The sequence below is a fragment of the Xanthomonas hortorum genome (assembly GCF_011305375.1).
Classification (GTDB): Bacteria; Pseudomonadota; Gammaproteobacteria; order Xanthomonadales; family Xanthomonadaceae; genus Xanthomonas; species Xanthomonas hortorum_E.
The window spans coordinates 113,367-171,037 of record NZ_VCME01000007.1 but is presented as its reverse complement, the minus strand read 5'-3'; the positions used below and the strand labels follow the sequence as shown (position 1 = coordinate 171,037).

46 protein-coding genes (2 of these 46 cut by a window edge) are annotated in these 57,671 nt (G+C 65.4%); 28 read left to right on the top strand and 18 right to left on the bottom strand.

The window, feature by feature from the left end; genetic code table 11:
• A protein-coding gene (gene baeS / locus FFY45_RS08510; RefSeq protein WP_176340100.1) for a sensor histidine kinase efflux regulator BaeS crosses the window boundary here: on the top strand, positions 1 to 1,034 show its 3' portion. Its footprint begins 346 nt before the window's first position; 1,034 of the gene's 1,380 nt are visible here — the last part of the coding sequence; its start codon lies beyond the left edge, outside the window; its stop codon occupies positions 1,032 to 1,034.
• Positions 1,034 to 1,735, top strand: a complete 702-nt coding sequence (locus FFY45_RS08505; protein ID WP_176340099.1) for a response regulator — start codon at positions 1,034 to 1,036, stop codon at positions 1,733 to 1,735. The genes baeS and FFY45_RS08505 overlap by 1 nt, the downstream gene beginning before the upstream one ends.
• 84 nt (positions 1,736 to 1,819) lie before the next feature.
• On the opposite strand, the gene FFY45_RS08500 is transcribed toward FFY45_RS08505, so the two are convergent.
• The 7 genes from FFY45_RS08500 to FFY45_RS08470 form a co-directional block, all read right to left on the bottom strand.
• The gene (locus FFY45_RS08500; RefSeq protein ID WP_176340098.1) at positions 1,820 to 2,959 is read right to left on the bottom strand and encodes an MFS transporter; all 1,140 of its coding nucleotides are present in this window, start codon (positions 2,957 to 2,959) and stop codon (positions 1,820 to 1,822) included.
• A gap of 143 nt (positions 2,960 to 3,102) precedes the next feature.
• Complete coding sequence (purU, locus tag FFY45_RS08495) at positions 3,103 to 3,954, bottom strand: formyltetrahydrofolate deformylase (RefSeq protein WP_176340245.1); 852 nt, start codon at positions 3,952 to 3,954, stop codon at positions 3,103 to 3,105.
• A 68-nt stretch (positions 3,955 to 4,022) separates the two neighbouring features.
• Complete coding sequence (locus FFY45_RS08490) at positions 4,023 to 4,415, bottom strand: XVIPCD domain-containing protein (RefSeq protein WP_023902251.1); 393 nt, start codon at positions 4,413 to 4,415, stop codon at positions 4,023 to 4,025.
• Between the two features lie 213 nt (positions 4,416 to 4,628).
• A complete protein-coding gene (locus tag FFY45_RS08485) occupies positions 4,629 to 5,507 on the bottom strand; it encodes an NAD(P)-dependent oxidoreductase (RefSeq protein ID WP_176340097.1) in 879 nt (292 codons plus the stop codon).
• Between the two features lie 81 nt (positions 5,508 to 5,588).
• Positions 5,589 to 6,686, bottom strand: a complete 1,098-nt coding sequence (locus tag FFY45_RS08480) for an NADH:flavin oxidoreductase/NADH oxidase (protein ID WP_500692575.1) — start codon at positions 6,684 to 6,686, stop codon at positions 5,589 to 5,591.
• Positions 6,687 to 6,767: 81 nt separating this feature from the next.
• Positions 6,768 to 7,649, bottom strand: a complete 882-nt coding sequence (locus FFY45_RS08475; protein WP_176340096.1) for an NAD-dependent protein deacetylase — start codon at positions 7,647 to 7,649, stop codon at positions 6,768 to 6,770.
• Positions 7,646 to 8,266, bottom strand: a complete 621-nt coding sequence (locus FFY45_RS08470; RefSeq protein ID WP_043889642.1) for a TetR/AcrR family transcriptional regulator — start codon at positions 8,264 to 8,266, stop codon at positions 7,646 to 7,648. Before FFY45_RS08470 ends, FFY45_RS08475 begins: the two co-directional genes overlap by 4 nt.
• Positions 8,267 to 8,730: 464 nt before the next feature.
• Here FFY45_RS08470 and FFY45_RS08465 point away from each other — a divergent pair, with 464 nt between their 5' ends.
• The gene (locus tag FFY45_RS08465) at positions 8,731 to 11,217 is read left to right on the top strand and encodes a TonB-dependent receptor (protein ID WP_343204090.1); all 2,487 of its coding nucleotides are present in this window, start codon (positions 8,731 to 8,733) and stop codon (positions 11,215 to 11,217) included.
• A gap of 102 nt (positions 11,218 to 11,319) precedes the next feature.
• Entirely contained in the window at positions 11,320 to 12,330 is a 1,011-nt protein-coding gene (locus FFY45_RS08460; protein WP_176340094.1) for a nuclease, read from the top strand.
• A gap of 118 nt (positions 12,331 to 12,448) precedes the next feature.
• Here FFY45_RS08460 and FFY45_RS08455 read toward each other — a convergent pair whose 3' ends face one another.
• Entirely contained in the window at positions 12,449 to 13,384 is a 936-nt protein-coding gene (locus FFY45_RS08455) for an alpha/beta fold hydrolase (protein ID WP_176340093.1), read from the bottom strand.
• An 89-nt stretch (positions 13,385 to 13,473) separates the two neighbouring features.
• Between FFY45_RS08455 and FFY45_RS08450 the strand changes: the two genes are divergently transcribed.
• The gene (locus FFY45_RS08450) at positions 13,474 to 13,911 is read left to right on the top strand and encodes a MerR family transcriptional regulator (protein WP_255171899.1); all 438 of its coding nucleotides are present in this window, start codon (positions 13,474 to 13,476) and stop codon (positions 13,909 to 13,911) included.
• Between the two features lie 55 nt (positions 13,912 to 13,966).
• On the opposite strand, the gene FFY45_RS08445 is transcribed toward FFY45_RS08450, so the two are convergent.
• Positions 13,967 to 15,256: an MFS transporter gene (locus FFY45_RS08445; protein WP_168952485.1), complete on the bottom strand. Its 1,290-nt coding sequence runs from the start codon at positions 15,254 to 15,256 to the stop codon at positions 13,967 to 13,969.
• Positions 15,257 to 15,353: 97 nt separating this feature from the next.
• On the opposite strand from FFY45_RS08445, the gene FFY45_RS08440 reads away from it, so the two are divergent.
• Both FFY45_RS08440 and FFY45_RS08435 read left to right on the top strand, forming a co-directional pair.
• On the top strand, positions 15,354 to 16,241 hold the full coding sequence (locus tag FFY45_RS08440; protein ID WP_176340092.1) for a LysR family transcriptional regulator: 888 nt from the start codon (positions 15,354 to 15,356) through the stop codon (positions 16,239 to 16,241).
• A 196-nt stretch (positions 16,242 to 16,437) separates the two neighbouring features.
• Positions 16,438 to 17,106, top strand: a complete 669-nt coding sequence (locus FFY45_RS08435) for a VOC family protein (RefSeq protein ID WP_176340243.1) — start codon at positions 16,438 to 16,440, stop codon at positions 17,104 to 17,106.
• 18 nt (positions 17,107 to 17,124) lie between these two features.
• Here the strand turns inward: FFY45_RS08435 and FFY45_RS08430 are convergent, their stop codons facing one another.
• On the bottom strand, positions 17,125 to 17,931 hold the full coding sequence (locus tag FFY45_RS08430; protein ID WP_176340091.1) for a TatD family hydrolase: 807 nt from the start codon (positions 17,929 to 17,931) through the stop codon (positions 17,125 to 17,127).
• 198 nt (positions 17,932 to 18,129) lie between these two features.
• Positions 18,130 to 19,047 carry a LysR family transcriptional regulator gene (locus FFY45_RS08425; RefSeq protein ID WP_043888849.1) on the bottom strand — a complete coding sequence of 306 codons (918 nt, stop codon included), beginning with the start codon at positions 19,045 to 19,047 and terminating at the stop codon, positions 18,130 to 18,132.
• 126 nt (positions 19,048 to 19,173) lie between these two features.
• On the opposite strand from FFY45_RS08425, the gene FFY45_RS08420 reads away from it, so the two are divergent.
• From FFY45_RS08420 to FFY45_RS08380, 9 genes are all read left to right on the top strand, one after another.
• Positions 19,174 to 20,226, top strand: a complete 1,053-nt coding sequence (locus FFY45_RS08420) for a Rieske 2Fe-2S domain-containing protein (RefSeq protein ID WP_176340090.1) — start codon at positions 19,174 to 19,176, stop codon at positions 20,224 to 20,226.
• A 17-nt stretch (positions 20,227 to 20,243) separates the two neighbouring features.
• Complete coding sequence (locus tag FFY45_RS08415; RefSeq protein WP_176340089.1) at positions 20,244 to 21,203, top strand: PDR/VanB family oxidoreductase; 960 nt, start codon at positions 20,244 to 20,246, stop codon at positions 21,201 to 21,203.
• A 398-nt stretch (positions 21,204 to 21,601) separates the two neighbouring features.
• Complete coding sequence (locus FFY45_RS08410; protein WP_176340088.1) at positions 21,602 to 22,915, top strand: NCS2 family permease; 1,314 nt, start codon at positions 21,602 to 21,604, stop codon at positions 22,913 to 22,915.
• 117 nt (positions 22,916 to 23,032) lie between these two features.
• On the top strand, positions 23,033 to 24,604 hold the full coding sequence (locus FFY45_RS08405) for an adenosine deaminase family protein (protein ID WP_176340087.1): 1,572 nt from the start codon (positions 23,033 to 23,035) through the stop codon (positions 24,602 to 24,604).
• 87 nt (positions 24,605 to 24,691) lie between these two features.
• Positions 24,692 to 25,855 carry a nucleoside hydrolase gene (locus FFY45_RS08400; protein WP_176340086.1) on the top strand — a complete coding sequence of 388 codons (1,164 nt, stop codon included), beginning with the start codon at positions 24,692 to 24,694 and terminating at the stop codon, positions 25,853 to 25,855.
• Positions 25,856 to 25,988: 133 nt separating this feature from the next.
• Positions 25,989 to 27,449 (top strand): AtzE family amidohydrolase, encoded by a 1,461-nt coding sequence (locus FFY45_RS08395; protein ID WP_176340085.1) that lies wholly within the window; start codon positions 25,989 to 25,991, stop codon positions 27,447 to 27,449.
• Positions 27,449 to 29,029, top strand: a complete 1,581-nt coding sequence (locus FFY45_RS08390) for a gamma-glutamyltransferase family protein (RefSeq protein WP_176340084.1) — start codon at positions 27,449 to 27,451, stop codon at positions 29,027 to 29,029. The genes FFY45_RS08395 and FFY45_RS08390 overlap by 1 nt, the downstream gene beginning before the upstream one ends.
• A 330-nt stretch (positions 29,030 to 29,359) precedes the next feature.
• Positions 29,360 to 29,818: a gas vesicle accessory protein GvpU gene (gene gvpU, locus FFY45_RS08385; protein ID WP_074058586.1), complete on the top strand. Its 459-nt coding sequence runs from the start codon at positions 29,360 to 29,362 to the stop codon at positions 29,816 to 29,818.
• A gap of 185 nt (positions 29,819 to 30,003) precedes the next feature.
• Positions 30,004 to 31,596: a hypothetical protein gene (locus FFY45_RS08380; protein ID WP_176340083.1), complete on the top strand. Its 1,593-nt coding sequence runs from the start codon at positions 30,004 to 30,006 to the stop codon at positions 31,594 to 31,596.
• Between the two features lie 151 nt (positions 31,597 to 31,747).
• On the opposite strand, the gene FFY45_RS08375 is transcribed toward FFY45_RS08380, so the two are convergent.
• On the bottom strand, positions 31,748 to 34,264 hold the full coding sequence (locus FFY45_RS08375) for a S9 family peptidase (RefSeq protein ID WP_176340082.1): 2,517 nt from the start codon (positions 34,262 to 34,264) through the stop codon (positions 31,748 to 31,750).
• Between the two features lie 114 nt (positions 34,265 to 34,378).
• On the bottom strand, positions 34,379 to 35,266 hold the full coding sequence (locus FFY45_RS08370) for an alpha/beta fold hydrolase (protein WP_439333520.1): 888 nt from the start codon (positions 35,264 to 35,266) through the stop codon (positions 34,379 to 34,381).
• A 390-nt stretch (positions 35,267 to 35,656) separates the two neighbouring features.
• Between FFY45_RS08370 and FFY45_RS08365 the strand changes: the two genes are divergently transcribed.
• Positions 35,657 to 36,547, top strand: coding sequence for a LysR family transcriptional regulator (locus FFY45_RS08365; RefSeq protein ID WP_176340080.1), 891 nt, complete (start codon positions 35,657 to 35,659; stop codon positions 36,545 to 36,547).
• A gap of 93 nt (positions 36,548 to 36,640) precedes the next feature.
• Here the strand turns inward: FFY45_RS08365 and FFY45_RS08360 are convergent, their stop codons facing one another.
• Both FFY45_RS08360 and FFY45_RS08355 read right to left on the bottom strand, forming a co-directional pair.
• Positions 36,641 to 37,840 (bottom strand): MFS transporter, encoded by a 1,200-nt coding sequence (locus FFY45_RS08360; RefSeq protein WP_176340079.1) that lies wholly within the window; start codon positions 37,838 to 37,840, stop codon positions 36,641 to 36,643.
• A gap of 404 nt (positions 37,841 to 38,244) precedes the next feature.
• Entirely contained in the window at positions 38,245 to 39,138 is an 894-nt protein-coding gene (locus tag FFY45_RS08355; protein ID WP_176340078.1) for a LysR family transcriptional regulator, read from the bottom strand.
• Between the two features lie 774 nt (positions 39,139 to 39,912).
• On the opposite strand from FFY45_RS08355, the gene FFY45_RS08350 reads away from it, so the two are divergent.
• The 8 genes from FFY45_RS08350 (at position 39,913) to FFY45_RS08315 (ending at position 46,524) form a co-directional block, all read left to right on the top strand.
• On the top strand, positions 39,913 to 41,187 hold the full coding sequence (locus FFY45_RS08350) for an allantoate amidohydrolase (protein WP_176340077.1): 1,275 nt from the start codon (positions 39,913 to 39,915) through the stop codon (positions 41,185 to 41,187).
• Complete coding sequence (locus FFY45_RS08345; RefSeq protein WP_176340076.1) at positions 41,177 to 42,433, top strand: pyridoxal-phosphate-dependent aminotransferase family protein; 1,257 nt, start codon at positions 41,177 to 41,179, stop codon at positions 42,431 to 42,433. The genes FFY45_RS08350 and FFY45_RS08345 overlap by 11 nt, the downstream gene beginning before the upstream one ends.
• Complete coding sequence (gene puuE, locus FFY45_RS08340) at positions 42,430 to 43,320, top strand: allantoinase PuuE (protein ID WP_176340075.1); 891 nt, start codon at positions 42,430 to 42,432, stop codon at positions 43,318 to 43,320. The genes FFY45_RS08345 and puuE overlap by 4 nt, the downstream gene beginning before the upstream one ends.
• The gene (gene hpxZ, locus FFY45_RS08335; protein WP_176340074.1) at positions 43,317 to 43,712 is read left to right on the top strand and encodes an oxalurate catabolism protein HpxZ; all 396 of its coding nucleotides are present in this window, start codon (positions 43,317 to 43,319) and stop codon (positions 43,710 to 43,712) included. The genes puuE and hpxZ overlap by 4 nt, the downstream gene beginning before the upstream one ends.
• Positions 43,709 to 44,200: a 2-oxo-4-hydroxy-4-carboxy-5-ureidoimidazoline decarboxylase gene (gene uraD, locus FFY45_RS08330; protein WP_176340073.1), complete on the top strand. Its 492-nt coding sequence runs from the start codon at positions 43,709 to 43,711 to the stop codon at positions 44,198 to 44,200. The genes hpxZ and uraD overlap by 4 nt, the downstream gene beginning before the upstream one ends.
• A complete protein-coding gene (gene hpyO / locus FFY45_RS08325; RefSeq protein WP_176340072.1) occupies positions 44,197 to 45,618 on the top strand; it encodes an FAD-dependent urate hydroxylase HpyO in 1,422 nt (473 codons plus the stop codon). Before uraD ends, hpyO begins: the two co-directional genes overlap by 4 nt.
• Positions 45,588 to 45,947, top strand: coding sequence for a hydroxyisourate hydrolase (gene uraH, locus FFY45_RS08320; protein ID WP_176340071.1), 360 nt, complete (start codon positions 45,588 to 45,590; stop codon positions 45,945 to 45,947). The genes hpyO and uraH overlap by 31 nt, the downstream gene beginning before the upstream one ends.
• 103 nt (positions 45,948 to 46,050) lie before the next feature.
• Positions 46,051 to 46,524 (top strand): YehS family protein, encoded by a 474-nt coding sequence (locus FFY45_RS08315; RefSeq protein ID WP_055825363.1) that lies wholly within the window; start codon positions 46,051 to 46,053, stop codon positions 46,522 to 46,524.
• A 765-nt stretch (positions 46,525 to 47,289) separates the two neighbouring features.
• On the opposite strand, the gene FFY45_RS08310 is transcribed toward FFY45_RS08315, so the two are convergent.
• Positions 47,290 to 49,407, bottom strand: a complete 2,118-nt coding sequence (locus tag FFY45_RS08310) for a methyl-accepting chemotaxis protein (protein ID WP_176340070.1) — start codon at positions 49,405 to 49,407, stop codon at positions 47,290 to 47,292.
• 183 nt (positions 49,408 to 49,590) lie between these two features.
• Here FFY45_RS08310 and hrpB point away from each other — a divergent pair, with 183 nt between their 5' ends.
• The 3 genes from hrpB (at position 49,591) to FFY45_RS08295 (ending at position 56,093) form a co-directional block, all read left to right on the top strand.
• Positions 49,591 to 52,092: an ATP-dependent helicase HrpB gene (gene hrpB, locus FFY45_RS08305; protein WP_176340069.1), complete on the top strand. Its 2,502-nt coding sequence runs from the start codon at positions 49,591 to 49,593 to the stop codon at positions 52,090 to 52,092.
• A 305-nt stretch (positions 52,093 to 52,397) separates the two neighbouring features.
• Positions 52,398 to 52,829: a hypothetical protein gene (locus FFY45_RS08300; RefSeq protein WP_176340068.1), complete on the top strand. Its 432-nt coding sequence runs from the start codon at positions 52,398 to 52,400 to the stop codon at positions 52,827 to 52,829.
• A gap of 270 nt (positions 52,830 to 53,099) precedes the next feature.
• On the top strand, positions 53,100 to 56,093 hold the full coding sequence (locus FFY45_RS08295; protein ID WP_176340067.1) for a TonB-dependent receptor: 2,994 nt from the start codon (positions 53,100 to 53,102) through the stop codon (positions 56,091 to 56,093).
• Between the two features lie 166 nt (positions 56,094 to 56,259).
• On the opposite strand, the gene FFY45_RS08290 is transcribed toward FFY45_RS08295, so the two are convergent.
• Positions 56,260 to 56,832: a pseudouridine synthase gene (locus tag FFY45_RS08290; protein WP_176340066.1), complete on the bottom strand. Its 573-nt coding sequence runs from the start codon at positions 56,830 to 56,832 to the stop codon at positions 56,260 to 56,262.
• Positions 56,833 to 56,967: 135 nt separating this feature from the next.
• Positions 56,968 to 57,671: the 3' portion of a class I SAM-dependent methyltransferase gene (locus tag FFY45_RS08285; protein ID WP_176340065.1), read on the bottom strand. Its footprint extends 151 nt past the window's final position; 704 of the gene's 855 nt are visible here — the last part of the coding sequence; the start codon falls outside the window, past its right edge; the stop codon is at positions 56,968 to 56,970.

The window sequence follows — 57,671 nt, the reverse complement described above, 5'->3', positions numbered from 1 at the left end:
GCAACCCCGATGTCAGCCGCACCGACACGCTACGCCCGGTCGTGGTGCGCGGGCAGACGGTGGGTTGGATGGGCATGCTGCCGTTCGAGAGGGTGCTGACGGCCAACGACGCACGCTTCTTTCAAGCCCAGCAACGTGTGTGGTGGACAGTGGGCGCGGCATCGATCGGTGTCGCTGCGCTGTTTGGCTGGTTGTTGTCGCGCACCTTGCTGCGCCGCCTGCGTGGCTTGACAGTGGCAACCCATCGCCTGGCCGCCGGCGACTACGGCACGCGATTGCACGCGGGCATGCGCGATGAACTCGACCAGCTCGCGCGCGACTTCAACCAACTGGCGCAGGCACTGGACAACAACGAACGCGCGCGCCGCGATTTCATGGCCGATGTCTCGCACGAACTGCGCACGCCACTGGCGGTACTGCGCGCCGAACTGGAAGCGCTGCAGGACGGTATCCGGCCGATGACGCGTGAGTCGCTGAGCTCGCTGCATCAGGAGGTCGGCCAACTCGGCAAGCTGATCGAAGATCTGTACGACCTGTCGCTGACCGATGTGGGCGCGTTGGCGTATCGGCACGCGCCGATCGATCTGAGTGTGGTGTTGCAATCCACACTGGCCGGCATGCAGATGCGCATCGCTGCAGCCGGGCTCACGCTGCAGGTCGACGGCATCAATGCGCCACTGCACGTCAACGGCGATGAGCGCCGCCTGCAGCAGTTGCTCTCCAATCTGCTGGAGAATTCACTGCGCTATACCGATGCCGGCGGCCAACTCGTTGTGCACTGCGCACGACGCGGGCATGCAGTGGAAATCGTGGTGGAAGACAGCGCGCCCGGCGTGCCGGCAGACAAGCTGGATCGCCTGTTCGAGCGCTTCTATCGTGTGGAAGGCTCGCGCAATCGCGCCAGCGGTGGCAGCGGGCTGGGCCTGGCGATCTGCCGCAATATCGTCGGCGCGCACGATGGCGAGATCCACGCGACCGCTTCGCCGTTGGGCGGCCTGCGCGTGACGCTGCGTCTGCCGGCATTGGAGGCGTAATGGACACCCAGACCGCACCGGCCACGCATGTGCTCATCGTCGAAGACGAACCGCGACTGGCCGCGGTGCTGGGCGAGTATCTGCACGCGGCCGGCTATTCGCATCATTGGGTGGCCGATGGCGCGCAGGCGATCGCAGCATTTCGCGCGCAGGCGCCGGATCTGCTGTTGCTCGATCTGATGCTGCCAAATCGCGATGGTCTGGACATCTGCCGCGAACTGCGCAGCATCAGCGCGATACCGGTGATCATGGTGACTGCGCGCGCCGAAGAGATCGACCGCCTGCTCGGGTTGGAGATCGGCGCCGACGATTACATCTGCAAACCCTTCAGCCCGCGCGAGGTGATCGCGCGCGTACGCGCGGTGCTACGCCGGCACCGGCATGATCCCAACAGCGAGCCGACGCACGGCCTGGTCATCGATGACGCCGCCTGCCGGGCCAGCGTGGCCGGACGCGACCTGGATCTGACCCAGGTCGAATTCCGCCTGCTGCGTACACTCTCCGCATCGCCGGGCCGCGTGTATTCGCGCGAACAGCTGATGGACCGTGTGTATGTGGACCACCGCATCGTCACCGACCGCACCGTGGACAGCCACATCAAGAATCTGCGCCGCAAACTGGCCGATGTGGGCGGCGAAGAGTGGGTGCGCTCGGTGTACGGCGTGGGCTACCGCTTCGAGTATTTACCCACCGAGGCGTAATCCCCGCTCCGCCCTTGGTAGGAGCGCGCCCGCGCGCGACGCATGACCGACAACTCACCAACGACAGGCGGATGACGCCCACACTCACACCTTCAACCACCGCGTGGAAATCGCCACGCCGACCATCAGCACCGCAACCCCGATCAAGGCACCGACCAGGCCGATGCCGTGGGCGGCGAACCCGATCAATGCCGGCCCGGCCAGAATGCCGGCGTAGCCCAACGTGGTGACTGCGGTGATGGCGATGCTCTCCGGCATGCGCGTCTGGTTGCCGGCCAGCGAGAACAAGGCCGGCACGATATTGGCGCACCCCAGCCCCACCAACACGTAACCGGCCAACGAGGCCTGCCACGGGCTCACCAGCGTGAGCACCAGAAAACCCGCGCTGGCCAGCAGCGCGCCAAGCACGATCGAGCGGATGCGCCCCAACCGCTCCACCACCGAGTCGCCCAACAGACGGGTCACCGTCATGGTCAACGCAAACGCCACATAGCCCAGACCGGCGGTGCTCGGGTTGACCTGGTGCACATCGGCCAGAAACACCGAGCTCCAGTCCAGAATGGTGCCCTCGGCCAGAAACACCACAAACGCCAGAATGCCGATAAACAGCACGATGCCCTTGGGCAGCGCGAGCAACGGCCCCTGCTGGGAGATGCGCTCGGCACGCCAATGCCGAACGGACAGTGCACCGACAAGCAGCATGGCAATCACACCGGCGATCGCAGCGCTCAGCGGACCAATGCGTGCCGACAACAGCAGCGTCATCGCACCGGCACCGACAAAGCCGCCGATGCTGAAAAACGCATGGAATCCGGACATCATCGCGCGCACGGCATCGCGTTCGACCACCACCGCCTGCATGTTCATTGCGCAATCCATCGCGCCCACGCCGGCACCGAACACGAACAACACCGCGCCCAGCATCCACGGGTTGGCGACAACGGCCAGAAACGGCAGGCTGATGCAGATCAATGCAGTCGTCACCGCCATCACCGTGCGAAAGCCGAAGCGCGCCGACAGGGCGCCGGCCAGCGGCATCGCCAGAAACGAGCCTGCGCCCAGGCACAGCAGGATCAACCCAAGCGCACCATCGTCCACGCTGGTCCTGGCCTTGGCGAACGGCACCAGCACCGCCCAGATGGCCGCAGCAAAACCGGGAATGAAGAACGCTGCGCGCGTGGCGTGTTGTTGCGCGCGAGCGCGGGAGGCAGGTGCAAGCGACATGCAAACAATTCCAATAGGAGCGGCGAACAGAAACGGCAACGGGGTCGCCAAGCCGGCGCTCGCTGGTTGAAACGTGGCATGACCACTGCTCCACCACGCTTGCTGCAACCGTCCCTGGCCGATGGGATGCGACGCGTCAACCGCTAGCGAAACACCACCGTGCGATGGCCATTGAGCACCACGCGATGTTCGACATGGCGGCGCACCGCACGCGCCAGCACCAGCGATTCGGTATCGCTGCCCAGCCGCACCAGATCGCGCGGCGTCATCGCGTGGTCCACGCGCGCCACGTCCTGTTCGATGATCGGGCCTTCGTCCAGGTCTTCGGTGACGTAATGCGCGGTGGCGCCGATGATCTTGACCCCGCGTGCGTGCGCCTGGTGGTACGGCTGCGCACCCTTGAAGCTGGGCAGAAAACTGTGATGGATATTGATCGCGCGCCCGGCCAATGCGCGGCATAGTTCCGGCGAAAGAATCTGCATGTAGCGCGCCAGCACCACCAGATCGATCTGCAAGGTCTCGACCAGTGCGAGCAGCTGCGCTTCCTGTGCAGCGCGCGTGTCTGCACTCACCGGCAGATGGTGGAAGGCGATGCCGTAGGAGGCCGCCAGCGGCGCGAAGTCGGCGTGGTTCGAGACCACCGCGGCGATGTCCACCGGCAGTTGCCGGCTATGCATGCGGAACAGCAGATCGTTGAGGCAATGGCCCTGCTTACTTACCAGCACCAGCAAGCGCGCGCGACGGCGCGCGTCGTGCAATTGCCACTGCATCTGGAATTCGTCGGCCAGCAGCGCAAAGCGCCGCTCCAGACCGGCGATCTCGGTGGCCTGCGGCTTGTTGAAGTGCACGCGCAGAAAGAAGCGGCCGCTTTCGTCGTCGCCGAACTGCTGTGCGTCGAGAATATTGCAGGCCAGATCGAACAATAGCCCGGTCACGCGATAGACGATGCCGGTACGGTCGGGACAGGACAGGGTAAGTATGTAGTCGGAGCGCATCTGCACAATGATAGCCAATGCGCGCAGCTGCGGGCGCGGTGCTTGCGCCCGTAACTTTTCCATCCGACTCAGCGCGGCGGCAGGCGCAGCATCAGCCGCCGATTGATCTCGTCCAGTTGCGCCATCGATGCCTCCACCGAGGTTTCCATCGCTTCGTGCGTGGTGATGTGCGCGCGCAGATGCGCGGGGTCGGAGAGCTCGCCACGCACCAGGAACACGTTCTCGCCCACTTCGCCGACATGCCGGCTGAGCACCACGTAGTCCACCTGATCGAAGCCGTGCTGTTTGGCCAGCGGCAACAGACGCGCGGCCATGCGCACGCTGGCCTCGTCGGTGGGTTTGTTCAACTCGGCATCGAGCACCGCCACCGCTTCGCGGATCTGCGCGAACAGATAATGGTCCGGATGCTCGGGATGGTCCGGGCCTACCGGGCCCTGGTCGACGACCGGTGCGGCGGTCATCGTGTAGCACCGGCGCAGACAAGTGCGCGCGGTGTGCGCTCGGTCGAACCGAGCGTGATATGCAGGTGTCGCATCGCATCCTCCCTGGAGCGGCGGCTATAACGAGCCGGCATTTTAGAAGGTCTGCTGCATGTTGGGGTGAGCAAGATGCATCGCGCATCGCCTTCAAGCGAAGCGCGATGCGCGCAACCCACTTGCGCCCCTGCGCTGCGATCAGGCCACTTGCCCTGCCCGGCGCGCCGACACCTCTGCCAGTACCGCCCAATCGGCGTTGCCGTCGCCATGGGCGATCGCCTCGTCCAGGCCGGCGCGCAGCAGCTCGCCCAGCGGCATCGGCACCTGCTTGTCGGCGCCGGCCTGGATGGCCAGATCCACGTCCTTGCGGCCCAGCGTGGCGGTGAAGCCGGCCGGCAGGTATTCGCGCTGCATGATCAGACGCCCGTAACCCTGGTACGCGGGCGCGGCGAACAAGGTGCTGGTAAGCATGCCCAGGAACTGGGTGGCCTCCACGCCATGGCCGCGTGCCAGCGCGCTGGCTTCGGCCATGGCGCCGATCGCACTGGCCAGGCAGAAGTTGGCCGCCAGCTTGACCGCATTGGCCTGCTCGGGGGTGCGGCCGATCTCCCAGGTGCGTTGGCCGAGCACATCGAACATCGGCTGCACGCGCGCCAATGCCGCCTCGTCGCCGGCGGCCAGAATGTTGAGCTTGCCGGCTTCGGCTACATCGACGCGGCCGAGCACCGGTGCGGCCACATAGGCCACGCCGCGCTCGGCATGCAGGGCGGTCAGCTCGTGCGCCAATGCCACCGAGATGGTGGCCATGTTGACGTGCACGCTGCCGGCCGGCAGCGCGTCCAGCACACCGCGTTCCAGCAGGGTTTCACGCACCGCGTTGTCGTCGGCCAGCATCGAGAACAACAGCGGGCCGTGTGCGGCGTCGCGTGGCGCGTCCACCACCGTTGCACCGGCCTGCCGCAGCGACTGCGCGCGCTCGGGCGAGCGATTCCACACACTCAGCTCGAACCCGCCGCGCAGCAGGTTGTGTGCCATCGGCAGGCCCATCGTGCCCAAGCCCAGAAATCCTATCGGCATCTGTTTTCCTTATGCGATCTTGCGTCAAGAGCGGCGATCAAACACCGGCCCGCTCTGCTTGTTTACCACTCCCGGCGTAAATCAGCTGGCGAACACGCCGCGCGCCTCACGTGGCTCGCAGCGCAAATATTGCGGCGCGGGCGTGACCGAGGCACCGAGTGCAGCGGCCGCATGCCACGGCCAGCGCGGGTCGTACAGAATGCCGCGCGCCAGTGCGATGGCATCGGCTTGGCCGTCTTGCACAATCGCCTCGGCCTGCGCCGGCTCGGTGATCAGGCCCACGCCGATCACCGGCGTGTTGACCTGCGCCTTGATCTGCTGCGCGAACGGAATCTGATAGCCCGCCTGCACCGGAATCTGCTGGCGCGGATCCAGCCCGCCGCTGGAGACATGGATGTAATGCGCACCGCGTGCATCCAGCGCCTTGGACAAGGCAATGCTCTGCGCAAGATCCCAACCGCCCTCCACCCAATCGGTGGCAGAAATCCGCACGCCGATGGCGATCTTGTCCGACACCGCCGCACGCACCGCATCGAAGATGCGCAAGGTCAGCCGCATGCGGTTCTCCAACGAACCGCCATACGCATCGCTGCGCTGATTGCTCAGCGGCGACAGGAACTGATGCATCAGATAGCCATGTGCGGCATGCAGCTCGATCAACTCCAGGCCCAGGCGTTCGGCGCGCTGGGCCGAGGCGACAAATGCATCGACCACTGCATCGATGCCGGCTTCATCCAGCGCCTGCGGCAACGGTTGGCCCTCGCGAAACGCCAGCGCCGATGCAGACACGGTCTGCCAGCCATGCGCGTGATCCGGTGCGATCGCCTCGCCTCCTTTCCACGGCAGATCGGTGGAAGCCTTGCGCCCGGCATGTGCCAATTGAATGCCGATCGGCATCGGCGACCAGCGCCGTACCGATTGCAGCACCTCGTCCAACGCCTGCTCGGTGGCGTCGTCGTACAAGCCCAGATCGGCGTAAGAGATGCGTCCCTGCGGCTGCACTGCGGCCGCTTCCAGAATCAGCAGGCCGGCACCGGATTGCGACAAGGTGCCCAGATGGATGCGGTGCCAGTCGCTGGCGCGGCCGTCCTGTGCGGAGTACTGGCACATCGGGGCGATGACGATCCGGTTGGCAAGCGCAAGCGGACCGAAGCGAATGGGGGAGAACAGCTGGCTCAAGAGGGCATCCACACATGACACGGGGATGCCCATTGCACTGCGCCGCGCGCGTGCGCACAACCGCTGCGATGGATCACTGCGTCATGCCGAGCGCGCACTGACGTCATTGACGCCGCGCGTACGCTGCGGGTCGACCGGCGCATGCAGGAACGCCAAGGCCTGCGCGCACGACTGCTCCACCTTCAGACTAAGCAGTTCGTCCGCACGGGTGCGTCCGAAGTTGAGCGCGGCGATCGGCAAGCCGTTGCGCGCGGCGGTCTGCACGAAACGAAAGCCCGAATACACCATCAGCGACGAGCCCACCACCAGCACCGCATCGGCCGCCTGCAGATGCGCAAATGCACGCTCCACGCGCTCGCGCGGCACGTTCTCGCCGAAGAACACCACATCCGGCTTGAGCACGCCGCCGCACACCGGGCACGGCGGCACCACAAAATGGTCGAAGGCCACATCGTCCAGATCGGCATCGCCATCGGGCGCCTGCGCGGCCTCCAGCTCGGCCCAACCGGGGTTAGCCTGTTCGAGCAACACCTGAAACTCGGTGCGTGGCATGCGGCGTTCGCAACCCATGCAGCGCACCACATCCAGCCGTCCATGCAGATCGATCACCGCCTGGCTGCCGGCGGCCTGATGCAGGCGATCCACATTCTGCGTCAGCAGCAGTTCCAGCTGGCCACGCGCTTCCAGCGCGGCAAGTGCGTGATGGGTGGCATTGGGTTGCGCCAGGCCGAAGCGCGGCCAGCCGACCAGACTGCGCGCCCAATAGCGTTGCCGCGTGGACAGCTCACCCATGAAGGCCTGGAAGGTCACCGGTTGCGGACGCTTCCAGCCGCCTTGCAGATCGCGGTAATCGGGGATGCCCGAATCGGTGCTGCAACCGGCGCCTGTGAGCACGAACAGGCGCCGATGGCGCTCGATGAAGTCCTGCAGCACGTAGCTGTCCTGAACGAGTGCCGCAGTCATCGTGCAACTCCGGTGGCGATGAGATAACTGTGCAGCAACAGCACCAGTTGCGCCTGTAGCGGTGCAACACGCGCCGCTGGCGCACCATCTTCCAGCAGGTTTCTCACCGGCCCGACAATGGCGGCCATCCCGATCTTGGCCACTGCCTCGCAGTCATCGAAGCGCACATCCGATGCGGTGGCGAGCGCAGCCGCAAACGCCTGCTGCGAGCGTTTGCGCGCCTGCGATCCCAGTGCCGCGCCACCATGCAGTTCGGCGATGGCATACAGCGCGCGCGAGACATCCACATGCTGCAATTTGGCCTGCACGAAGGCATGCACCAGCGCCTCGCATTGCTGCGCCAGCGTGCACCCATGGTGTTGCGCGCAGGCCTGCTCCACCGCGTGGATCGCCGCCTGCAGATGCCAGTCCAGCAAGGCGGTCAACATGGCCTGACGGTTCGGGTAGTACTGATACACGCTGCCCACCGAGACGCCAGCGCGCTCGGCCACCCGCGTGGTGGTGCAACCCTGCAGTCCGTCGGCCACCAAAACCTGAATGCTGGCCTGGCGGATGACCTCCACGGTGGCGCGCGAACGCGCTTGTTGCGGGGATTTACGCGTTTTTTGCAGCGGCAAGGAGGTGCTCACGAATGCGAATGTACACACTGACGGATGACACCTAGTCTGGGGGGCCTTCTTGGTGATTCCAAGGAAGCGTCTTCTGTCCAGCTCCGCGCCTGTTGCGCTGCGCGACGGTGCCGACCGCGCCTGATGCCTTCACCGTGCTGCTGGCAAGGGAGCTGCGTGGCGCAGCTTGCGATGTCCGAGCTCGGCACCGACGCGATGACACTGGAGCGGACGACTGGCTTGGTATGCGCACCGAATGACGCACAGCCGGAAACCTGCTGCGCACGGTTGAAACCGCTTGAAAAAAGGCACCACGTCACAGATCGGCATGCGGGTCCGCCAAGCTAGCGTGATCCGGTGCACACGCAACGCTGCGGAAACATGTCGCCGCGACAGTGGGCAACTCCCCCGCTGCCACACTCCTTGCCATGCCCTACACCCACATCCGGACACGCTCCGGAGTGCGTCGTGCCGTGTCGCGTCGTCCACTCGCCATCGTTCTTGCACTGACCCTGGCCACACCCGCATTTGCGCAGGAAACCGGCGCGCCCTCCACGGCTGCCACGCGCAAGAGCGAGGACGGCATCTTCTCGCTGGACCGGATGATCGTCACCGGCGCCGGCCAGGCCCAGAATCAATTCGACGCCTCGTATGCGATCACCGCGCTGACCGCCGAACAGATCGACAAACTGGCACCGCTCAACCTGGCCAGCCTGATTGGCTCGATGCCCGGCATCTATGCCGAGTCCACCGGCGGTGAAGTGCAGAACGTCTACCGTATCCGCGGCATTCCCGACGAAGGCTCGTTTGCGGTCATCCAGGAAGACGGCATCAGCCCTTACCCGGACAACAACGGCTACTTCTACAAGACCGAAGGCCTGGTGCGCCCGGATTTGATGGTCGAATCGGTGGAAACCGTGCGCGGCGGTCCCTCGCCGATCTTCGCCTCCAATGCCGCGGCCATCGTCAATTTCGTCACCCGCCAGGGCGGCGACACACCCGAAGGCGCGGTGCGCACCACCGTCGGCGACACCGGGCTGTATCGGCTCGATGGCTATTGGTCGGGCAAGCTGGCGCAGGATTGGTATCTGGCTGCCGGCGGCTTCGTGCGGCGCAACGACGGCTACCGCGATGTGGGCTTTCCGGCCGACGAGGGCGGGCAGTTCCGCATGAACCTCACGCACACGCTGGAGCACGGCAAGCTGACCTTCACCGCCAAGCATCTGGACGACAAGAACGCGTTCTACATGCCGATCCCGCTGTACGACCCGCGCGACACCACGCGCTCGCTGGACCCGCTGATCGACCGCTTCACCGGCACCTTGAGCACCGCGCAACTCAAACGCGCCACGATTATTTCCAGCGATGCCAACGGCGCGCCGCAGCGCGAGTTGCGCGATCTCTCCGATGGCCGCCACATGAAGTTCAATCATCTGGGCGCCAACCTGGACCTGGCCTTCGACAATGGCTGGAGCCTGTCCAACAAGGCCATCGTCAATCGCCTGGACATGACCTTCGATGCGCTGTATTCCAGCAATGCGCCGCAGGATGCCACTGCCTATGCCAACAGCCGACGCGCTGCCGCCAGCGCAGCATTTCCCGGCCTGACCTCGCTCGGCTATGCGTACACCGACGATGGCAGCCGCTTCGACCCGGCCAGCACCGACGGCCTGGTGATCCAGGGCCAGTACCGCGCCATGAACGTGCGTGCCGATTCGTTTGCCGATGATCTGCGCCTGCATCGCAGCTTCGATTGGGGCGGCGACACCCATGACATCACGTTGGGCCTCTACGGCGCCTATTACGCCCGCTCCTACAACTCGCGCTATCAGAGTTATCTGTTCGAGATGCGGCAGAACCCGCGCACGATCGACCTGCTCGGCTACGACGCCGCCGGCAACCTGGTCGGCGGCGTGACCAAGGACGGCGTGGTGATCTACGGCGCCGACCGCACGCAGGGCAAGGCCTACACCAGCATGCTGGCGCCCTACATCGCCGACACCTGGCAGGTGACCGAAAAGCTGCGTCTGGAAGGCGGCGTGCGTTACGAGCGCTACCGCTATCGCGCCTGGAGCATGCTGCGCAGCACCGGCAACCTGAGCATGACCGACACCCTGGCCGACGATGCCGCGCGCCTGTTCACCGGTGCCCGCGCACACACCGCGCTGGACGTGGGCGTGACCAACTGGACGGCGGGTTTCAACTACGACATCAACCCGATGGTCGGCATCTACGGCCGCGCCTCGCGTGCGCACCGCGCGCCCAGCGAAGGCGCCAACGAAGGCAACGTCAACATCCCCACCGCCGACCAGTTCGAGCTCGGCACCAAGCTCAATTTCGACACGCTGGACGTGTTCGCCACCGCCTTCTACACCAAGTACGACCCGTACAACATCGGCACCAGCGCGGTGAACCCGCAGACCGGCGCAGCCGAATCCAAGGACTACCGCGGCAGCGTCACCAACCCGGGTATCGAACTGGCGGCCGTATGGACGCCGGCGCAGTGGCTACGTTTCGATGCGAATCTGACCTACAACGACACCAAGGTGTCCGATCTGACCGAGGTGGTGGCCAATGGCGCGGTGGCCGTGGTCGATGTGGACGGCAACATGCCCAACCGCCAGCCAAAGGTGTACGGCAATGCGGGGCCAACGGTGTTCTTCACCACCGGCAAGTTCGATTGGGAAACCTCGTTGCGCTACGCCTATGTGGGCAAGCGCTACGCCGACCTGGAAAACACCACCGAGCTGGCCGCTTACGACACCTTGGCGGCCAATCTCCTGGTACGCAGCGGGCCGTGGGACGTGCAGCTGTCGGTGGACAATCTGACCAACACCTTCGCGCTGACCGAAGGCAACCCGCGCACCGACACCATCTCCGGCCAGGGCACGCGCGAGCCGATCTACGGCCGGCCGATCTACGAACGCAATTCGCGGCTGGTGGTGACTTACCACTTCTGAGCGCGCTGACGTTGAGTGCCGTATCGCTCGATGTCAGCGGCTTACGCTCCCGATGCATCGCCTGCAGCGTGGCATGCCCGCTGCAGGCCACAAAGGACTTTCATGACGCCTTCCCGTCTTGCCTATGCGCTGCTGTTTGCAGCAGTCACGTGTTCCGGCAATGCCGCCGCCTGGGGCCACCGCGCGCATGCCGCCATCAACAGCGCTGCGGTGCAAGCCCTGCCCGACGATGGCCCGGCCTTTCTCAAACAGTACGCGCAGGTGATTGCCGACGGCGCCACCCTGCCGGATGGCTGGCGCAGCGAAAGCGAGCCGTTTCTCAAGATCGAAGAAGACCCCAACCACGGCTGGTTCCGCGAGCAGTTTTCCTTCATGCAACACCCGCCGCGCTCGCGTTACGCCTTCGTGCTGGCGCTCTACGACGAGCAACGCCGCATCGCCAAGCGCGATCCGCAACTGGCGCAGCGCATGAATGTGCGCTGGGCCGGTACACTGCCTTACGCGGCTACCGAGGGTTACGAGCGCATCGTCGCCACCATGCGTCAGATCCGCACGCTGCGCGCCAAGGGCCAGGACACGCGCGAACTCGAACGCACCTGCGCGTTCTTCGTCAGCTGGTTTGCGCACTACATCGGCGATGGCGCGCAGCCGCAACACGACAGCATCCATCACGATGGCTGGCAAGGGCCAAACCCGAACGGCTACAGCACCGACCCGAAGGTGCACGGCAAGTTCGAGAGCGACTACGTCGACAAGATTGCGCTGACCCCGCAGGACCTGCTGAGCCGCATGCCGGCCCTGTCGCATCAGCAGGGCGATGTGTTCGAGCAGATCCTGGGTTTTCTCGACACCGGTACCGGCCGTGTCGAGCAGGTCTATCGCCTGGAAAAAGCCGGCGCCTTCGACGATGCCGCCCGCAGCGATGGCCGCGCGATGGTTTATCTCACCGCCGGCGATGGCGCGGCGATGCTGCGCGATCTGCTGGTGCGCGCCTGGCGCGAAAGCGCGCTGCAGCCGGGCACATCCACGCTGCCGCGCAGCATGGACCCGAGCCATCCGCAGTACGACCCGGCCACCGGCTCCGCGCCTGCCGGCACCTCGCCAACCTTGTAACCGCCGTTGGCGAGATGGGCGCGCCAGCGGCGTGCCGAGATGTGCGTCGGCCAATGGCCGCTGCGCGCCTGTCGGCAGCGCAGCGGGCAATCCAGATCGGGCATGCCGTCACGCGGCGTCAGTGGGCCGCGTCGGCCTGTTCGACAAAGCGCAGCAGATCCTGATTGAAGTGCACGCTGTCTTCCACAAATGGCGCATGCCCGGCATCGGGATAAACGCGCGTCTGCGCACGCGGCTGCAATTGCCGCGCACGCGCCAGCGTCGGCTCGGTGGTCACCAGCGCATCGCGTGCACCGTACATCAGCAGCACCGGCAGGCGCGTGCGCTGCAGGCCGGCGACATCGATCGACATGCCCTGCACGGCGCGCTGCATGTCCCATGAGACCAGCGATGCGTTGGCCAGCAAGGTGTCGAACACCGATGCAGGCGGTTGAGTGGCAAAGCACAGCCGCAGGAAGTCCTGCACCGCCTGCAGATGCGTGCGCAAGTCATCGGAGACCAGATCGCGATAGATCGCCGGATGCGCGCCCAACTGTTCCGCACGCAGTTCGATCACGCCATCGACATACACCACACCCGCAAGCCCCGCATCGCCGTGGCGCGTGAGGTAGTTGGTGATCACCGCGCCGCCCAGCGACCAGCCCACCAGCACGGCGTCGCGCGCGTTTGCGGCTTTCAACACGGCAGCAAGATCGTCAGCCCAGCGCATGCCATCCCGATAGGCCGACGCTGCAGTCGGCTTGCCGGACAAGCCATGCCCACGCAGGTCGTAGGTGATCAGGCGATAGCCTTGCAGGCGTGCATCGGCCAGCTGCGCATCCCAATTGATGCGGCTACCGAGCAGGCCGTGCACGAACACGATCGCCGGACCATCGGTGGCGCCATGCTCCTGCACGGCCAGGGTGACGCCATCGGGCGCGGTCACGGTGTAGCTGCGGGCAGCAGGTGTGACCGCCGGGCCCGCCGCAGCCACTGTTGAAGAGACCAGCAACAGGCAAGCCAGCGCGTAGCGCATCGGCAGCATGTCAATGACAGGGAGGAAGCGAACAGACATCGCAGTGAGTTCCAGACAATGGGAGCCGCCATCCTGGAGCCTCACACCAATGTGAGGGTCAAGCGTTGCGTGCAACGTATGCTTGGCGTATGGCTACACCTCTCGAACCATCGCTGAGCATTGGCGCACTGGCGCTGCAGACCGGCGCCAGCGTGCGCTCGATTCGCCACTACGACGCGCATGGCCTGCTGACGTCCTCGCGCAGCGCCAATGGCTACCGGGTGTTTCCCGCCACCTGCGTTGCACAGGTGCGGCAGATTCAGCGGTTGATCGCCACCGGCTTCAGCCTGGACGCCATTCTCGGCTTCCCCGATTGCATGCGCCTGGTGGAAGGCGCGCAGATGTGCCCGGAAACCGCGCAGGCGCATCGCGCACGCCTGCAGCTGATCGAGCGCCAGCTGGCTGACCTGGAGCGGCGACGTGCGCGTTTGCTGGAAACCCTGGCGCAGGGTGCGGCGGATGCAGCCACAACGCGATCGCCTGCAGCGCAGATCAAACGCAGCAAACCGGCGCCTCAGAGCGGCTGACAAACGCCGCGCAGTCGTGTTGTCAGTCGCGCTTAGACGCGTTGGTGGATCTGCATCACTCGCCCCGTGCAGGGTGCGGTGCAAACCGGCCGTAAGGCCGCGTGTCGTCGGCGCGTTGGCGCAGCACGTAGGCCGCTGCAAAGGCGAGTGCCAGCAACGTCAGGCACATGCCCACCAACGCGCCCCAACCACCGTGTTGCCAGAACCAGCCGCCGAGCGCGCCGATCACGCTGGAGCCGGCGTAATACGCCAGCAGATACAACGACGCCGCATGACTGCGATGCGCACCGCCGAGCCGGCTCACCCAGGCGCTGGCGGCCGAATGCGCGATGAAAAAGCCGATCGTCAACAACACGATGCCAGCCACCACCAGCGCCAGGACATGCGCCAGGGTCAACGCCACGCCGAGCACGCACAACACGATGCCGGTGGTGACCACCGGGCCGCGACCGAAACGATCCGACGCCGCACCGGCCACCGAGGAACTGACGATGCCGAACACATACGCGCTGAAGATCATGCCGATCTGGCTCTGGCTCAAGCCGAACTCCGGCCCACCCAACCGAAAGCCGGCGTAGTTGTAGAGGCACACGAACACGCCCATCAACAGGAACGGCAACGCGAACAGGAACGGCAGATTGCGATCGCGCAGATGCCCGGCCCAGGCGCGCAGATGGAAGCGCAGATTGATACCGTGACGGCGCACGAAGTTGCGCGACGGCGGCAGCAGCCAGAAGAACGCCAGCGCGCACAGCAGGTCGAACACGCTCAATACCGCCAGCGCGGTGCGCCAGTCGTAGTGATCGGTCAGCACGCTCATCACGATGCGCCCGCTCATGCCGCCGAAGGCATTGCCGGCCACATACAACCCGGTAGCCGCGCCCATCTTGTTGGCCGGCAGCTCTTCGCCCAGGTAGACCATCGCCACCGCCGGCACTCCGCCCAGCGCGATGCCGGACAAGGTGCGCACCAACACCAACGCGCCCCAATGCGGCAGGAACGCAGCGACCAGGTTGAGCACTGCGGCCAGTGCGATCGACACGAACATCAGCCCGCGCCGGCCGAGGTTTTCCGACACCGCGCCGGCGCAGAAGATCGCCAGCGCCAGCGCACCGGTGGCCAACGACAATGGCAGCGAGGCGGTGGCCGCGTCCACGCCGAAGGCACGCGCAAATTCGGGCAGCACCGGCTGCACGCTGTACAGCAGCGAGAAGGTGGCAAAGCCGGCCAGAAACAATGCCAACCGGATGCGGCCGCTGGCGGGCGCATCGATGGCAGGCGGCTGGGTTGCACGGCTGGCGGCGGTATCCGGTGACGTGCCGGAGGGGCGATCAGAACAAGACACGGGGGCGATGATGAGACATGGGATGGCGAGTATTCGCCTGCCACCACCCCCTGTCCAATATATGATGCTGGCAGTTGCCATATGCAGAACAGATAGCATGGAGCTTCGCCACTTCCGCTACTTCCTGGCCGTCGCCGAAGAAGGCAACTTCACTCGGGCAGCAGCGCGCGTTGGTATCGGCCAGCCACCGCTGAGTCAGCAGATCCAGGCACTGGAGCGCGATCTGGGCACGCCACTGTTCCGGCGCACCCACAGCGGCGCCGAGCTGACCCCGGCCGGCGAGGCATTCCTGGTCGAAGTGCGCCGCGTGCTCGCCGATGTGGAGCGCGCTGCCGAAACGGCGCGCCGGGTGGCGCGTGGCGAATCCGGCCGGCTGCGGCTGGGCTTTACCGCCTCGGCGGCGTTCAACCCGGTGGTGCCGCATCTGATCCGCGACTTTCGCCGGCAATGGCCGCAGGTCGAGTTGCTGCTGGAAGAAACCAACACCGCCGGATTGCTGGTGGCACTGGCAGATGGCCGCCTGGACGCAGCGTTTGTGCGTTACGGCCTGAGCACGCCGCCCGATCTGCAGCTGCTGCGCTTTGCCGATGAGCCGATGAAGATCGCCGTGCCCGCCGCGCATCGCCTGGCTGCACGCAGCAGCGCGCCGTTGGCGGCACTGGCCGGCGAGCCGTTCATCCTGTTTCCGCGCAGTTTCGGTTCGAGCCTGTACGACGAAATCCTCGCCGCCTGCCGCGCATCCGGCGTGACCTTGCGCATCACCCAGGACGCGCCGCAGATGTCGTCCATCGTCAATCTGGTTGCCGCCGAATTGGGCGTCTCGGTGGTGCCCGCCTCCACTGCGCAACTGCAACTGCCCGGCGTACGCTATCTGGACATCGAAGGACAAATGCCGCTGGCAAGGCTTGCGTTGGCGGTCTCGCCAGGTGCATTGGAGACCGCGCCGTTGGTACGGCATCTATGGGCGCTGGCAGAAGTGCTTTAAGCGAGGTTGAGTTGAGCCAATGACAGCGAACGCACCGCGGCTGTTGTAGGAGCGCACTTGTGCGCGATGTGGCCTTCCCGGTAACGCCCCGTCGCGCACAAGTGCGCTCCTACCCGCATCCAGGCTTGAACACGTCTTGACCTCAACCGCGATTGAGGTTGTCCAATGCATGCACCTTCTGCCACGTGCGCCCGCCATGCATCTTCGCCATCTATTGCTGCCCTGCCTCGACCCCGATCTCAGCCTGCGGTTCTATCACGATGTGCTGCAGCTGCCGCAGCACGGCAACGCCATTTCCATAGGCTGGAGCACGCTGGAATGCGTGCAGGCACAGCAGCCGGTGGGCAGCGTGCATCTGGCCTTCAACGTGGCGCCGTTCCGCTTCGAGGCAGCTGCGCAGTGGATCGGCGCGCGCGCAACGCTGCTGGCCGATCCGCAGGGCCGTCGGCAGTTTGAACTGGGTGGCGTCTGGCAGTCGCAGTCGGTGTATTTCGCCGGCCCCGACGGGGCGGTGCTGGAACTGATCGCGCGCAATGCGCTGCAACAGACCACCACCGGGCAAGGCGATTTTCATGGCGAGGAATTGCTGTGCCTTAGCGAGATCGGGTTGCCCAGCAACAACGTCGAAGCGGTCACCAGCAGCATCGCCAATCACTTCGGCATGCACCCGTTTGCACCGGCACTGGAAGGCTTTGTGGCGCTGGGTGACGATCAGGGCCTGCTGATCGTGGTCGACCAGGCGCGGCGCTGGTTTCCGCAACAGCGGCAGCTACCCTGGGCCGATGGTTTGCGGATCAGCGTGGATGCACCGCAACCGGGGCTGCGGCTACGCGACGCGCAAGGGTGGGAATTGCTGGCGGCGTGATCGCCCACGCCACTCGCTTCACGCCACGACCGCAGGCGCGGGCAAACGGAAAAACGCACGTGCTGCCGCCGTGCTGTTGGCCGCGGTCAGCGCCACGTCCTCACCACGATCGCGTGCGAGTTCTTCCACGATATGCGACAGAAACATCGGCTCGTTGCGGCGGTCCTTGGGCATCGGCTTGAGCGTGCGCGGCAGCAGGTAAGGCGCGTCGGTTTCGATCATCAACCGGTTGGCCGGGATCGAGCGCACCAGCTCGCGCAGATGCGCACCACGGCGCTCGTCGCAGAGCCAGCCAGTGATGCCGATGTAGTAATCGCGATCCAGATACGCGAACAACTCTTCGCGCGTGCCGGTGAAGCAATGCACCACGGCCGGGCCCAGGCGGCCATCGAAGCTGCGCATGATCGAGAGGAAGTCGTCGTGCGCATCGCGCTGATGCAGGAACAACGGTTTGCCGTTGTCGGCTGCCAACTGCAGTTGCCGTTCGAAGGCCCGGTGCTGCGCCGGGCGCGGGGCGAAATCGCGGAAGTAATCCAGCCCGCATTCGCCTACCGCCACCACTTGCGGGTGCGCCTGCAGCGTGCGCATTTCGGCCTCGCATTCGGCGGTGAATTCCACCGCGTGGTGCGGGTGCACGCCGGCGGTGGCGTAGAGAAATCCGGGGTGCTGTTGTGCCAGTTGCAGGGCGAGTGGTGAGTGCTCACGGCTGGCGCCGGTGATTACAAGCTGCGTAACGCCTGCGTCGCGTGCGCGTTGCAGTACCGCATCGCGGTCGCGGTCGAAGGAGTCATGGGTGAGGTTGGCGCCGATATCGATCAACTGCATGGTGCGGGTGTCGTATGGAGAGAGCTGGGCAAGTGTAACGAGTGGGGGTTGTATGCGCTTAGCGCGTAGCGCCGGATGAGGGTGCGAGCGAAGCCTCGCATTACCAACCACCCAATGTGGCTTCGCCCCGGACCCTCACCCCAACCCATCTCCCGCAGAAGAGGGGCTTTGCTCCCTTCTTTCAAGTGGGAGAGGGGTTCAACCAACCACCGGCACAGCCATCGCTTCAATCCGCGCCGCCAGCGCCTGGATCGCCAGTTGCGCGGAGCGCGAAAGTTGCCGCTGCGGGGCCACACACAGCGCCAGCGTCATCGGTTTGGTCAAATGGCGGCGGAACGGCACGAACGCCAGCCGCCCATCCGCCACATCCGGGGCGGCATCCAGCCACGACATCAGGCCCACGCCGGCACCGGCACGCACCAGCCCGCGCAGGGTGCGCACATCGTTGCAGTGGGTCAGCCGCTTCACGTCGATATGCTGGCGTTGGTACAGCACCTTGGCATGCTCGCCGACGATCAGCGGAGCCGCCGGCAGCAGCAGCCGGTGCTCCAGCGTCTCGCTCAGCTGCAGCTCGGTGCGGGTGCTCAGCGGATGGCCCACCGGCATCGCAATCCCCAGCGGGATGTCGGCGAATGCGCGCACCTCCAGGTCCACGCTGCTCACCGGGTCCAGCAGCAGGCCGATGTCCACATCGGCCGAGGTCACCATTTCCATCACCCGCTGGTTGCGCGCGGTGGAGAGGTTGAAAGTGATGCCAGGGTACTCCTGCACCAACGCGGCGACCGCCGCCGGCACCACGCCCTCGCTGAGCGCGTCGATCATGGCGATCTCCACATGCCCGCGGCGCAGCCCCTTGAGCTCGTCGAAGCGCTCCAGGGTGCGGGCGTAGGCCTTCTCCCAGCCGCGCACGTCCACCAGCAGCAGCTCGCCGGCGGCAGTCAGGCGCAACCGGCCGGGCAGGCGCTCGAACAGCTGCGCGCCCAGTTCTTCCTCGGCCTTGAGGATCTGCCGGTCGATCGCCGAGGCCGACACGTGCAGCACGTCGGAGGCCTTGCGGATGCTGCCGCAGCGGGCCACTTCGATGAAGTAACGGGTGAAGCGGGAAAAGGTCAGCATGCGGTGGGGCTCGGTTGGCGTTGCATTTTTTGCAATGGCTTGGCTGAAAATCGATGTTTGATAACACACCCCCGGCTTCCTAGAGTCAATCGGGCACCGCTCCCGCCTTACGCCAGAGACCGCCCCATGGATGTCGCCGTCCCCGCCCTGCCGCTGCACTGCACCTTCGCCGCCGCCGACTGGCAGCGCCTGGCCCAGCACTGGCACGCGGTGGCGCTGAGCAGCGAAGTGAGCGAGGCGCCGTTCAAGGCCACCCTGCTTGACGAGCCGCTGGTGCTGTACCGGCTGGGCAGCGAGCTGGTGGCCGCGCGCGATGTCTGCCCGCACCGCGGCGTGCCGCTGAGCATGGGCACGGCCGATGGCGGCGGCGTGGTGTGCGCCTACCACGGGCTGCGCTTCGGAAGCGGTGGGCGCTGCAACCACATTCCCGCCAGTCCCAACCAGAACATCCCGGCCAAGATGCGCCTGCATACCTACGCGGTGGCCGAGCGCTACGGGCTGATCTGGGTATGCCTGGCCAAACCGGCCGGCGTCAGCGAGGCCGAGGTGCAGATCCCGCCGATGCCCGGCTGGGACGAAGAGGGCTTTCAGCAGATCGTCTGCCCGGCTTTCGATATCGGCGGCAGCGCCGCACGTCAGCTGGAAGGTTTCATCGACGTGGCGCATTTCGCCTTCGTGCACACCGCGACCTTTGCCCAGCCGGACAAGCGCGAGGTGCCGGCCTACACCACCACCGAAACGCCCACCGGCTTCAATGCCGATTATCTGAGCTCGGTGGCCAATTATTCAGTGGACATGCCGCTGCCGGACGTGGACCCCAACTTCCAGTGGCTGCGCCATTTCGAAGTGCACCTGCCATTCACCGCCACCCTCACCATCCATTTTCCGGTGCCGGGCAAGCGGCTGGTGATCATGAATGCCGCCAGCCCGGTGTCCAAGCACAAGACGCGCCTGCTGGTGCCGATCGCGCGTAATTTCGACACCCATCTGCCGGTTGAAGACGTGCACGCCTTCAACCTGCGCGTGTTCGAGGAAGACCGCGCCATGGTGGAGGCGCAGCGCCCCGAATACCTGCCGCTGGACCCGCTGCTGGAAGTGCATATCCCGGCCGATCGCAGTTCGATCGCTTACCGCCGTGGCCTGCGCAGTCAGGGCTATAGCGACTTCTTTCTGCGTTGACGGCCGAGGAGCACGCCATGCAGCTGCACGAGGTCCGCGTCGCCGACGTCTTCGACCAGGGCCATCGCCAACGCGCGATCCGGCTGGAGCCGGTGGGCGCGGAACTGCCGGCATTCGAAGCCGGTGCGCATGTGGACCTGCATCTGCCCGATGGCTTGATTCGCCAATACTCGATCGCCAGTGCGCCGCATGTGCGCGATCACTATCTGCTGTGCGTGAAGCTGGCCGATGCTTCACGTGGCGGCTCGCGGCATCTGTGCGAGCAGCTGAGTACCGGCGACCGCCTGCGCATCTCCACGCCACGCAATCTGTTTCCCTTGCATCCGGGCGAACGCCACGTGCTGCTGGCCGCCGGCATCGGCATCACCCCGCTGCTGTCGATGGCCGAGGCACTGGAAGCGCGCGGCGAGGCCTTCGTGCTGCATTACTACGCGCGCCGGCATGCCGATGTGGCGTTCGTGCAGCGGCTGCAGCAGGGCTTCACCCATGGCCAGGTGCAGATGCATCTGAGCGATGGCGGCGAAAGCCCGCGCGTGCATGTGCCCGACGAACTGGCGCAGGCGCGTGCGCGCGACCAGCTGTATCTGTGTGGGCCAGCAGCGTTCATGGATCACTTCACGCTGCTTGCCAAAACCCACGGCTGGGCGTCGGAGCAACTGCACCGTGAACACTTTGCTGCTGCCGAAACCAACGTGGCGCACGATGCCGATAGCGCCTTCGAAGTGGAGCTGGCCGCCAGCGGTCGCGTGGTACAGGTGCCGGCCGATTGCAGCATCGCCAGCGCCTTGCTGGACGCCGGCATCGAGGTGCCGCTGTCCTGCGAGCAAGGCATGTGCGGTGCCTGCCTGACCGGCGTGATTGCCGGGACGCCGGATCACCGCGACAGCGTGCTCAGCGACAGCGCGCACGCCGCCAATACCCAGATCACGCTGTGTTGCTCGCGCAGCCGTTCGCCACGCCTGGTGCTGGATCTTTGAGCGCTCCGTATGTCGTGCGCCTGCGCAGACAGGACGACAGCGGGCGCGCAGGTGGCTGACGCCGGTCACGCTGCAGCGCGAAGCGGCCGCCAACGTCGCAGGGCACCTGTGGACGGACGTGAGCCCCGCATCTTCTTTCACGGTTTGATCGATGGGTGCACAAGGCGCCGCCGGCGCAGAGACAGACAAAGCCTGCGGTCATGCCATTACGCCGCGCAACACGCATTGCACTTGCAGCAATCCGTGCCCAAGGTCCGTGGCAACCGCCGTCGCACAGTGCAAGATATTTGGCCCGCGCGCGTCCACCGCAATCGCGCATGCCCCTTTGTGCCGATGAGATACCTGCCGATGGTTGTTTGTGCGATCGCCTTCGCCCGCCCGTGCCGGGGCGCACGCTGATGCGCTGGCCCGGATTTGCGCTGTCCGCCAATGGCAGCAGCGTGCGTACCGAGGTCCTGGCCGGTGCCACCACCTTCCTGACGATGGCCTACATCGTCTTCGTCAACCCCGACATCCTGGCCACCACCGGCATGGACCACGGCGCGGTGTTCGTTGCGACCTGTCTGGCCGCCGCGCTTGGCTCGCTGCTGATGGGCGTGCTGGCCAACTATCCCATCGGCATGGCACCGGGCATGGGCTTGAATGCGTTTTTCGCCTTCTCTGTGGTGGGCACGCTGGGTTACAGCTGGCAGCAGACGCTGGGGCTGGTGTTCGTGTCCGGCTGCGTGTTCCTGCTGCTCAGCGTCACCGGCGCGCGACGCTGGCTGGTGGATGGCATCCCACCCACCTTGCGCAGTGCGATTGCAGCGGGCATCGGCCTGTTCCTGGCGTTGATCGGCTTGCAAAAAGCCGGGCTGGTGGTGGCGCATCCGCAGACGCTGGTGACCCTGGGCGACTTGCATCGGCCCGAGCCATTGCTTGCGTTGGCGGGGCTGCTGCTGATCGGCGTACTGGAAGTGCGCCGCGTGCGCGGGGCGATGTTGCTGGGCATCCTGGCGGTCACCGTCGCTGCGCTGGCGCTGGGTCTGGTGCACTATCAGGGCGTGCTGTCGCTGCCGCCGAGCCTGGCGCCCACGCTGCTGCAGCTGGATATTGCCGGCGCCTTGCAAGGCCATGGTGGCAGCGGCGCACTGACCGCCGTCCTGCACGTGGTGCTGGTGTTCGTGCTGGTGGAAATGTTCGATGCCACCGGCACCTTGATGGGCGTGGCCCAGCGCGCCGGCCTATTGCACACACAGGCGCACCGTCGCCAGTTCGACCGCGCCCTGCTCGCCGACAGCACCGCCATCCTGGCAGGCTCGCTGCTTGGCACTTCCAGCACCACCGCCTACGTGGAAAGCGCTGCCGGTGTACAGGTGGGTGGGCGTACCGGGCTCACCGCGCTGGTGGTGGCAGCGCTGTTTCTGCTGGCGCTGCTGTTCTCGCCATTGGCGGCGATGGTGCCGGCGTATGCCACCGCACCGGCGCTGATCTACCTGGCATCGGTGATGCTGCGCGAGTGCACGCAGATCCAGTGGGACGATGTCGGCGACGCGCTACCGGCCGCGATCTGCATGCTGGCCATGCCGCTCACCTATTCCATCGCCACCGGCCTGGCCTTCGGCTTCATCACCTATGCGGCACTCAAGCTGGGCAGCGGCCGCTGGCGCGCCGTGCATCCGGCCACCTGGGCGATTGCCGGCCTGTTCGTGCTGCGCTATGCCTTGGAGTGAGCGAGTCGCCGCAGCTATTTCAGCTCCTGCCCCCTGGTCACCCACCGCGTCGCGCGGCAAGCTGCACCGCAACCGGCAGCGCCACGACGGTGCTGTCTCATTCCCAGAGCTCACCACATGCCACATCGTTATCGCTGTCTGATCCTCAGCTTGTGCACCTTGTTACCGGGCATGACGCTCGCACGCCCGGCGCAGGCACCTGCGCAACAGCGCGAGCAGCAGGTGGCGCAGCTGTTTCACGACGCGGCCGCGCAACCTGCGCAATTGCGCGCGTGGCTGCAAGCCATGCCCAAGGGCGGCGACCTGCATAACCATCTCTCCGGCTCGGTCTATGCCGAGAACTATCTGCAATGGGCCAGCGACGATGGCGCCTGCGTGCAGCTGGACGATCTGAGCCTGCGCGCGCCGCCGTGCGGTAAAGGCCAGGAGCCTGCACGCGACCTGGCAACGCGCAATGCCGCGCTGTATGGCCGGGTGGTGGATAGCTTGTCGATGCGCAAGTTCCTGCCCAGCTCATCGCAACCCACCGGACACGATCAGTTCTTCAGCACCTTCGGCAAGTTCGACGCGGTGGTGCGTGCACGCGTTGCCGACACCGTGGCCGCGGTGCTCGACCAGGCCGCACGCGACCGCGTGCCCTATGTGGAAATCATCGCCAACCCGCCGCAGATGGATCAGGCCGCAAAACAAATGCAGGCTCTGCCATGGAAGGCCGATGACGACGCAGCCAATCTGCGCGCCCTGCAGGATGCCTTGCCGCCGCTGGTGCAGGCTGCGCAACGCGACCTTGCCGACACCGATGCCCAGGTGCGCCGCGTGCTGCAGTGCGACCAGCCCGATGCACGTCCCGGCTGCCGGGTCGCGTATCGCTACGTGCCTTACGTGTTGCGCGTGTTGCCGCAACCGATGGTGTTCGGGCAGATGGCGTTGGCGCACGCGCTGATCGCTGCCGGCGGCAGCCGCGCGGTGGCGTTGAACATCGTTGCGCCCGAAGACAACCCGGTGGCGCTGGCCGATTACGCGCGCCACATGGCGATGTTCCGTTTCTTCGCAACGCGCTATCCCAACGTGCCGCTGTCCCTGCATGCCGGCGAGCTTGCGTTGGGCCTGGTGCCACCCGCGCAACTGCGCTCGCACATCCGCCAGGCAGTGGACGTGGGTGCACGCCGCATCGGTCACGGTGTGGATCTGCCCTACGAAGACGATGTCAACGGGTTGCTACAGCGCATGCGCCGCGATCAGATCGCGGTGGAGATCAACCTCACCAGCAACGATGTGATTCTGGGCGTCAAAGGTGGCGCGCATCCGCTGGCAATGTATCTGCGCGCCGGTGTGCCGGTGGTACTGTCCACCGACGATGCCGGCGTCTCGCGCGCGGACATGACCCACGAGTATCAACGCGCGATGCAGGAGCAAGGCATCGATTACCCCACGCTCAAGCAGCTCGCTCGCAACGGGCTGACTTACAGCTTCCTGCCGGGCACCAGCTTGTGGAGCGCAGACGGTACAGCTGCGCAGGCCTGCGTCACTGCATTGCAGCGCGAAACCGATAATGCTGCGTGCCAAGCATTGCGCCAGAGCAGCGAGAAGGCACGGCTGCAATGGCAGCTTGAATCCGATCTGGCGCAATACGAGCGCACGCTGCTTTACGTAGGAGCGCGCCCGAGCGCGACCGGGCTTCACCGGTAACGCCCATCGCGCGCAGGCACGCTCCTACACACTCGACGTCCACTCCATCCTCGCTGCAACGCATTCTTCCCTCATGACCACAACGCAATGACCGACACGCCCCACGCTCCCTCCAAACGCCGCGTCATTCTCGAAGACGATATCGACGGCTTCACGCCTGCGCAGTTGCTGCTGTTGCAATCGCCCGAGGTCGAGGTGCTGGGCATCAGCGCGGTCAGCGGCAACATCTGGCGCGATGAGGTGCTCGCACATAGCTGCCGTCTGCTGGAACTGGCCGGCCAGCCGCAGATTCCGGTACTACCCGGCCCGGTGCATCCGCTGCTCAACAGCGAGCTCGCCACCGAGCGTTGGGAAGCGCTATACGGCAAGCTGGTCTGGAAAGGTGCATGGACCAAGCACTGGGTGGATGGCGACACCGTGCAGAGCGCGCCGCGTTATCACGCACACGACGTGGTGCCCGACCTGGCGTTGGGCAATCCCAGCGTGGTGCGCGCCTCCGACGAGCCGGCCGCGTTGTTCATGCTGCGCATGGTGCGCCTGTATCCGGGCGAGGTGAGCATCATTGCCACAGGCCCGCTGACCAATCTGGCGCTTGCACAATCGCTGGATCCGGCCTTCGCCACGCTGGCGCGCGAGCTGGTCTACATGGGCGGCAGCCTCAACCCGCGGCAGCAACGCAACAGCATCAGCGCGCAGCAATTCGCGCGCGAATTCGTCAACTCGCCACGCCGCGAATTCAACATCCGCTGGGATCCGGAAGCGGCCAGCATCGTCATGCGTGCGCCCTGGAACAAGATCACCATGGTGCCGGTGGATCCATCCACCGCGACCGAACTCACGCCCGAGTTGCTGGCGCGCATGAGCGCGGCCGACACCAGCATCGGCCACGCATTGCGTCGTCGCGAAACCGGCTTTCCGATGTGGGATGAGCTGGCCACTGCAGTGTGGCTGCGCCCCGAATTGGCAACGCACACCGAGACGCTTTATGTCGATACCAATACCGCTTTCGATGCAGGGTACGGCGACATCCTATCGTGGGCGCCAGGCTATCAGCCTGGACTGGGCGAACAGGCGCAGACAGTGGTGCATGCGGTGGATGTGGAAGCCTTCGAGCAATTACTGGTCGATCACCTCACTGCGCCGCAGCCGCCGGCAGTAGGATTGCCGTTACCCCTTCTCCCGTCGGGAGAAGGTGCCCGAAGGGCGGATGAGGGTGCGGCAACTGAGAAAAATGCTGCGCCAGTTGATTAGGGTGCAAGCAAGGTAAACGCGTACCTGATACATCTCCAACTAGCGGGGCACCCTCACCCCAACCCCTCTCCCGGCGGGAGAGGAGCTTGGACGACACCCACACCCGCAACTCCCAGCAACCCAAGGTGACCCCATGCAACTCCCAGCGCAGTGGCAGGCCGGCATCGATCGCAATACCGAGGTCCTGCGCGGCCACGCGCAGCTGCTCGCCAGCTTCACCGCCCCGCGCCCAACGCAACAGGACAGCACCACTCCGCGCGGGCAGATCGCCTCCATCGTCAGCACCACCCGCAGCCAGCCCACACTGGCCGCACGCCATGCCACCCAGACGCTCACGCATATCAACCAGGCCAACGACCGCCTGCGTGCGATCACTCGTCTATTGCCCGCACGCGCCGATGCCGATGCCGCGCGCGTGCAGGCTGCGCTGGCCGGTGGCAGCGATGGCGGCGCGTTGGCCGGCGTGCCGTTCGTGGTCAAGGATCTGTTCGATGTCGCTGGCCAGGTCACCACCGCTGGTGCCGTCGTGCGCGCGCAATGCGCACCTGCCACCCGCGATGCGGCTGTGGTGCAACGCCTGAGCGATGCGGGCGCGGTGCTGGTGGGCACTGCCAACATGGACGAATTCGCCTACGGGTTTGCAACCGTCAACGCGCATTACGGCACCACCGCCAACCCGCACGATCACCGCCATCTGGCCGGTGGTTCGTCGGGCGGCTCGGCTGCTGCGGTGGCCGCCGGTCTGGTGCCATTCGCGCTGGGCTCGGACACCAACGGCTCCATCCGTGTCCCGGCCGCATTATGCGGCGTGTACGGCCTGCGTCCCACCCACGCCGCGTTGCCGCTGGACGGCGTGTTCGGCTTCGTCGATGCGCTGGATGTGGTCGGCCCGTTCGCCACCTCCATCGCCGATCTACGCCGCGTCTACGAAGTGATGCTTGGTCACGCCGTTGCCTCCTGCAATCCCGGCAGCTTGCGCATCGCACGCCTTGGCGGCTGGTTCCAACGCAATCTCGACCCCGACCTGGATGCCGGCCTCAGCGCATTGCTCACCGCCTGCAACAGCACCACCGTGATCGAATTACCCGAAGCAGAACGCGCCCGCGCCGCCGCCTTCGTGCTTACCGCTGCAGAGGGTGGCCATCGTCATCGCGCCGGTTTGAGCACGCATGCCGAGCAGTTCGACCCGGCCACCCGCGACCGCCTGCTTGCCGGCCTGCAATTGCCTGCCAGCGCGGTGGCCGATGCACACCGCTTCGCGCACTGGTTTGGCGCCGCCATGCAACGCCTGTGGGACGAGGTGGATGTGTTGATCGCGCCAACCACACCGTGCGTGGCACCACGCATCGATCAGGACACCATCCAGATCGACGGCCTGCCGGTGTCCGCGCGCGCCAACTTAGGCATCTTCACCCAACCGCTTGGGCTTGCCGCCTGCCCGGTATTGGCCGCACCGTTGCCGCGCCCCGGCCGCCTGCCGCTGGGCGTGCAATTGATTGCCGCGCCCGGCCGTGAAGACCGCTTGTTCGCACTCGCCGCGCAACTCGAACGCGACGGCCTGCTCGCCTTCAGCCCACCGGCGGAGACGCACTGATGCTGCACACCTTGCGCGCGCGTCGCGGCATGGTCGTGGCCCCGCATCATCTGGCCGCACAGGCCGGGCGCGATGTCCTGCGCGACGGCGGCAACGCCATCGAAGCCGCCGTCGCCACCGCCGCCTGCCTGGCCGTGGTGTACCCGCACATGACCGGCATCGGTGGCGACGGCTTCTGGCTGATCCACGAACCCGACGGCCGCGTACACGCCATCGATGCCTGCGGCCGCGCTGCACAGGCGGCGACCTTGGACTTCTATCGCGGCCACAGCAGCATTCCGTGGCGCGGCCCCGGCGCGGCCAATACCGTGGCCGGCACGGTCTCCGGCTGGGCACTCGCGCTTCAGCACGCAGGCGGCAGCTTATCGCTGCAACGCTTATTGCAGGACGCCATCCACCACGCCAGCGACGGCGTACCGGTCACGTTAGGCGGCGCACACATCGCCGCCAGCAAGAGCGCCGAACTGCGCGTGCAACCCGGCGCCTACTCCAGCATTTTCGAACCACACGGCGTCCCCCTGCACGAAGGCGCACTGCTGCAACAAGCGCACCTCGCACGCACCTTGCAACGGCTGGCCGACCATGGCCTGGAGAGTTTCTATCGCGGCGCAGTGGCCGACGACATCGCCGCCGACCTGCAAGCACTCGGCAGCCCGCTCAACGCACACGACCTCGCAAGCAATCATGCCGAAACCACTGTGCCGCTCTCGGTCGCCATCCACGGCGCACGCCTCTACAACCACGCACCGCCCACGCAAGGCCTCGCCTCGCTGCTGATCCTCGCCTTGTTCGATCGCCTGCATGCCGAACAGCCCGACAGCTACGCGCACCTGCACGGCCTGATCGAAGCCACCAAACAGGCCTTCCTGATTCGCGACGCACACATCGGCGACCCCGCCTGGATGACGCTCGACGCACAGGCCCTGCTAGACGACAACGCCGCACTCGACGCGCTGGCCGCACGCATCGACATGCGCACTGCATTGCCCTGGCCGCAGCCCTCGCAGGCAGGCGACACCGTCTGGTTCGGTGCCATCGACGCGCACGGCCGCGCCGTCAGCTGCATCCAGTCAACGTATTTCGAATTCGGCTCCGGCCTGGTGCTGCCGCGCACCGGCATCACCTGGCAAAACCGCGGCTGCAGCTTCCGCCTCGCCGCCGACGGCTGGAATGCCCTCGCACCGGGCCGCAAACCCTTCCACACCCTCAACCCCGCACTCGCCACTTTCGACGACGGCCGCGTCATGGCCTACGGCACCATGGGCGGCGAAGGCCAACCACAAACCCAGGCCGCCCTCTTCTCCCGCTACGCCCGCTTCGGCGTACCGCTGCAACAAGCGATCACAGCGCCGCGCTGGTTGCTCGGCCGCACCTGGGGCGAAGACAGCACCTCGCTGAAACTGGAAGACCGCTTTGATCCAACGGTGGTGCAAGCACTACGCGATGCCGGGCATGCAGTGGAACTGTTGCCCGCATATACCTCGATCATGGGACACGCGGGCGCGTTGGTGCGCGAGGTGGATGGCGTGATCAGCGGAGCAAGCGATCCGCGCTCCGATGGTGCGGTGGCTGGGTGGTGATGGTTGGGGCTTGTTGCCGCTTGCTGCATCTGCATTCGTGATGGGCAGGCGTTGCTGCCAGCCAATCAAGCCATCGCGTCAAAGAGTCAGAGCGTCAGATTGCACGACAGCAGAGGCTAGCGCTCAGGATCAAGACTCCAACCAGAGCAAGCCGACGGGGTAAACATGTCATAGACTCAGAGCATGCTCTCCAAGGCGACCATGGCGGACTCAACCACGCCGATCACTGGACAGGACGCACTTGCTTTCTTGGGCATGCGGGGCGATGCGTAGGCACGTCGCTGCGCTTATTTCAACATACGCGTTAGACCTTTCACCAAGGAGAGCCACATGACAGATCAAGACGACAATCAACCGAACCTGGAAGACGTCAAGCTGGCGTTCGATGGCCAGAGCCTGGATTGGTATCTGCAGAAGCTGGTCGCCACCGTCAATAGTTCGAACGTGCAGTTCGGCATTACGCTGTTTGTCGAAGGCATCATCGTTTCTGGCCAGCTGGTCAGCGGCAAGCAGTACTTCGAGGCATTCGCGCAGGAATTTTCTGCGGCCTATCCCGGCAGCGCCGAAGAAAAAGAAGATATCCGTCGCGCGTTTGCCAGCCATGCCAGCATCTACGACACGGAAGAGGACGCTCAGCAGAGCAGTACACCTCCGCAGTTCCTTCACCTGATCGAGTCGCGTTGCTTCTCGCCCGGCGGCCAGCCCCTGCCCAGCAACCGTGGTGTGCTGTGGCGCGGCAAAGTGAATGCCGTCTCCGGCTTTACCCTGGGGTCGCTCTCGGCAGATTAGGCCTGGCAGGCTCGGTCTTCGGGTGAGGTGCCCGTCATCTCACACCGGACTATCTGAAAGATCGGCAAGAGCGCCCTCCGCTGCGCGACGCGATCTGTGCGCAACGCCACGTGGCGATTGGATCCGCAGACGCTAGGCTTCTGACTGCGCTTTGAAAGGGCCAAGCGCCACACAGGGAGAACACCATGGCGACATTCAGCGTGGCAATCGATCCACTGGGCGCAGCCCAAAGCGAGACCTCGTCGGATAAGGTCGGCATCTGTCTCTCCGGCGGGGGCAGTCGTGCGCTGTCGTGTGCGCTGGGTCAACTGCGCGGGCTGCGCTCCCTGGGGCTTCTGGACAAGGTGGCCGCGATCTCTTCGGTGTCCGGCGGGACATGGGCCAATGTGTTGTTCACCTATCTGCCGACGTCGATCAGCGATGACGACTTCCTCGGGCCGGTGGTGCTGGATCCATCGCAACTCACCTTGGACGAGTTGGGAAAGATGGGCAGCAACAATCTCGGCCAGGTGCCGTACCGGCTCGGCACGTTGCCGATCGTCGCAGAACTGGCCGAGTACCGGCTGAGCAAACGCTACGCGCCGGCGGATATGTGGCAGGCGGTGATCGGCAAGCTGGTACTGAAGGATTTCGGCTTGTGGAATCCAGATGCCACAGGCGTGGATCCACGTTATTTCACCGGCACGACGCAGTATCTGGCGGAAGGCCCGCTGCTGCGCAATCCGCAGTTGAGCAGCGACAACTTCTACACCATCCGCGACGGGCGGCCGTTACCGATCTTCAATACGTCTGTCTTCATCAACGACAGCGTGAGCTCGGATCTGGTGCCGTTCGAAGCCAACTGGTTGCTTGGCGTGCGTGGCGTTTTCAACCAGCCTGAGCAACTCGGCGTCATGGGTGGAGGCCTGATCGAGTCGTTCGCGATGGGCAGCGATTACGTCGCCGACGCTGGTGCCGACGGAGTCACTACCAGCGTGCCGCTGCGTGTCTTCAGCCTCAACGACATCGCAGGTTGCAGCAGCATGGCGCCGGCGCAAGATTTCGAAGAGAAGTTTCCCGAGATCAATGGCCTGGTGCCGCGTTATCCGTACTGGCCGGTCGATGGTCGTGAGAGCCAACCGACGCTAAGTTACCGCTTCGCCGACGGCGGCAACCTGGAGAACCTGGGCATCATGCCGCTGCTGGCACTCGGCATTACGCGTCTGCTGGTGTTCGTCAATTCCGATCAAGGGGTGAACATCGACCCGGAATCAGGCGAAACCGTGGTTGCCGACGATCTGCCGCCGCTGTTCGGGCTACAGCCGTTCTGCGAGAAAACGCGCAGCTATCCGGCATACGCCAACGAGCAATTGTGCGAAGACGCCAACGGCATGTTCCGGCACAACCAGGTGTTCGACACCGCCGCATTCGATGCCTTGAAACAGGGGCTGCTGGCAGCCAAAAAATCCGGTGGCGCGCTGCTGGTGCGGCAGACCTTGCGCGTGCTGGCAAACAGCTGGTTCAACGTGCCGGCGCAGCAGTCGGTCGAGGTGCTGTGGGTGTACAACGATCTGGTGCGTGCATGGTGGAAGCAATTGCCGGATGAAACGCAGATTGAGCTGGATCTGCAAAGCGTGGACGATTTTCCGCTCTATGGCACGGTCACCCAGCTGCATCTGTCCTATCCGTTGGTCAATGCGCTGGCGCATCTGAGTTGCTGGAACCTTGCTTCCGACAGCACGGTGGGCAACCCCAACGGGCAAAGCAATGCCGATGTGGTGCGTGGCATGTTTGCGTGATGCCTGCACACCGATGTGTGCCGCCAATGCAGTCACTCACCAAACGGGGCCGGAGCGCCCTTTACCAGACAGCATCTGCCTGCAAAGAACGCTCCAACCCCGCGCTGATGCCAATGCCAGCTTTGAATAACACGCTGCATTGGCACGCTACTTACTGCTTTGGCTTGCTAGCCGCCTGCTTTGGCTTGCTAGCCGCGGCGCGCGGCGGCGCGTTTTTCACGTAACGGTCGAACCAGTCCAGCATCTCGGCGACCACGTCTTCGGTGGATTCGCGTGCGGTATACCAATGCGGTTCGAACGGCAGCAACACCAGCCGCGCAGTGCCGCCGTTGCCACGGATCGCCTGGAACAACCTCGGTGCCTGAGTGGTTTCGGTCCCGGGGTTGGCGTCGTCCATGCCGTGCACGATCAACAACGGTTCGTTGATCTTGTCGGCGTGGAAGAACGCCGACGCCTGCGCGTAGACCTCCGGCGCGGCCCAGAACGAACGGCGCTCGTTCTGGAATCCGAACGGTGTCAGCGTCTTGTTGTAGCTGCCGCTAGTGGCGGCGCCGGCGCGGAACAGGTCGGTCTGTGCCAACAGGTTGGCCGTCATCAGCGCGCCGTGGCTATGCCCGGTGACGCCGATCCGTTGGCGATCGACCACGCCCAGTTCCACCGCCTTGTCCACCGCTGCGGTGGCGTCGTCCACCAGTTGCTGCAGATAGGTGTCGTACGCGGTCTTGGGGTCGCCGACGATGGGGAAGGCGGCATCGTCGATGATCGCGTAACCGGCCAGCAGCAGCACCTGGTAGTAGCTCAGCCGGGTGAAGTCGCGTTCGCTGGCGCCGCTGACCTGGCCTGCCTTGGAGGGGTCGGCATAGTCGAGCGGGTAGGCATACAGGATCGCCGGCACGCGCGTGCCTTCCTTATAGCCGGGCGGCGTGTACAGGGTGAACGACAGCTCCACGCCGTCCTTGCGCTTGTAGGTCACCAGCCGCTTCTTGATCTGCCGCACCAGCGGGGTCGGATCCGGAAAGTGGGTGACCGGCGTTGCGGTCGAGGCAAGGACCGCCTCGCCCGTGGCCGCCGTCGGCAGCGGCTGGCCCAGCGTGCGCAGATACACGTTGGGCGGGTCGGTCAGCGACTGGTGCCAGGTCAACAGGCGCGACACATCGTCGCCGGCAAAACCGAAGAACAGCTCGTCCACACTGGCATCGCTGCGGAACAGCCGCTGGGTCTTGCCACTGGCCAGCGCATAGCGATCAAGAAACGGCCGGTCGCCCGCCGGCGAGGCGCCCTGCCCGCTCAGGAACAACGCACCCCGCTCTTCGCGCAGCACGGCCTGGCCGTTGGCCAGCACACGCATCTCCGTCAGGCCAGGATCGGCGTACAGGTCGTCGGTGGACAGGTCGAACAACACCTGTCCGCCAGTGCCGGGGCGGTCGGCATCCAGCAAGGTGGTACGCCGCCAATGACGGTTTTCGTCGTATTCGTCCAGCAGCGCTTGCCCGCCTTCGGCAAACCACGACAAGCCGGAATAACGCTGCTGCACGCGGGTGACTTCACGCGGTTTGGCGGTGAACGGTGCAGCCAGCGTCATTAACTTGTCGCGCGCGGGCACATTGGTTTTCCAATCGCCACCATCCAGCGCTTCGGCCCAGACCAGCGTGGCCGGCTGGTTGGCGCGCCAGGAATACGCACGCGGGCCGATCGACACGCCTTGCACCGGCACCCGGTCGGCAACCGGCAGATCGGCCAGCACGCGCTCGCTGCCATTGGCCAGATCCAGCACCGCCACATCATGCGCAAACCGCGCATAGGTGGTGACGTAGGAGTACGGCCGCTTCAGCCGTTGCACCAGCACGTGGCGGCCATCGGGCGCGCCATCCACGTTGCTGTAGACCGCAGGCGTACCGAGCTTGCGCTGGCTGCCGTTGGCCACATCCACCGTGAGCAGCTGGGAGGTGGCGTAGTAGGTGAACAAGGCCTCGTCTTCGGGGCTGGAGAGCGTATCGCGCGCTTCATAGGTGCTGCTTTCGCCCTTGCCCTGGATGGTTTCCTTGACCTCCGGACCCGGCGGCACCGCGGCCTTGCGCGGGGCCGCGCCCAGGTCTTGCGGCACCGTCTTCAGCAGCAGGGTGTCGCTGCCGCCCAGCCACTGGATCTCGCCGCCCAGCACCGGGTTGAGTTGCACACCGTCGATCCTGCGCACGTTGCCGGTGGCCACCTCGCCCACCCACAGCTCGACGCGATCGGCCGCAGTGTTGTTGAAGGCGAAGCGGCGCCCGTCCGGCGACCACACCGGCGCTGCCGGGCAGGCACCGGCCGGCAGGCTCACGGCGGTCTGCCTGCCGCTTGCAACATCCACCAGGCTGAAGCCCTGCAGGCAGGAACGAATGCCGTAACCGTTGGACATGTCGTGGCGGCTATGCGTGCGCGGCTCCACACGCACGCCGGCCAGCTTCAGATACGGCTCGGCCACGCGTGCGATCGGCGGATACTGGGTGCGCTGCACCAGCAACAAGGTCTTGCCGGTGGGGTCCAACCGCGGCGATGGATTGAGCGGTGCGCGCATCACGCTCAACAATGGCTCCGGTGGCTGCCGGTAACCGCCCTCGGGCGTACCGGCAACGGCAGACAACGGCAAAAGGCTGGCAAGCCCGCTCCATCGGTACGCGGTGAGCATCTCGGTAGTTCTCCGGGGAATGATCACAGCAACCTAGCACGCCGACACAACGGCTCATATGCGCCCGAACGCAGCCCTGTCGCTGCGTCCGCAGGACGCGTGCAAACGACGCAGTTACGCCGATGCCTTGAACGTGCGCGACAGGAAGTCGCCGATGTAGCGCGCAATCTCCGGCGCATGCGTTTCCAGCGCGAAGTGGCCCGCATCCAGCAGATGCACTTCGGCCTTCGGCAGATCCTTGCGATACGCCTGCGCGCCCGGCGGAATGAAGGCTGGATCGTGCTTGCCCCACACCGCCAGCAACGGTGGCTGATGGTTGCGGAAATACGCGTGGAATCCCGGATAGGCGGCCACGTTGCTGCGGTAGTCCAGGATCAGATCGAGCTGGATCTCTTCGGCACCCGGGCGCGCCATGTACGCGATATCCAACGTGTAGCCATCGGGCGACAGCTTGCTCGGGTCGGCACCGGTGCCGTACTGCCAGTCACGGATGGTTTGCGGCGACAGCGACCCGCGGCAAGCCTCGCGATTTGCTGCGGTTGGCTCACGCCAATACGTCTGCCAAGGCCCCCATTGGTCGCTGAAACCTTCCAGATACGCATTACCGTTCTGGCTGATGATGGCGCTCACCTTGTGCGGATTTGCCGCAGCCAATCGAAAACCGACCGGCGCACCGTAATCGAACACATACATGCTGTAGCTGGCGAGTCCCAACGCCTCGGTGAAGCCTTCGATCACTTTGTAAAGGTTCTCAAACGTGTAATCGAACTGCCCGCGCGGCGGTGCCTTGGTATTGCCGAAGCCGGGTAAATCCGGCGCGATCAGGCGGTATCGATCTGCCAGCAGCGGCATCAGATCGCGGAACATATGGCTGGCACTGGGGAACCCGTGCAACAGCAACAGCACCGGCGCATCCTTGCGCCCGGCCTCGCGGTAGAACACCTCGACATCGCCGACCTGTTGGGTGTGGAAAGTGACGCGGAACGCTTCGTCGTTCGGCATGGTGTTCTCTCTGAGTGTCGTCGTGTTGGAAAGTTCGGCAGCGCCGAGCGCGCCGGCGCCAAGTGCGTACGCGGTGCCTATGCACGATGCCAGCAGCAGGGTGCGGCGGCTGATCCCTGTTGTGGCGTTGTCGGTAGTGGCTGCGATGAGCGCATCGGTATGCGCCATGGAAATTCCCAGATCGATGACGTGGCGGCCATGCTAGGTACACAGACAGCTGTCGAGAACCGCCAAGGGTGTCAATTCACCATTGCCGTTGCTGCAATGCTGCGCGCAGGTGCGCAGTGCGTGCGATCGCCAGTCATTGCGTGGGTCGCGCAGCGCGCATCGGCAGGCTGCTACCCTGCCGCCACCTCCGACCTTGGGACGCACGTGGACCGCATCCAGGAAATGACACTGTTTGCCGCGCTTGCAGAGCAAACAAGTTTTGCCGGCGTTGCGCGGCGTCTTGGCATTTCCACCGCAACGGTCACCCGCACCATCGCGCAACTGGAAAGCCGCCTGGGCGTGCTGCTGGTCGTGCGCACCACACGCAACATGCGGCTCACCGAAGCCGGGCAGCAGTACGCTATCGACTGCCGGCGCCTGCTTGCCGATTTGGACGACATCGAAAATAGAGCGGCCGGGTTGCATGCACTTCCCAGCGGCTTGCTGACGGTAACCGCGCCGCAGATGTTCGGCGCATTGCATGTCACACCGCTATTGACGCGCTTTCTGAGTCAATACCCATCGATGACTGCGCGCGCCGTGCTGGTCGACCGCGTGCTGCCGCTACTGGACGAAGGCATCGATGTGGCGGTACGCATCGGCGTATTGCCCGACTCGTCGCTGACCGCCATCCCGGTCGGCAGCGTGCGTCGCATGATCTGCGCCTCGCCCGGCTATCTGGCAGAGCACGGCACTGCGCAGCGGCCGGACGATTTGTTGCAGCACGCCACCATCTCCACCGCATCTTCCGAGCGTCCACCCAAATGGCCGTTCCGCATCGATGGCCGTGAGCATCTGGTGGATGTCGCCTCACGCCTCAATGTGACCTCGTTCAACGCCGCCATCATCGCTGCAGTGCAGGGCTGGGGATTGACGCAGGTGCCGTCTTACCAGATCCGCGAACACCTGCAGAGCGGCAAGCTCACGTGCATCCTCGACGCGTTCGAGATCGCACCAGAGCCGGTGCACGTGGTCTACGTGGAAGGACGCCGGGGCTCCTCCAAGGTGCGCACGTTTGTCGATTATTGCGTGGATGCCCTGCGGCAGGATCTGGGTTTTTACGTCGGCGTTTGAGCTGATGACTTGATCGAACCCTTGTTCTGGCGGCATAGCGTGGCACGAGCTGCCTTCCATGCGATGAGCGCTGCATCGTGCAATCACCAGCACTCAGGGCTGCAAACGATCGCCCCGCCCTGCCACCAAGGACGATGCCAGCAGCAACACGCTTGCACCCACGAACGTGGCACCAATGGAGACATGATCCAGCAGGACACCGCCTGCGGCGCCGCCCAGCATGATGGAGAGCTGGATTGCGGCAACCATCAAGCCGCCACCGCTTTCCGGCGCGTCCTTGATGCAGCGGCTCAGCCAGGTGGACCACGCCACCGGCATCGCCGAATTGAGCGTGCCCCAGGCGATCATCGCAATTGCCACAGCCCACACCATATGGCCGGCGAGCAGCATGCACATGGTCGCCACACCCAGCGCGACCGGCAGCACCGTGAGCAGGGTGAACAAGCGCTTGGGCACCAACGCGGTGGCCGCATAGGTCCCGACGAACCCGGCCAAACCCAGGCCAAGCAGCAACAACGACAGTTGCGAGACGTCCACCTGCGCAATGGTTTCCAGAAACGGGCGGAAATAGGTGAACGCAGAGAACGCGCCGGCAAACCCGAGCATCACCGCCAGCATGGCGCGCGCAACATAACGACGCTTCAACAAGGTGACGATACCGCTCAGCGAAGTGGCACTTTGCGCTGGCATCGACGGCAGGCTGCGCCACTGCCAGACGATGGTGAGCGCAACCAGCGGCAGCATGCCCCAAAACACACCGCGCCAGCCGATGGTCGCGCCCAGATAGCTGCCCAACGGCGCGGCGAATGCGGCAGCGACCGCGTTACCGATAAATATGATGCCCAAGGCCTTGGGTACCGCATGCTCGGGCATGATGCGCATCACCGTGGCGGTGGACAACGCCCAGAACCCACCGATGACGACGCCGAGCAGCGCACGCGCGGCCATCAACATGCCGAAGCTGTGCGCGTTGGCGATCAACAACAGCGACACCAACATCACCGTGGTCAGCGTGAGCAGCACATGGCGCCGATTGAAGCGCGACGACAGCGGTGCGATCAGCAAGCTGGCGACCACGGCGAACAAGCCGGAGATCGAAATCGCCTGCCCGGCCATGCCAGCGCTTGCGTGTAGATCTGCAGAGATCGGCGTGAGCAGGCTCACCGGCATGAATTCGGAGGCGATCAACAACGCAACGCACAGCGACATCGAGCCGACTGCGCTCCAGGTCTGGCGTGTTGCTGCGGGTGCGGCACGGGATGGTGTGTCTGTGGCGAGCGAACTGGCTGGCATGTGGGGGCCTTGCGCGAAGAGTGGATGCGGTAAGAACGCCACGCCGCAAGCGCGCGCTGTAGCGGCGCTCGAGAGCGAACCTGGCGTTCAAGAGGGATGCGCTGCAGACAGCGATGCGACGCATCGACCTGCCATTGCAGCGACGCACGACGGGCGCAATGCAGCAACGGATGCTGCGGCTCGGGCGTGCGCGTGTCTGGAGGTGCTGCAGCTTACGCAGGCAGCGGGCAGCGATAAAGATGGCTGATCCGCACGGGCTTATGAAGCCCGCTCATCAAAGGCGCGCCAGCATAGTTGTCGCGTGGCACGATGCTCGCTTGCGGAACGCGCTTGGTCTAGGGAAAGGTCATCGGATGCAGGCGACTCAGGCGTCCACGCAAGCGCCTGTCCAAGCCGCGCATCCATCAGCCTTTGTAGCGCAACGCATCGACCACCAGGTTAAACGCCGGTGAGGAATGTCGGCGACTGGGATAGAACGCGTGCAAGCCCGGCCAGGTCGGCGACCAGTCCTTCATCACCCAGCGCAGCCGTCCGGCCTTGATATGCGGGCGCGCCAGATCCTCCTGCACGAACGCGATGCCGAAGCCGTCCACCGCCGCGTCCAGCGCTTCGTAGGTGCCGTTGAAGGTCAGCTGGCCATCCACGCGCACGATGACCTCGCGCCCGTCCTTTTCCAGCTCCCAGGCGTAGATGCCGCCGGCGGTTTTCATGCGCAGATTGATGCAGCTGTGCGCGGTGAGATCCTGTGGTGTCTTGGGAATGGGCCGGCGTGCGAGGTAGGACGGTGCCGCGACGATCGCCATGCGCATGTCCGGCGCGATGCGCGCGGCGATCATGTCTTTTTCCACCTGATCGCCCAGGCGCACGCCCAGGTCGTAACGGTCGGCCACGATGTCGGTCAGACCGTTGTCGACCACGATCTCGACCTTGATGTCCGGGTATTGACGCAGCAGCTTGGACAACTTGGGCCACAGGATCGCGCGCGCGGCGTAGTCGGTGGCGGTGATGCGCACCGTGCCTGCGGGCGTGTCGCGCATTTCGCTGAGTGCGGACAGCGCCTCTTCGATTTCTGCAAAGCGCGGCGCCACCGTCTGGATCAGGCGCTCGCCGGCTTCGGTCGGCGCCACGCTGCGCGTGGTGCGAGTCAGTAACCGCAGCCCGAGGCTGGCTTCCAGCCCACGAATGGTGTGACTCAGTGCCGATTGCGAGACACCCAACTTGGCTGCAGCACGCGTGAAGCTGCCCTCGCGAACGATGGCGATCAGCGCCAGCAGGTCCTTGAAACCGTCGCGGGCCATTGGTGAATCCGATTCATGGAATGTAGGCGACTGTAGCAGCCGTTCGGATGCGAGGCGGCGGCGCTTCTGCCGCTCTCCTTTTTTCGGCAGAGGGGTGGGGTGCGGGTACGGCTGCTCAATAGTCTCGATGCGGCCGTACCCTCATCCGCCCTTCGGCACCTTCTCGCGATGGGAGAAGGATCCTGCGGGGCGCCAAGGCACGACTTGCGCGCCACTGGCGTGCGTGCATGTTGCGCCCGCGCCCCAGCGCAGGCCTGGGCGCGGAACGAAGCAGTCGGTGATTCACTTCTGAAGCCGCGTGGCGACGCGTTTGTCATTGCAAGGACTGACAGCTCTCTGCGGCGCACCCTCATCCGCACTGTGGGTACCATCTTCCGTCAGGAGAGGTGATACCACAGCCCCTCTCCTACGGGAGAGGGGTTGGGGTGAGGGTACGGCCGCCCAGCATTCTCGACGCTGCCGCACCCTCATCCGCCCCTTCGGGGCACTTCTCCCGATGGGAGAAGGAACAAAACGCAGTCGCCACCGCCCGTCGCATTTTTTGCAACGCCTGACCCTAAAAAAACCGCTTTGGGGTGACGGGGGCGGTTCGTATAGTCGATTTGACGGCTGCCACCCGCTGCGCACGCCCGATCGCCAAGGCTGCGCAGAGCAATGAATCGCTCAACGTCGCCTCGCCCACTTCCCCACCGCCTGCGGAGGCTTCATGCATCAGCACCTGTCGCATCCCAGGTCACTCAGCACCTATGGGGCAACACGCTTGCACCGCGCCGCATGCTGAGCGCGCAACTCACCGCAGCAACCGACCATTGCTCCGGCGCACGCGCGGTGGCGCGCTGCGATGCACTGGGCGTTGCACCGTACAGCGACACACCCGGCGGCCTGTTCCGCGCCTGGCTCAGCCCGGCGCATCGCGCGGCCACCGCGCAGGTGAGCGAGTGGATGCGCCAGGCCGGCATGCAGGTGCGACTGGACGCAGCGGCCAATCTGATCGGCCGCTACGACGGCGCACATGCAGATGCACCGGCACTGCTGATCGGCAGCCATCTGGACAGCGTGCGCGATGCCGGGCGCTACGACGGCCCGCTCGGCATCCTGCTCGGCATCGAATGCGTGGCCGCGTTGCATGCACAGGGTCGGCGCCTGCCGTTTGCGATCGAAGTCATCGCCTTCGGCGACGAAGAAGGTTCGCGTTTCCCGGCATCGATGTTCTGCAGCCGCGCCGTAGCCGGCACACTGGATCCGGCCACACTGGCCGTGGTCGATGCCGACGGCGTCGAGGTGGCGGCCGCACTCACCAACTGGGGCCTGGATATCGCAGCGATCAGCCACGCCGCACGCGCCCCAGGCAGCGTACTGGCCTATCTGGAGACCCATATCGAACAAGGCCCGGTGCTGGAAGCCGAAGGCCTGCCGGTCGGCATCGTCACCGCCATCGCCGCGCAACGGCGCTTCGCCCTGCGCTTCGACGGCCGCGCCGGCCATGCCGGCACCACCACGATGGGCTTGCGCCGCGACGCGTTGAGCGCAGCGGCCGACGCACTCCTGGCGATCGAGCGCATCGCCCGCGCCGGCAGCGACGATCTGGTCGCCACCGTCGGCAAGCTGCAGGTCGCACCCGGCGCCACCAATGTGGTGCCGGGCCGCGTGGACTGCACGCTGGACGTGCGCGCAGGCGACGATGCCACCCGCGATGCGGCCGTGCTGCAGATCGAACACGCGCTTGCACAAATCAGCAAAGAACGCAGCATCGCCATCGCCATCGATCCGTTGCAGACACTCGCCGCCAGCCCCTGTGCACCGGCGTTGATCGCGCGCCTGCAACACGCAGTCGCCGCACAAGGCATCGCGCCGCGCCAACTGGTCTCCGGTGCCGGCCACGATGCGATGGTGATGGCCGCGCTGTGCCCCACCGCGATGCTGTTCGTGCGCTGCGCCGGCGGCATCAGCCATCATCCGGACGAACACGTCGCCCCGGCCGATGCCGAGGTTGCCTTGGTGGTCATGCGCCACTTCATCGAACACCTGGGAGATCCCCTTGTCACCTGATCTGCGTCACCTGCACACCTTCGGCGAACTCGATCCCCCGCAGCGGCTGCTGATGGGTCCGGGCCCGGTCAATGCGCATCCGCGCGTGCTGCGCGCGATGGCGGCCGATCTGCTCGGCCAGTTCGACCCGGAAATGACCACCTACATGAACGAGGTGATGGCGCTGTACCGGCCGCTGTTCGGCACCGAGAATCGCTGGACCTTTCTGGTCGATGGCACAGCGCGCGCCGGCATCGAAGCTGCCTTGGTCTCGCTGGTCACCCCGGGCGATCGCGTGCTGGTCATCAACTTCGGCCGCTTCGGCCTGCTGCTCACCGAAATCCTGGGCCGCCTAGGTGCCGAGGTGCATACGGTGGATGCGCCTTGGGGCGAAGTGGTGCCGCTGAGCGCGATTGCCGAAGCGATCGAACGCGTGGCACCCAAGCTGGTGGCCACCGTGCACGGCGACACCTCCACCACCATGGCGCAGCCGCTCGATGGCCTCGGCGCGCTGTGCCGCGCGGCTGGTGCGCTGAGTTACGTGGATGCCACCGCCACCATCGGCGGGATGGAGATCGCCAGCGATCGCTGGGACGTGGACGTGGTGACCGGCGGCCTGCAGAAATGCCTGGGCGGGCCGTCCGGCTCGGCACCGATCACCGTGTCCAGCGCGGCGGCCGAGGCGATTTTCGCGCGCCGCCATGTCGAACGCGGCATCGTGCGCGACGATATCGTCAACGGCAGTGGGCCACGCATCGCCTCGAATTATTTCGATCTGGCGATGATCATGGATTACTGGTCCGACAAACGCCTCAACCACCACACCGAAGCCACCACCATGCTCTACGGCGCCCGCGAATGTGCGCGCGTGGCCCTGCAGGAAGGGTTGGATGCCCGCTTCGCCCGCCATGCTGCGGCCGGGCGCGCGGTGAGTGCCGGCATCCGTGCATTGGGGCTGGAGGTGTTCGGCGACGATGCGCACCGCATGACCAATGTCACCGGCGTGGTGATTCCGCCCGGCATCGACAGCGATGCGGTGCGGCGGCGCATGCGCGAGGATTTCGAGATCGAGATCGGCACCGCGTTTGGTCCGTTGCAGGGCAGGATCTGGCGCATCGGCGCGATGGGCTACAACGCGATGAAGCACAAGGTTTTGATTACTTTGGCCGCGCTGGAAGCCGTGTTGCGCGCCGAAGGTTACGCGTGCACGCAAGGACTGGCGGTGGAAGCCGCGCTGGCGGCCTGGCATGCGGAGCCGCATGCATGAGCACACCGCGCGACCTGGTCGGCTATGGCGCCACCCCACCTGCGGCGCAGTGGCCCGGTGGCGCGCGCATCGCGGTGCAGTTCGTCATCAACTACGAAGAGGGCGCGGAAAACTGCGTACTCAACGGCGATGCCGGCTCGGAAGCGTTTCTGTCGGAAATGGTCGGCACGCAATCGCAACCCGGCGCGCGCGCCATGGCGATGGAAAGCCTGTACGAATACGGTAGCCGCGCCGGCTTCTGGCGGCTGCATCGGCTGTTCACCGCGCGCAACGTGCCGGTGACCGTGTTCGGCGTGGCGCAGGCATTGGCCTCCAATCCCGAGGCAGTGGCCGCGATGCAGGCAGCCGACTGGGAAATCGCCAGCCACGGCCTGCGCTGGATCGACTATCAACACGTGGATGAAGCCACCGAGCGCGCGCATATCGCCGAGGCCATCGCCTTGCATACCCGTGTCACCGGCAGCCGTCCGCTGGGCTGGTATCAGGGCCGCACCAGCCCCAACACTGCGCGGCTGGTGGCCGAAGAAGGCGGCTTTATCTACGACGCCGACAGCTACGCCGATGAGGTGCCGTATTACGACCATCGCCATGGCCGCGCACAACTGATCGTGCCGTACACGCTGGACGCCAACGACATGAAGTTCGTCGCCTACAACGGCTTTGCCGATGGCGAGCCGTTCTTCCGCTATCTGCGCGACAGCTTCGAGCAACTGCGCAGCGAAGGCGGGCGCATGCTGTCGATCGGCCTGCACGGGCGCATCGTCGGCAAGCCGGCGCGTGCAGCGGCGTTGGCACGTTTTGTCGATCATGTGCTTGCCAGCGGCGATGCGTGGGTAGCGCGCCGCATCGATATCGCACGCCACTGGCTGCAGGTAAACCCGGCATGAGCATCCACGCTTCCGACATCGATCTGCCCGAGGTGATCGCGCAAGTGACTGCCGCCTTCCATGCCTACGAGGATGCCTTGATGGGCGATGACATCGCCGCAATGGACGCGCTGTTTCACGCCGCGCCAAGCACGGTGCGCTATGGCGTAGGCGAAGTGCTGTACGGCATCGAGGCGATCCGCGCGTTCCGCATCGGCCGCGGCGGTTCGCCGCAGCGCCGGCTCGCGCATGTGCAAGTGAACGGCTTCGGCCGCGATTTCGCCACCACGCATGCGGAGTTCGTGCGCGACGGCAGCAGCGCGCGCGGCCGTCAAAGCCAGAGCTGGGTGCGCTTTGCCGATGGCTGGAAAGCGGTCGCCGCGCATGTCTCCCTGCAAGGCACGCACGCATGAGCGTGGTCGATGCCAACGCGCTGGACAATGCCGCCTTCGTGGCGCGCTACCGCGAGGTGTTCGAGCACTCGCCGTGGGTGGTCGAACGCGCTGCACAACGGCGCCCGTTCGACGATGTACATCGCGGGCTGATGCAGGTGGTGCTGGAGGCCTCGCAGGTAGATCAGATCGCCTTGATCCGCGCGCATCCCGAGCTGGCCGGCAAGGCGGCGATCGACCGCACACTCACCGCCGCATCGGCCGCCGAACAAGCCTCGGCCGGGCTGGACCGGCTCAGCGAAGCCGAGTTCAAGCGCTTCCATGCGCTCAATCAGGCGTATCGCCATCGTTTCGGATTTCCATTCGTGATCTGCGTGCGGCTGCACGACAAGGCCGGCATTCTGGCCGCGCTGGAACGGCGGCTGGACGCATCGCGCAGCGAAGAAATTTCCACCGCCCTCGCCGAGATCGGCAAGATCGTTCACCTGCGCCTGGAGGCACTGCCATGAGCCTGGCCCAACTCGAACGCGAGCTCCACCACGATCTGCAACGCCTGGCCCACGGCGGCGACGCATGGACCCAGCCGCGCGTGCATCCGGCCGGGCATGTGTATGACGTGGTGATTGTCGGCGCCGGCCAGAGCGGCCTGGGCGCAGCGTTCGCGCTGCAACGCGAGCGCGTGCACAACGTGCTGGTCATCGACGAGAACGCCGCCGGGCAGGAGGGCCCGTGGGTAACCTACGCGCGCATGCAGACCTTGCGCACACCCAAGCAGATCACCTCGATCGACCTGGGCGTTCCATCGCTGACCTTCCGCGCCTGGTGGGAGGCCCAGCACGGCACCGCCGGCTGGGACGCGCTGGACAAGATTCCGCGCGGCAGCTGGATGGACTATCTGCGCTGGTACCGCGCCGTGCTGCGTTTGCCCGTTCGCAATGCCACGCAGCTGGCACGGGTGGAACCGGACGTGGCGCCGGGCATCCATCGCCTGCATCTGGCGATGGGCGCACCGCTGCTGACGCGCAAACTGATCCTGGCCACCGGCATCCAGGGCGGCGGGCAATGGATGGTGCCGGAGTGGATCAGCCGCGCGCTGCCCGCACAGCGCTACGCGCATACCTCCGGCCATATCGATTTCGCTGCACTGGCCGGCAAGCGGGTGGGCATTCTGGGTGGCGGCGCCTCTGCATTCGACAACGCCTGTTTCGCGCTGGATCAAGGCGTCGCCACTGCCGAAGTGTTCGTGCGCCGCAGCGAACTGCCGCGCATCAATCCGTTCCGCCACATGGAGCAGGCCGGCATCATTCCGCGCTTTCTGACGCTACCCGATGCGGACAAGTACCAGATGATGGCCAGCTTCTTCGCGCACAACCAGCCACCGACCAACGACACCTTCCAACGGGCATGCGCGCATGCCGGCTTTGCGCTGCATCTGGGCGCGCCGTGGCTGGAGGTCGCCGAGCGCGATGGCGCCGTGGTGGTGCGCACGCCGCAGGGCGAACACCGTTTTGATTTTCTCGCCGTTGCCACCGGCCTGGTCACCGACCCGCAGCTGCGCCCGGAACTGGCCGCGCTGTCCGGGCGCATCGCCTGCTGGGCCGACCGCTACCAGCCGCCGCCGGGCCAGGCCAATGCGGTGCTGGATGCGCATCCGTATCTAGGGCCGGGCTTCGAACTGCTACCGCGCACGCCCGAGGATGCGGCGCTGCTGCACGGGCTGTTCGCCTTCAACTATTCGGCGCTGATCAACCACGGCCCCTCGGCGGCGGCATTGTCCGGGCTCAAGATCGCGTTGCCGCGGCTGGCACGCGCGGTGGCCGATCAGCTGTTTCTGGACGATCGCCAGGCCATCGTCGACAGCTATCTGGCTTACGACCAACCCGAATTCGTCGGCCAATGGCCGCAACCGACCCAGGCGGTGGCATGAGCACGCTCTCTACACATGTGCTGGATACCGCCAGCGGCCGCCCCGCCGCAGGCGTCGCGTTGCGCCTGCTCGCCGGCGAGACGCTGCGCTTCGAGGGTGTCACCAACGTCGATGGACGCTGTCCCGAGCTGGGCGTGCTTACGCTGCAATCCGGCCGCTATCGGCTGGAATTCGAGGTGGCCGGGTATTGGCGCACAACCGGCGTAGCGTTGACCGACCCGCCGTTTCTGGAGCAGGTGCCGATCGCCTTCGGCATCGCCGACGAGGGCCACTACCACGTGCCGTTGCTGCTCTCGCCATACGGGTATTCCACCTATCGCGGCAGCTGAGCGACTTCAGGTCCGCAATGGACAGGGTCGGCATATGCCGCGTTGCGCATCGGCCCCGTAGAATGACGCCTTTCCGGCGACAGGCCGGGGCCCCGGAATTGTCATGATCCACAACGATGTACTGCGCAGCATCCGTTACATGCTCGACCTCAGCGACGACAAGGTGGTGGAAATCACCCACCTGGCCGACCCGGAGTTCGCGCTCGACAAGGCGCAGTTGCAGGCCTGGCTGAAGAAGGAAGACGAGCCCGGCTTCGAACCCTGCCCCGACGCGATGATGGCGCGCTTTCTCGATGGCCTGGTGCTGCGCTTCCGCGGCCGCGACGAGAGTCAGCCGGTGCGCCCGCTGGAGACCCGCGTCGGCAACAATCTGGTGCTGAAGAAGCTGCGGGTGGCCTTCGAGCTGAAGGACGTGGATATGCACGCGATCTTCGCCAGCGCCGGCTTCCCGCTGTCCAAGCCGGAGTTGTCTGCGCTGTTCCGCCAGCCCGGCCACAAGAATTTCCGCCCCTGCCTGGACCAGTTACTGCGCGCCTTCCTCAAAGGCCTGACCGCCCGGATGCGCGAAGCGGGTTGATGTCTGTGTGACTGGCCTGTTGTGTGTCACGAGCAATGCGTGGCAAGTGCAACTTGGGCGTGGCCTGCTGGGCGACGCCCGGCAGGCCATCCATGATGTCGTACAGGCGCAGCGCCGGAAATCCTTCAAAAACGTGTGAGTGCGGAACAGCCGACCTTGTTTCCTGGCTCTTATCCCGCTGTCATCGCACCTGGTTGGACAGCGCGGATAGATCAGTTGCAGAGCAGCTGATCTGCGGCTTGGCTGCAGGGCCCTTGCCCGCCCACCATCGCGGGACACGTCGCAAGTACGTCCATGTAGGCTCTTACGCGGCATCCATGCCGCGTAAGGTCCCGCGACGGTAGGCGGGCAAGGACCAGTCAAGATGGTCGGTGTGCAGGGTTGCAAGCACTGCATTACGTGCTTCTGATTTGCTAGCTATCGTGTAGTTCTGCGACCCGCACCAGCAAGCCCACGCACTTCCGAGACGCTCAGCTTTTTACCCGGCGATCGACCAACATTCTGGTGCGGTGTCCTCGCCGATTGCGGGACCGTGTGGCGGCATGGATGCCGCCACCGAGCCTCCACGGACGGATTCACGGCGTGTCCCGCGAGCGGTGAGGGCACCGCGCCCTCGACGAACTCAGCTTTTGACTGCATCTAGACGGATATCGACTGAGCGCCGCGCTGTCCCCAAACGTTGTGCTGCACCACCCTTGCACTCAACGTGAGTGCAAGGGTGGTGCGTCAGTGCTTCGGCAAGCAGTGACACGGCGATCTGGAGCCTTACGCCGCAGCCGCCAGCCGCGGCCGGCGTGCATCCAGGCGGAACACCGACACCGCTTCGCTCAGTTCCACCGCCTGCTCTTCCATCGCACGTGCAGCCGCAGAGGCTTCTTCCACCAATGCTGCATTGCGCTGAGTGGTTTCGTCCATGTCGTTAACCGTGCGGGCAACCTGCTCGATGCCGGATGACTGCTCGCGCGACGCCGAAGAAATTTCCGCGATCAACGTGGTCACCTGCTGCACTGATTGCACGATCTGCTGCATCGTCTGCCCGGCCTGATCCACGCGTGCGCTGCCGCGCTCCACGCTGGCCACCGAGGCCTCGATCAACTGCTTGACCTCCTTGGCCGCGCCGGCCGAACGCTGCGCCAGCGCGCGCACTTCCGAGGCGACCACCGCAAAACCACGGCCCTGCTCGCCCGCACGTGCGGCTTCCACCGCTGCGTTCAACGCCAGGATATTGGTCTGGAACGCGATGCCGTCGATGACACTGATGATCTCGGCGATTTTCTTGGACGAGACTTCGATCTCGCCCATGGTGTCGACTACGCTGGCCACCATCTCGCCACCGCGGCCGGCGATCTCGGCGGCGGCCTGCGCACCGCGGCTGGCCTGCTGCGCGGTGTCCGAATTCTGCCGCACCGTGGAGGTGAGTTCTTCCATCGAAGCGGCGGTTTCTTCCAGGTTGGCGGCCTGCTGTTCGGTGCGCTGCGCCAGATCGTTGTTGCCGGCGGCGATCTCTGCCGACGCGGTGCGAATGGTCTGCGCGGCCACTGTGATGTCGCCGACGATATCGGTCAGGCGCTGCACGGTGGCATTGGCGTCGTCGCGCATGCGCGCGAACACGCCTTGCTGGTTGCCGTGCATGCGTGCGGTCAGGTCGCCCTCGGCAATCGCCTTGAGCAGCTGCGACAACTCAGCCAGATTCTGGTCCACGTTCTGCATCAGACCATTGAGGCCGGTGACCATGCCGCGGAACTCGAACTGGTAGGCCTCGGCATTGCCGCGCGTGGCGAAGTCGCCAGCGGCCGCAGCTTCGACCAGGCCACGGATTTCGCCATTGATCGCAGCCAAATTGCGCTTGGTGGCATCCATTGCTTCGGTGATCTGCGCCTTTTCGCCCGGCAAACGCGGCATATCCACCGACATGTCGCCCACCGCGTACCGCTGCATCACCTGCAGCATGCCGCCGATCAGTTCCACCTGCGCGCCGATCAAACCATTGGTGTCGTCGACCATACGGCCGTACGCACCCGGAAAGGCGTGCGCGTCCATGCGGTAACTCATCTGCCCGGCTTCGTGGCGCTGCGCCATGTCGGCCTGTGCGGTGGAGACATCGGTCAGCGTGGTGACCACCTGCCCCATCGCCTGGCCGAGCAAACCGATTTCATCGCGATTGCTGACCACCGCGCGTGCCGACAGATCGCCGGCGGCCACCGAGCGCGCCGCACGTGCAACGGTTTCGATCGGGCGCACGATCGAGCGACGGATCCACCAGCCCAGCACGACCACCAGACACAATGCCGCAAACATCGTGGCCACTGCCGACAGCACCAGCTTGTGCTGCGCCGACTGCGAACTGGCGAGCACGGCGGCATCGGCCAGGATCTTGCTGCGCTTCACCAGCGCTTCCAGTGTCTGGCTGGGCGCACGGTCCATGCCCTTGACCAGCTGGTCGCCCACCTGGGTGTCGTAGCCGGCTTCGGCAAACTTGCCCAGCGCCGCTTGGTAATTGCTCTGCAAGGCCAGATGCGCCTTGGCGAAGTCCTGCGCCAGCGCACGCGCCTGCGGGTCCTGGGTTGCCTTGATCAGCGCTTCGGTGCCTGCTTGTACCTTGGTGCCGTCCTTACGGAAGGCGCTCAGATGCTTGTCCAGCTGCGCCGGGTCGCGGCCGCGAATCAGCACGTTCTTCCATTCCTGCACCTGCAAACGGAAGTCGCGACTGATCTCCTCGCTGCTGGAGGCCTGCGCCACTTCTGGCGGCACCTTGTCCGACAGGCTGAGCCAGGCCGTGCCAAGGCCACCAAGCGCACACAGCAAGATGACTGCCAGGCCAAGCGCAAGGGCGCCGAGCAGTTTGCTTTGCAGGCTGACGAACTTCGGGGTGGCAGCAGACATGGTGAATCCAGAGAGGGGATTACACCGGTTATCGACGCCCCTGCCCGGGTCTGAAGCAATCTCGGCCTTTAAAACAGTCAGGTATGCCTTGGCAGGCACTTCGCCGCTCGGCATTCCCTGACAGCCTTCACCCACCAACCCGACCATCGCGCCGATTCGGGCCGCCCCGTATCCTTCCCGCGCATGACCGACCCCGCTTTTCCGATCTCCCCGTTATTGCCGCAGATCCGCGACAGCCTGGCCGCGCATCCGCGGCTGGTGCTGGAAGCCCCGCCCGGCGCCGGCAAGACCACCCAGGTGCCCCTGGCGCTGCTGGACGCGCCATGGCTGGCCGGCCGCAAGATCGTGATGCTGGAACCGCGCCGCGTGGCCGCCCGCAGCGCGGCGATGTTCATGGCGCGCCAGCTGGGCGAGCCGGTCGGCGAGACCGTGGGCTACCGCATCCGCTTCGAGAACAAGACTTCCGCGCGCACCCGTATTGAAGTCGTCACCGAGGGCATCCTGACCCGGCTGATCCAGGACGACCCGATGCTGGAGCGCATCGGCGCACTGTTGTTCGACGAATTCCACGAGCGCCATCTGGCCGGCGACCTCGGTCTGGCGCTGGCGCTGGACGTGCAGGCACAGGTACGCGAGGACCTGCGCATCGTGGCGATGTCGGCCACGCTCGATGGCGAGCGCCTGGCCGGCTTTCTCGACGCACCGCGCCTGAGCAGCGCCGGGCGTAGCTTTCCGGTGGACATCGCACACTTCCCCGCGCGGCGCGACGAGGCGCTGGAACCGCAGACGCGGCGCGCGGTGGAACACGCCTTGTCCACGCATCCGGGCGATGTGCTGGTATTCCTGCCCGGCCAGCGCGAGATCGCGCGCGTGCACAGCGCGCTGCAGGACGTGCTGGATCCGGCGGTGCAGGTGCTGCCGCTGCATGGCGAGCTGTCGGTCGAGGCGCAAAGCCAGGTGCTGCAGCCCGACCCGTCCGGGTGCCGGCGCGTGGTGCTGGCGACCAATGTGGCCGAGTCCTCGGTGACCCTGCCCGGCGTGCGCGTGGTGATCGACAGCGGGCTGGCGCGCGAGCCGCATTACGACCCCAACAGCGGCTTCTCGCGGCTGGACATCACCACCATTGCGCAAGCCTCGGCCGACCAGCGCGCCGGCCGCGCCGGGCGTGTGGCCAGCGGTTGGGCGTACCGGCTGTGGCCGCAATCGCAACGGCTGGAACCGCAGCGGCGTGCGGAGATCACCCAGGTGGAACTGGCCGGCCTGGCACTGGAACTGGCCGCCTGGGGCAGCGCCGCGCTGCGTTTTGTCGATGCACCGCCCGCCGGCGCGCTCGCCGCCGCACACGAATTGCTGCAACGGCTGGGCGCACTCACCGACAGCGGCGGCATCACCACCGTGGGCCGGCGCATGCTCGCGCTGGGCACGCATCCACGTCTGGCCGCGATGCTGGCGCAGGCCGGCGATGCCCCGCGCGTAGCGCTGGCCTGCGACCTGGCCGCCTTGCTGGAAGCGCGCGACCCGCTGCGTCAGGGCGGCGATGGACTGGCCGCCCGCTGGCGTGCGCTGGCCGCATTCCGCCAGGGCCGCAGTGGGCACGACGCGAACCGCGGCGCCCTGGCCGCGATCGACAGCGCCGCCAAACAATGGCGACGCCGGCTGCGTTGCGACAGCGCACCGCCCGCCAGCGTGGAGGCGCATGCACTCGGCGATCTGCTCTCGCACGCCTTCCCCGACCGCATCGCTGCGCGCCATCCTGCCGACCCGCTGCGTTACCTGCTCGCCAACGGCCGCAGCGCGCGCCTGTTCGACCACAGCGACCTGCGCGGCGAACCCTGGCTGGTCGCCAGCGAACTGCGTTACGAAGCCAAGGACGCGCTGCTGCTGCGCGCCGCACCGGTGGACGAAGGCTATCTGCGCCGCAGCGTGCCCGAGCGCTTCGTGCAGCAGGATCTGGTGCAGTGGGATGCGGACAAGCGCGCGTTGGTCGCGCGCCGGCAATCGAGCTTCGACCGCATCGTGCTCGACAGCCGCCCGGCCGGCCGCGTCGATCCCGCCCAGGCCGCCAGCGCGCTCACCGAGGCGGTGCGCCAGCTGGGTCTGGATGCCCTGCCCTGGACCGACGGCCTGCGCCAATGGCGCGCACGCGTGCAGTCGCTGAGCGCCTGGATGCCGGAACTCGCGTTGCCCGATCTCTCCGATGCAGCCCTGATGGCCACGCTGGAGACCTGGCTGCGCCCGGCGTTCGTCGGCAAAACCCGGCTCGACGCACTCGACGAAAGCAGCCTGGGCGAAGCGCTCAAGGCCGCCTTGCCGTGGGACCGCCGCCAGTTGATCGACCGCCACGCGCCCACCCGGATCAGCGTGCCCTCGGGCATGGAGCGGCAGATCAGCTATGCCGTCGATCACGCCGGGCAACCGTTGCCGCCGGTGCTGGCAGTCAAGTTGCAGGAACTGTTCGGCCTGGCCGAAACCCCGCGCATCGCCGACGGCCGCATCCCATTGACCTTGCACCTGCTCTCACCAGGTGGACGACCGTTGCAGGTCACACAGGATCTGAAGAGCTTCTGGGTCACGACGTATCCGGAGGTCAGGAAGGAGATGAAGGGGCGCTATCCCAGACATCCATGGCCGGAAGACCCATGGACAGCAGCGGCAACGCACAGAGCAAAACCGCGCGGCACTTAAAGCCCCTCTCCCGTCGGGAGAGGGGTTGGGGGTGAGGGTACGGAGCGAAGCACTCGCGTTGCTCAACTGCACGCGGCTTCGCCCGTACCCTCATCCGCCCCTTCGGGGCACCTTCTCCCGATGGGAGAAGGAAAGTGCCGCACATGCCCATCAGATCTGTTTTTATCGCTACCTCAGACTCCCATGCACCAACACACCGCATCATTACTTAACCGCAACCCAAACAAGCTCCACCACCGCTAACACGGTCTATACGCACCAGCCCACACACTGCGGCCCACGTACTCAGAAAGGAAACGCCTCCAATGAGCAAGCTGACTGTGATCACCGAACGCGCCCTGGAGCGTGCCCTGGAACTGGCTGGCACTGCCGGCGACCACCTGCGTCACGCTGCGTCCGATGCGGGCGACAAGGCACGCAACGCGGGCAGCAGCCTGCGTCATTTCAGCCCGGGTGCCAGCGAATGGCTCAAGACCGGCGCCGCGCTGGGTGCCGTGCGTACCGGCGGCAAGGTCGTCAGCAAGGCGGTCAAGCGCAACCCTGTCATCACCGTGGCAGCGGCCGTCGCCGGCCTCGGCCTGATCGGCTATGCGGTGTATCGCAAGCGCCAGCGTGATCAGCAGGTGCTCGGCGGCAACGTGCATCGTTTCGATCGCGAAAACGCCGGCAACGCCAGCGCACGTCGCGCGGCCTACCAGCGTCGCGGTGCAGTGACCCCGAGCGACGGCATCGAATAAGCCATCTCGCCAGGTAAATCAGACAACGCCACGGCCCTGCGCCGTGGCGTTGTCGTTTGTGGGATGCAGTCCATCGCGGTGCATTGATGTCACCGCGTGACACACCACCGCAATCACCATAGCCATTTGGCGTAGCGACATAACCACACTCCATTTCTGAATAGCGGGCTCGGCGGTGATTAATGTCCGCGGGGAGCCACACCGAGATCGGCGTCGCAATTGCGCGCTTGCGGGGTGCTCCCACCTCCCCACATCCAGAAGTGATTGTTCATGACCGTTCGCTCTCCCATCTTCCGGCCCAGCGCACTCGCGTTGGCGCTCCTGCTTGCCACTGCCTCACCGTTGGCCCTGGCTCAATCCACCACTGGCAGCATCGCCGGCCAGGCCCCTGCCTCGGCCAGCCGCGTTGTGGTGCGTAGCGATACCGGCCTCACCCGCGAAGTGGACGTCGATGCACGCGGCCGCTACGCCTTGGGCCAGTTGCCGTTGGGCACTTACTCGGTCGTGGCCAAAGATGCCGCCGGGAACGTGTTGAATACACGCGAGGCAGTGACGCTGACGGTGGGCACCACCACCGATGTGTCGTTCGGCGGGGTGACACAACTGGATGGCGTCAGCGTCACCGCCGATCGTGCGGCAGCCGCGATCGATGTCACCACCGTGGATTCGCGCACCGTCATCACTGCCGAGCAATTGCAGCGGTTGCCGCTTGGCCGTTCGGCCGAGGCGATCGCGCAGCTGGCACCGGGCGTGGTCGGCAACAGTGGCAGCGGCACCTATAGCGGCCCGAGCGGCGAGCAGTTGGTGAGCTTCGGCGGTTCTTCGGCTGCGGAGAACGCGTATTACATCAACGGCTTCAACACCACCGATCCGCTGCGTGGCCTGGGCGGCCTGACCCTGCCCTACGGCAGTATCGATCAGCTGGAGGTCTATACCGGTGGCTACAGCGCCAAATACGGGCGCTCCGATGGCGGCGTGATCAATGCCGTGGGCAAGCGTGGCACCAACGACTGGCACTTCGGTGGTCAGGCATTGTGGGAGCCGGCGTCTGCGCGCGCGGACAAGGACGATGTGCGCTACCCAGCAAATGGCGCGCTGTATCGCCCCGACAATCAGGACCGCCAATGGGTGTCCACCCAAAGCGTGTATGCCGGCGGGCCGTTGATTCAGGACAAGCTGTTCCTGTTCGGCTCCTATGAACTGGAGCGCCGCCAGGGCCGCGAACTGGACAGCGTGGAAGACACCAATGCCGACACCAGCTATCGATACGACCGCCCGCGCTGGTACGGCAAGCTGGATTGGAACATCACCGACAACCACCTGCTGGAACTCACCGGTGCCTCCAGCCGCAACGTGTATCGCGGCAGCATCTACAACTACGATTACGACGCGTTGAGTCGCGGCAGCCTGCGTGGCCAGGACGACACCACCAAGACCGGCGGCAATCTGTGGAGCGCCAAATACACCGGTTATCTCACCGACCGCCTCACCGTCAGCGCGCTGTACGGCAAGATGAAATCCGACGACTACGTCGGCAATCCTGCCTATGACAGCTCGCTGACGTTTCTGTCCAATGCCTCGCTGCAGAATCCCGCGCTCAATGGCGGCAACCCGATCACCAATGCGCAGACCACCTCATCGCTGGTCGATCCGGATCGCGGCAACCGCAGCGATAATTTGCGGCTGGATCTGAATTACGTCATCGGCCATCACTCGATCACCGTCGGGATCGACAACCAGAATGCACGCGCACTCAATCGCGGCTCGGTGTCCTCCGGCGATGGGTATTACTGGATCTACGGCCAGTCCAATCCGAATGTGCCGATCAGCACCGGCCTGGGCGTGCCGGCCACTGGCGGCATCGTCAATGGCGAAGACGGCTATTACGTGCGTCGCTATGTCTCCAGTTCGCTGGCCTCGGTGCGCTCGGCGCAACGCGCGCAATACATCGAAGACAACTGGCAGGTTAGCGACCGCCTATTGCTCAATCTTGGCTTGCGGCTGGATCAGTTCACCAACTTCAACCGCGATGGCGATGCCTACATCAAGCAGTCCAGCGGGCAATGGGCGCCGCGTCTGGGCTTCAGCTGGGACGTCGATGGCGACGGGCGTTTCAAGGTGTTCGGCAATGCGGGGCGTTACTACCTGGCACTGCCGCTGAATCCGGCCTTCAACGCGGCCGGTGCCACCTTGGCGACGTCGACGTATTACACCTATGGCGGCATCGATGCCAACGGCTATCCCACCGATCTGACCCAGTTCTCCGACCCGGTCTCATCCAACAACAATTACGGGATCCTGCCCGACCCCAAGACCGTGGCAACCTCCGGCATCAAGCCCTCGTTCCAGGACGAATTCATCCTGGGCTTTTCCAAGACGCTCGGCGACAGCTGGGTGTACGGCGCCAAGGCAACCTACCGTTTATTGCGCAGTGGCGTAGATGATTACTGCGATATCGATGCAGTATTGGCCAAGTCCGATGCGCTGGGCTACGACGTCACCAAGCAGAGCAATCCGGTCAGCTGCTGGCTGATCAATCCGGGCAAGGCCAACACCTTCACCCTGGTCGATACCGGCGGCAACTACGTCAGCGTGCCGCTGAGCAACGCCGAACTCGGCATGCCGGCCTTCAAGCGCAACTACTACGCGCTCAACCTGTCGCTGGAACATCCCTTCGACAGCCGCTGGTACGCCAAGGCCGACTACACCTTCTCGCGTAGCTACGGCACCACCGAAGGCCAGCTGCTCTCCAACATCGGCCAGACCGCGGTGGCCACATCGCAGGCCTGGGATTACGCGCAGCTGATGGAGCATACCAACGGCCCGCAGAGCAACGACCACACCCATCAGCTCAAGCTGTATGGCTATTACCAGATCACCCCGCAGTGGCTGGTGTCGGCCAACCTGGCCGTGGTTACCGGTGCGCCGTTCAGCCCGCTCGGCTCGTATGGCGCCGATCAGACCGACCCGGCCGGCTACGGCATCGCCTACCACTACTACCAGGGCCAACCCGCGCCTCCGGGCAGCCAGGGCCGCCTGCCGACGATGACGCAGCTGGACCTTGGCCTGGCCTATCGCCCCGGTTTTGGCGACGGCAAGCTCGGTTTCAATCTGGACGTGTTCAACGTGTTCAATACCCAGACCGCGCTGTGGCGTTATCCGTATTCGGAACTCGAACCCGGGCAGCCCAATCCACTGTACGGGGCGGCGAATGTGCGGCAGGCGCCGCGCTCGTTGCGGGTGAGCGTGAGCTTCGATTATTGAGGCTGCGTGCGGCTGACAAGGCGTTGCGAGCAAGCGTGTGTCGCACGGCGGTTGTGTCGATTGCTGCTGTCAGTCGCTTTTGAATGCACGCATCGCGGCCATAGGTCGCGGTGCGTTGTTGTGCCTCGATGCTGTGCACGGAACGAACGCTGAAAAACCAGAAAGCTCAGCGTCGCGTCCGGCTCGGCCGCGCGCTGTGAGTTTCGTCCGCACGCCACTGGCCGGGCGCCAGCGCATCCAACCTCCAGTCACCGATCGCCACACGGATCAGACGCAAGGTGGGAAGACCCACCGATGCGGTCATGCGCCGCACCTGACGGTTACGGCCTTCGGTGATCTGCAGTTCCAGCCACGCGTCGGGCACGGTCTTGCGCGCGCGTACCGGCGGATCGCGCGGCCACAGCTCCGGTGCCGGATCGAGCCTGCGCACCCTCGCCGGGCGGGTCGGGCCGTCGTTGAGCACCACGCCATCGCGCAAGGCCTGCAGTTGCGCAGGCGCAGGCGTACCTTCCACCTGCACCCAATAGGTCTTGGGTTGTTTGTGGCGCGGGTCGGTCAAGCGATGCGCCAATGCGCCATCGTCGGTCAGCAACAGCAGCCCTTCGCTGTCGTGATCCAGACGGCCTGCCGCATACACGTCGGCCGGCAAGCCGAATTCGGCCAGTGTCCGCTTGGGCGGCTGCGAGCGGTCGCTGAATTGCGACAGCACGCCATAAGGTTTATTCAACAACACCAACATGCCAATCCCGTTGCGTCAGAGCGATGCACAGCGCCGGCAAGACGCAATACTCGTGCGTGGCGTCATGCGTTGGTTGGCGGTGTGCAAACAGCTGCATGCCGAACGCGCACTGCGCGCCGGCATGCAGGCACTGCCTCACTGCTTGACGAACTTCAAGGTCATGCGGTCGCTCTCGCCGATCGCCTTGTACTTGGCGTCATCGGCCTTGTCGTGGCTGTTGCTCGGCGGCAACGTCCACACGCCACCGGCATAGTCCTTGGTGTCGCGCGGGTTCGCATTGACCTCGCTCTTGCCGGCCAGCTTGAAACCGGCCGCTTCGGCCATCGCAATCAACTGCGCCTGGCCCACGTAACCGCTCTTGTCGTCCGCCGGTACGTCGGTCTTGGCACGATGCTCCACCACGCCGAGTACGCCGCCGGGCTTGAGCACCTTGTAGAAGCCACTGAACATCGCCTCGGCATTACCGGCCATGCGCCAGTTGTGCACGTTGCGGAAGGTCAGCACCAGGTCGGCCGAATTGTCCACGCCAAACGAGGGCGTCTTCGGCACGTACGACACGAACGCGGGCTTGCCATACACCTGCGGCTTGGCCTGGAACTTCTTTTCCAGCTCGTCGCGCCCGCGCTGCGCGGAGTCGCGGCCACGGCCTTCCGGGACCGCCGCCGGGTCGACCACGGCTGCTACGTACTTGCCCTTTTCGCGCAGATACGGCGCCAGAATTTCCGAATACCAGCCGCCGCCCGGTGTGATCTCGATAACGGTCTGGGTCGGCTTGATGCCGAAGAACGCCAGCGTCTGACCCGGATGGCGATAGACATCGCGCTGCACATACACACGGT

Excerpts from the sequence above, each read along its gene's own strand:
- FFY45_RS08505 (WP_176340099.1), top strand. The coding sequence starts at position 1,034 with ATGGACACCCAGACCGCACCGGCCACGCATGTGCTCATCGTCGAAGAC.
- FFY45_RS08500 (WP_176340098.1), bottom strand. The coding sequence starts at position 2,959 with ATGTCGCTTGCACCTGCCTCCCGCGCTCGCGCGCAACAACACGCCACG.
- purU (WP_176340245.1), bottom strand. The coding sequence starts at position 3,954 with ATGCGCTCCGACTACATACTTACCCTGTCCTGTCCCGACCGTACCGGC.
- FFY45_RS08490 (WP_023902251.1), bottom strand. The coding sequence starts at position 4,415 with ATGACCGCCGCACCGGTCGTCGACCAGGGCCCGGTAGGCCCGGACCAT.
- FFY45_RS08485 (WP_176340097.1), bottom strand. The coding sequence starts at position 5,507 with ATGCCGATAGGATTTCTGGGCTTGGGCACGATGGGCCTGCCGATGGCA.
- FFY45_RS08475 (WP_176340096.1), bottom strand. The coding sequence starts at position 7,649 with ATGACTGCGGCACTCGTTCAGGACAGCTACGTGCTGCAGGACTTCATC.
- FFY45_RS08460 (WP_176340094.1), top strand. The coding sequence starts at position 11,320 with ATGACGCCTTCCCGTCTTGCCTATGCGCTGCTGTTTGCAGCAGTCACG.
- FFY45_RS08455 (WP_176340093.1), bottom strand. The coding sequence starts at position 13,384 with ATGTCTGTTCGCTTCCTCCCTGTCATTGACATGCTGCCGATGCGCTAC.
- FFY45_RS08450 (WP_255171899.1), top strand. The coding sequence starts at position 13,474 with ATGGCTACACCTCTCGAACCATCGCTGAGCATTGGCGCACTGGCGCTG.
- FFY45_RS08440 (WP_176340092.1), top strand. The coding sequence starts at position 15,354 with ATGGAGCTTCGCCACTTCCGCTACTTCCTGGCCGTCGCCGAAGAAGGC.
- FFY45_RS08435 (WP_176340243.1), top strand. The coding sequence starts at position 16,438 with ATGCATCTTCGCCATCTATTGCTGCCCTGCCTCGACCCCGATCTCAGC.
- FFY45_RS08430 (WP_176340091.1), bottom strand. The coding sequence starts at position 17,931 with ATGCAGTTGATCGATATCGGCGCCAACCTCACCCATGACTCCTTCGAC.
- FFY45_RS08425 (WP_043888849.1), bottom strand. The coding sequence starts at position 19,047 with ATGCTGACCTTTTCCCGCTTCACCCGTTACTTCATCGAAGTGGCCCGC.
- FFY45_RS08420 (WP_176340090.1), top strand. The coding sequence starts at position 19,174 with ATGGATGTCGCCGTCCCCGCCCTGCCGCTGCACTGCACCTTCGCCGCC.
- FFY45_RS08415 (WP_176340089.1), top strand. The coding sequence starts at position 20,244 with ATGCAGCTGCACGAGGTCCGCGTCGCCGACGTCTTCGACCAGGGCCAT.
- FFY45_RS08410 (WP_176340088.1), top strand. The coding sequence starts at position 21,602 with ATGCGCTGGCCCGGATTTGCGCTGTCCGCCAATGGCAGCAGCGTGCGT.
- FFY45_RS08405 (WP_176340087.1), top strand. The coding sequence starts at position 23,033 with ATGCCACATCGTTATCGCTGTCTGATCCTCAGCTTGTGCACCTTGTTA.
- FFY45_RS08400 (WP_176340086.1), top strand. The coding sequence starts at position 24,692 with ATGACCGACACGCCCCACGCTCCCTCCAAACGCCGCGTCATTCTCGAA.
- FFY45_RS08395 (WP_176340085.1), top strand. The coding sequence starts at position 25,989 with ATGCAACTCCCAGCGCAGTGGCAGGCCGGCATCGATCGCAATACCGAG.
- FFY45_RS08390 (WP_176340084.1), top strand. The coding sequence starts at position 27,449 with ATGCTGCACACCTTGCGCGCGCGTCGCGGCATGGTCGTGGCCCCGCAT.
- gvpU (WP_074058586.1), top strand. The coding sequence starts at position 29,360 with ATGACAGATCAAGACGACAATCAACCGAACCTGGAAGACGTCAAGCTG.
- FFY45_RS08380 (WP_176340083.1), top strand. The coding sequence starts at position 30,004 with ATGGCGACATTCAGCGTGGCAATCGATCCACTGGGCGCAGCCCAAAGC.
- FFY45_RS08375 (WP_176340082.1), bottom strand. The coding sequence starts at position 34,264 with ATGCTCACCGCGTACCGATGGAGCGGGCTTGCCAGCCTTTTGCCGTTG.
- FFY45_RS08370 (WP_439333520.1), bottom strand. The coding sequence starts at position 35,266 with ATGCCGAACGACGAAGCGTTCCGCGTCACTTTCCACACCCAACAGGTC.
- FFY45_RS08365 (WP_176340080.1), top strand. The coding sequence starts at position 35,657 with ATGACACTGTTTGCCGCGCTTGCAGAGCAAACAAGTTTTGCCGGCGTT.
- FFY45_RS08360 (WP_176340079.1), bottom strand. The coding sequence starts at position 37,840 with ATGCCAGCCAGTTCGCTCGCCACAGACACACCATCCCGTGCCGCACCC.
- FFY45_RS08355 (WP_176340078.1), bottom strand. The coding sequence starts at position 39,138 with ATGGCCCGCGACGGTTTCAAGGACCTGCTGGCGCTGATCGCCATCGTT.
- FFY45_RS08350 (WP_176340077.1), top strand. The coding sequence starts at position 39,913 with ATGCTGAGCGCGCAACTCACCGCAGCAACCGACCATTGCTCCGGCGCA.
- puuE (WP_176340075.1), top strand. The coding sequence starts at position 42,430 with ATGAGCACACCGCGCGACCTGGTCGGCTATGGCGCCACCCCACCTGCG.
- hpxZ (WP_176340074.1), top strand. The coding sequence starts at position 43,317 with ATGAGCATCCACGCTTCCGACATCGATCTGCCCGAGGTGATCGCGCAA.
- uraD (WP_176340073.1), top strand. The coding sequence starts at position 43,709 with ATGAGCGTGGTCGATGCCAACGCGCTGGACAATGCCGCCTTCGTGGCG.
- hpyO (WP_176340072.1), top strand. The coding sequence starts at position 44,197 with ATGAGCCTGGCCCAACTCGAACGCGAGCTCCACCACGATCTGCAACGC.
- uraH (WP_176340071.1), top strand. The coding sequence starts at position 45,588 with ATGGCCGCAACCGACCCAGGCGGTGGCATGAGCACGCTCTCTACACAT.
- FFY45_RS08315 (WP_055825363.1), top strand. The coding sequence starts at position 46,051 with ATGATCCACAACGATGTACTGCGCAGCATCCGTTACATGCTCGACCTC.
- FFY45_RS08310 (WP_176340070.1), bottom strand. The coding sequence starts at position 49,407 with ATGTCTGCTGCCACCCCGAAGTTCGTCAGCCTGCAAAGCAAACTGCTC.
- hrpB (WP_176340069.1), top strand. The coding sequence starts at position 49,591 with ATGACCGACCCCGCTTTTCCGATCTCCCCGTTATTGCCGCAGATCCGC.
- FFY45_RS08300 (WP_176340068.1), top strand. The coding sequence starts at position 52,398 with ATGAGCAAGCTGACTGTGATCACCGAACGCGCCCTGGAGCGTGCCCTG.
- FFY45_RS08295 (WP_176340067.1), top strand. The coding sequence starts at position 53,100 with ATGACCGTTCGCTCTCCCATCTTCCGGCCCAGCGCACTCGCGTTGGCG.
- FFY45_RS08290 (WP_176340066.1), bottom strand. The coding sequence starts at position 56,832 with ATGTTGGTGTTGTTGAATAAACCTTATGGCGTGCTGTCGCAATTCAGC.